A 48,205-nucleotide genomic window follows, 5' to 3' on the forward strand; every position below is an offset into this window, starting at 1 on the left:
TGTTTTATCTCCTTGAATATGCTGGAGATACAATGCCTTTTTGCTAATTATGTTCCAAAAGTGAATAGATATGCGCCAAAAGGAATAGGAAAGATCTAAAGTTAAGATCGAGATCATCATGGTGGGACATTTTCTTTTGAAACTTTTGTTTAAAGCGCGTTCATAGAGAGTTTTTGTTGATCATAAAAAAGGGGGGTGAAAACGACAAGGTACGCCTATAGGGCTTTATGAGGTCATTATATGGATGCTTTTTTGTTTATATTCTTTCATAAATTTGAATTTTTATCTCATGATAACGTCTTGGTCGATAAACATATGATAAGCGTTACGAATGGGAATATATTTATGTTTCATAAATAAAAGCACATTTTGTATAGAGAGCTCTTTCTTTGTGTTTTCGCTATTGTATTCTTTTGACAAATGCTTTTCTTTTTGATTGTATCAAAAAGTTTAAAGAGAGACCTTGTTAGGATATAAAATGTTTCGTTCAACTTTTTTTAAAAATCGTGAAATCTATGGACCTCTTTGTATTGGCTTTGATCCGAGCCATAAAGTTTTGCAATCGTGGAAACTAAGCTTTGATTATAAAGGTCTAAAAGATTTTTGTGATATTCTCTTAACAGCAGTTGTTGGTAAAGTAGGGATTATAAAGCCGCAAGTCGCATTTTTTGAATTATATGGTGTGGAAGGTCTTCAAGCTCTCAAAGAACTGATTGAAAATGCACACGAACAAGGCATATTGGTTCTGGCGGATGCAAAAAGGGGGGATATTGGCTCTACTGCTGAAGCCTATGGTAAGGCTTGGCTTGGTTCAAGCAGTGCGTTCAAAGCTGATGCCATGACAGTTAATCCTTTTTTGGGTTTTGATGCTCTTATTCCTCTGATAAAGGTTGCAGAAGAAACTGGAGCAGGGGTTTTTGTGGTTGTTCAGTCTTCTAATCCAGAGGGGAAACAAATACGAAATGCGCTTATTGGTGACCAGACACTCTCTCTTCATCTTGCACAGTGTATTTGTGATTATAATAGTCAGTCTTCGGTTATTCATCATAATATTGGCCCCATAGGTGCGGTTATAGGAGCGACATTAGGATCTGAATCAAAAGACACAATCGAGCAGTTAAAAAATAGTCTGTTTCTCGTTCCGGGTATTGGCGCTCAAGGTGGAACAATGACACAACTAGCAAATCAATTTCCACAAAGACTTTGGCAGAATGTTATTCCCTCTGTATCACGCTCTATTACAGATGCTGGACGAAATATTGTTGATTTAAAAAATGTTATCAATCATTTTGCAGAACAAGCGCAAAGCACACTGATGTCTTGAGGATTTTTGCATCTGTAATAAATCTGAAGAATTCTGAAAGGGAGGGGTTTTGAGGGGGATGCTTCCGATTTATCAAGAATCAACTGTCGCTTTGAGGTTTCTTTCAACAAGCACAGATGTCTTTTCATTGAATGTTAAGCGGGCATTTCATGTTGAGCGGGAGGCTATGTTCCTATTGAAAGTACAAATATTTTCAGTAGATTGCCTTAAGGGTAAAGGTTTGCATCTTTTAAAAGCAAAAGCTTATGCATATTGTTACCAGTTTTCAGTTGATAAAGTTATTGCAGCGTTTGTTTCTATAAGATAGACACACGTTATCGGTGAATATATATTGTTGTTAGAGAAAAATATGTTATCAAAACAAGAAAAAACCAAAGCCCGTTTACCCCGTGGGTTTGTTGATCGTACAAGTGCACAGTTGTATGCAACTGAAACAATGATTGCGCAAATTCGTGAAGTTTATGAACTTTATGGTTTTGAAGCACTGGAAACACCAATTTTTGAATATACAGATGTGCTGGGTAAGTTTTTACCGGATTCAGATCGTCCAAATGCGGGCGTTTTTTCGCTACAAGATGATGATGAGCAATGGATGTCTTTGCGCTATGATCTTACCGCGCCTCTTGCTCGTTATTTTGCCGAGAATTTTGAAGTTTTGCCAAAGCCTTATCGCAGTTATCGTCTTGGCTTTGTTTTTCGCAATGAAAAACCAGGTCCAGGGCGGTTTCGGCAATTTATGCAGTTTGATGCGGATATTGTTGGAACACCAACGGTAGCGGCTGATGCCGAAATTTGCATGATGGCAGCCGATAGTTTGGAAAAATTAGGGTTTCAGCATCATGAATATGCCATTCGTCTGAATAACCGAAAAATTCTCGATTGCGTTTTAGAGAAAATTGGTTTGGGGGGAAATGAGCAGGCTGAAAAGCGCTTAACTGTCTTAAGAGCAATTGATAAACTGGATAAATTTGGTTCTGAAGGGGTGCGTTTGCTTTTGGGAAAAGGGCGTTTGGATGAAAGTGGTGACTTTACAAAAGGGGCGGAGCTTAAGGAAAAAGAGATTGAGTGTATTCTTACCTTAACTGCTGTTGGAGCTGAAACAGCAGAAGAAACGCTTGAGGCTCTTAAAGAAGTGGTTGGTGATCATGTTCAAGGGCGTGAGGGAATTCGTGAGCTTGAGGAAATGCAAGCAATTTTTGCCGCAAATGGCTTTCAGAATCGTATCAAGATTGATCCATCGGTGGTGCGTGGACTGGATTATTATACAGGTCCTGTCTTTGAGGCTACGTTGCTGTTTGATGTTTTCAATGATGATGGGCAGAAAGTTGTTTTTGGCTCCGTTGGTGGTGGTGGGCGCTATGATGGATTGGTGGCACGCTTTCGTGGTGAAAACATTCCAGCAACAGGTTTTTCAATCGGGGTCTCGCGCTTGATCGCTGCTTTGCAAAATCTTGAAAAGTTGCCTATGAAGGAGACAACAGGGCCGGTTGTGGTGCTGATGATGGATAAAGAGCCAGAGGCGGTTGCTGGTTATCAAAAAATGGTGATGCAGTTGCGTAGTGCGGGAATTCGTGCTGAGCTCTATTTGGGGGCATCGGGGATAAAAGCGCAGATGAAATATGCAGATCGACGCCAAGCGCCTTGTGTGGTTATCCAAGGCTCACAAGAACGTGAGAGCGGAAAAATACAGATTAAAGATTTGATTGAAGGGGCGCGTTTGTCTCATGAAATTAAGGATAATCAAACATGGCGTGAAAGTCGACCAGCACAAGTGACGGTTGATGAAGATCAATTGGTCAAAACAGTACAGGATATTTTAGCCGCCCAAAAATGATAATGGTAAAAGTCTTTATCGAAGTGATTGTTCGAAATATTTTGGAAATTTGAAATTCAATTTTTAAAATTTGTGCTTTGCTCGTTTATACGTGTTGGTGCACGCGTTCAAAAGCGGGGTTTTGAAGTGCGTGCGGCATAAAAGAGAGATTTTTAAGAGATAAATAAGCACTATTTGCTATAAAACGTGCCCTTCTGAGGATGCGATGATAATGCGTTAAAATGAGCAAAAAAATTGTAACGAACAAAAACTCTGAGAAAATTAAAAGGTTTCACGCAACGCTTTCCCAAAAGTTTATAAAAATATTGACAAGTTCATATTGGCTTCATCTTTGAATTCTCATCTATGAGTATCAAATCCTTTGATGTTCTCTTCTTAGACATTACAAAATTTAGCCTTATTGCAAAAGGAGGAAGAACTAGAGCGTTTTATCCTAAAAGACTTTTTAAGCTTCAAAAAACAATGGAATGACTTAAATCGAACAATTTTTTACAGGAGCATGTTTGGATGAATTGTAAGCTGCCATAATGGTAACTTACTGATAATATGCATTTTTCATAAAGTCAATTCTTTAACGGAGAAATGAAAATGGTCCAATATGATTTTACTCTGCTCTATGAACGAAATCCCTTTATTCTTGAAAGACCTGAGAATATTGGAAAATCATTTAAACTTCCTCCTTCAAATTTCGGATTTGAAGATCTTCCGCAAATTACCTTTTCAGGCGCTTCGTCGTGTCGGCGTATGATTTTTGGGTTATCATTTAGTGGTATGAAAGCATTTTTTGTGATGTTGTGGCAGGTAGGGAAAATGTTAGATGAGGGGGATGATGTGGATTTATGGTTTGATCAGATAACATTGGATCATGATATTCTTGAAGAATTTTTGACTTGCGATCTTTCAATTCAAGAACCAGAATATCTTAATTTTGAAAGTTTTAAAGAAGGTATCAAAGAATTAGAAAAGAATAAAATTGTAGCGAAGGGGACAAAAAAAGATTGTTATTTCATCAATCCAGATATTTTTGGTCTTCCTGAATGTGATGAAGATTTTGAGTTCGATGAAGAGGAAGAGATAGAAGCACACTTTACGGTAGAATACCCGAATAAACAACTCCTTTAATCGTTTTTCTCTTAGAGAAAAATAAAGGCTTAGAATAAATGGCTATGAGAACAGCAATGAGTCTGTTTAGGGTATGTGAATTGGAATGTTTGCGGGATCTGTTTTGATTTAATATTCTCCATGAATGGTTCTTTATGCAGAGCGGTTTTTATGCCATATTTTCTTCTTTTTATGAGACATAAGTTAATTTGAACTGTGCACCTCTTCAAACAAATGTTTGATCTGTATTTTCTTTCTTGGTACTTTTGTGAACTTTGCAGTAATGATGTTCATAGCTCTTGTATTTTGGCGCGTTTACGAGAGGTATTTTTACTCTTTTTAATCGTTTATTCATATGCCAATCCCGCTTGCTAATGAGCAAGAAAATAGTTTTAAGGGATTCAATATAAGAAGGGATAAAATAAAACAATCTTATGATATTCGGCTCCTCTCATTCAATATGCAAAATTATAAATTATCTTTATAAATCAAAGTATTGTTTAATACAAAGTTTTTCTCAGTATGAGAAATTTAGCATTGATCTTGCATATTTCATCAATACGTTAGTCCTTGATGTTTCTGAGAGAGTTTTGCATGAATTTGCGCATTTGGCAATTGCATCCCCATTTTTTGATAGCGTGCAACAGCTTTTAACTCTTTGATTTTTTAGCCCCACAACGGGTCCAGATTTTTCATCAGCAATTTTTCAAACTTTTTCAAAGCAGTTAAAACATAAAATATTTATTGAAAAAATTATTGCTGTAATCTTTTTTCACAGAAGGCGTACAATCAACTTATCGGGTCTGTTTTCACGAATAGATGTTGTAAAAAGTCAACGACACAAATCTTCCTCCTCAGAAAATTTGTGTCGTAAAATTTTGTTTAAATAGACGATTGGGGGAATTAGCTTTTCAATGCTTTTAAAACATGTTGTGGTGAAGAAACTTCATAAGGATCTGTTGCACAATTATCTGAAAAACCTGCTTCTTCGAACCATTGTTCAACCACACCATCATTAATAACAGCTGCATAGCGCCATGATCGCATGCCGAACCCAACATTGTCTTTTGCAACCAGCATACCCATTTTGCGTGTGAATTCACCAGAGCCATCGGGAATTAACTTCACGTTTTTGATATTTTGTGCTTTTCCCCAAGCATTCATGACAAAAGCATCATTGACGGAAAGACAATAAATTTCATCAATACCCGCTTGTTTAAATTCATCATAGAGCTTTTCAAAATCAGGCAGCTGAAAGGTTGAGCAAGTAGGGGTAAAAGCTCCAGGAAGAGAAAAAAGAATAACACGCTTTCCTTTAAAGTAAGCATCGCTGTTAACTTCTTGCCACCGATAAGGATTGTCTCCAGCCACTGATTCATCGCGTACGCGTGTGTGGAATGTTACATTGGGAACTGTTTTTTTCATCATCATGATGCTCCTGTATTCTTTTACGAAAATTTTGTTTTAAAACAGCCTTTGTATTTAAAAACATATGGTAAAAAGCGTTTTAAATAAAAGGGCTTCTTTAAAAATTCTTACTTCTAACGAGTGTGCAAATATTTCACACTTCCGTCAAGTAGAATTAATGGTCGACTTTGGATACTCTTCACCTTAAAATTATAGGAAATCATATAAAGGTATTGATATGACCATAAAGACAGTTTTAACCACGGCTTTTGAGGGGCAAAAACCGGGAACGTCTGGTTTGCGCAAAAAAGTGTCTGTTTTTCAACAACCCCATTATGTAGAAAACTTTATACAGTCTCTTTTTGATAACATTGGGCCTCTTGAAGGAAAAATGTTGATTCTTGGGGGGGATGGGCGCACTTTTAATCGTACTATCCTTCAGATTGTGTTGAAGATGGCAGCGGCGCATGGTGTCTCTTGTGTTAAAATGGGAAGGGGCGGTATTCTTTCTACACCTGCTGTTTCGCATCTTATTCGTAAAACTCATGCCCATGGTGGACTCATTCTTTCTGCAAGCCATAATCCTGGTGGTCCAGAAGGAGATTGTGGTATTAAATATAATATTTCCAATGGGGGACCCGCTCCTAATTCTTTATGTGATGCTATTTTTGCAACATCGCAACGTCTTTCTTTTTATAAAATTCTTGAAGCACCAGATATTGATTTAGATAGGCAAGGTACGATCTTTATGGGAGCCATGCGGATTGATATTATTGATCCTGTCGCTGATTATGTTGCTTTGATGCAGGAGCTTTTTGATTTTGACTGTATTGCCAAGGCTGTTGCTCGAGGTCTTACTTTACGGTTTGATGCCATGCATGCGGTAACAGGGCCTTATGCCCATGAAATTTTTGAAAAATGCTTAGGATTTTCTGAAGGGACGGTGGTTAATGGTATTCCTTTGCCAGATTTTGGAGGCGGTCATCCAGATCCCAATTTGGTTTATGCTAAGGATCTTTATGATTTATTGATGTCAGAGCAAGGACCAGATCTTGGCGCCGCCTCTGATGGTGATGGAGACCGTAACCTCATTATTGGTCGTCAACAATTTGTCTCGCCTTCGGATTCTTTGGCTATTATGGCTGAACATGCACACCTTATTAAAGGATATCGAAAAGGTGTTGTGGGGATAGCGCGCTCTATGCCGACGGGGCGTGCTGCTGATCTAGTTGCGGAAAAACACGGATTAAATTTTTTTGAAACGCCAACGGGATGGAAGTTTTTTGGAACCCTTTTGGATGCGGGAAAAGTAACCTTTTGTGGTGAAGAAAGCTTTGGAACGGGCTCTCATCACATCCGCGAAAAAGATGGTTTATGGGCTGTCCTATTTTGGTTAAATCTTGTAGCGGTAACAGAAAAAACTGTCGCACAGATTGTTCAACAGCATTGGTCCACCTATGGGCGTTTTTACACGTTACGGCATGATTATGAAGAAGTCGAAGCAGATAAAGCTTTGGCATTACTAGAGCATTTGCGTGCGCACTTACCACATGCAGGAACTGAAATTTCTGGATTTTTCGTCAAAAAAGCAGATGATTTTACATATCATGATCCCGTTGATCAGAGCGTTAGCACGCGGCAAGGTATACGTATTTTTTTCGAGAATGGAGCAAGGTTGGTGGTTCGTTTGTCGGGAACAGGGACGCTAGGTGCTACTTTACGACTTTATTTTGAACAGTATGAAAGTGATCCGCGCAAACACAATTTTAATCCGCAAGAAGTTCTCCAACCTTTGCAACAGGTAGCACTAAAACTGTTAAACATACAACAAGCATTGGGGCGAGATCGTCCTGATATTATCACCTAAGATCATTGGAATGTTTTTTTGTAAAGGTATGATGATTGATCACATGGATGTGATTTTAGGGGTGTGATTTTATGTGCATAAGGGAGAGCTTAACTCTATTTTTAGGCGAGACTTGTTTTTTCCACCTTTCCATATCAATCGGATTCCTAAAACTGCGGGATTCTTAAAACTAAATGCTGTAGGAAATTATAATCGAGCATAATCGGATCATTTATGTCCAATGGGTTTGCTCAATGGCTTGATAGCAATTTTTGTTTAATAGGGGAATGTTTCTCATACAAAACAAAATACGATCATTGTTGCACATTTCATATGTTTGTTTTAAAGAATCTTCTCTCTCAAGACACTAAAAACGCATCTTATGCGTGTTGCTTTGAAAGGGATAACCGGCCATCCATCCATTGAGCAGCACCATTTTTACGCTTATGAGAGAGTAAGACGGCACCATTATTCACTTTGCCCGCTTTCAATGTTGGCTCTTATATTTGAGAGTATTTAGTATTTTGGATAATCGTTTTACACGGATTTTCCTACTTGTAACATGCAAACAAAAGGCTTTGGTTGTTTCAATGTAAAAGGGGTTGAGAGAATCTCAGCTTATTTATCGGCTCTCATTCAATATACAAAACCATTAACTATGATCATAAATCAGTCTGTTCTCTAACATTATGACTGTTATCTTTACTTAAATAAAAGGTTAAGTTGGGGACATCATTTTCTTGTTTCTCAATGCTGCAATAGTTTTTAGCTCTCTGAGAACGTTTTATTCAGAGATGTTCCTTTTCTAATTGTTTTGTTATCCATTCGTTAATTGCATTGGTGATGTATAAGAAAATGATTTTGATTAATTTATTAGAGAGAATGCAGTGAGTAAATTTTATGATATGCGGGGGGCTTATTTGAGTTGTATAATGATCAATCATTTTTATAAACTTGTGTATAGTATGTGATGATAGCATTCATGAATACAGTTGGCAGATGAGGATTGAAACAAAGGGAAACATTTTTCTAAAATAATGGACAATAAGCACTTCTTGCTTTATGACCAGTCATAATGAATGTTTTTTCTAAAAAAGGGAAATTTATGACCCAATATCCCAAATGTCCTCGTTGTGATTGTCTTTATACTTATGAAGATGGTGAAAATTTTGTGTGTCCTGAATGCGCGCATGAATGGCCACAAAAAAACGATGATACGGTTCTTGCCAATACTGTTTATGATGCCAATGGTCAGATTTTAACAAACGGAGATACCGTTATGGTGATAAAAGATCTGAAAGTAAAAGGCGCTTCATCTGTTTTAAAAGGGGGGACGAAGGTAAAGAATATTCGCTTGGTGGATGGGGATCATAATATCGATTGCAAAATTCCTGGGATCGGTCAGATGAGTTTAAAGTCGGAGTTTGTGAAAAAAGTTTAGGCATTTATCTTCTTGCAATTGTTTTTGCATTTCGTTGGTTTTCTATTTTTACATTCTTCTCTAATTGGGCATATTTTTCTCCAATGGGCTTCTTTTCTTGTTTCATAGATTACACCAATCAGATAGGAGCAATATGTTTTCCTTTATTGCAAAGCCATGTATAGCAGAGAAATAGCGACTCTTTCTTTTCTTTTAATATGCGGTTATGAGGGGACTGGATGTTGACTCATAAGCAACAATAAAAGTGTGCGTTTTATGAGAAAAACAACGCCGTAAAGTAGACAAACTTATTTCTGCTGAATTGAAAAAATATTCTCATTTTTTTATCAGATAATTTCTCAAACAACCATAATAGATCTGGCTTCAATGTATTTATTTTTTATGGGTAGTTACACCTTTTGCGTCATATTTATGGAAATGAGATTGAAAATGATAGAGGAAATTCTTGATTTTAAGAATGGAAAAAGGACGCTATGATCTTGATAAGGTCTTATTGCCATGCATTTTCCAGCTCTTAGTACTGCAACAGTCTCTTATAAAAGTGTACATAAGAGCTATTAAAAATAGTTTTTGTTATTATCCAGTTTGTGCTGTGTAAGCGGACGATTTTGATTGATGCAATAAAAACAGAATTGAAATAAGAAAAATGTCAGAATTCTCATTCAAGTTGCAAAATGTGATCTTTGTCGAGTGGCTGAAACAACATATTGATTTATAATAATAAATTAGCGTTATTCATATTGAATTAGAACCCCGAATAACGTGGGATTCTCTCATTTCAAATCTGTTCCATGTTGAATCAATTAAAATCACTTGCTTGCACACCACAAGCGGGGCTGGCGTGTGGGTAAAAATGAGGAAAGAAAGGAGTAAAAATGACTCTTATGAATCGTCTTAATGAAAGAGCTGTCGCATCATTAGGGGCTGGCAGATATGATGATGGTGCCGGCTTGCTACAAGAAGTATTTTGCGTGATTTGTCGTTGGGAGCACTGAGAAAGATGAAGCAAATGGGCACTCTATCTTGCAATGTTTTCTTTTTTGGGTTTTCTTTTTTTTAACGAGGTCGTGTTTTCCTCGTTAAAATTGCATGACAAGATTATAAAACAAAATAAATTTAAAGTGCACATCCATGCATTGTACTTCTGTGTACGTATAAATTGGTTTATTGAAACAACTTATGCTCTTAAAAGGGCAGAAAGCTTTTTAAGGCATATGTGGAGGTGAAAGGTGAGTGAAGGTATCATTATTGGACAGATTTTTTTAACAGTACTCTATTTTTATGGCTGCATGGCTTACTTCGAGAATTTCAGGAATAAAATGACGTAAGATCTTTACATTCCATGTTTGAGCGCTGTTGAAGAGGGGCAATCGGTGTGGTTATTTTACCTATTGAGGTCAATATTTATTGTGGCATGGCTTCAACGCCTAAAACTTCAGGGATAAAATGGCGTAAAAGATTTTCAATACCATGTTTGAGGGTTGCCGTTGAAGAGGGACATCCAGCGCAGGAGCCGCGCATATTGAGATAAACAATACCATTTTCAAATCCACGAAAAGTAATATCTCCACCATCATTGGCAACCGCTGGGCGGATACGCGTTTCAAGCAGCTCTTTAATGGTTAAGACAATATCAGCATCTTTTTCGTCATAAAATTCTTCGTTAAGGGCATGGGTTTGTGCTTGTGTTGTAGCGTTGGTAGTGATCACTGGCTCATTGGATAGAAAATGTTCCATGATTGTGCCTAAAATGACGGGCTTGAGATGTTGCCATTCCCCTTCTTTTTTGCTTACGGTGATAAAATCATAGCCTAAAAAGACACCATTGATATTGGGAATATTAAACAGTTTAGCCGCCAAAGGTGAGTTTTTAGCTGCTTCTTCAGGGTCACGAAATTCTAATACGCCCTCAGAAAGAACCACGCGTCCTGGCAAGAATTTAAGAGTTGCAGGATTTGGGGTGGTTTCAGTTTGAATAAACATAGATTCTCCTTTTATAATGAAGGCTTGGGAAGATCTTACATTGTAGAATATTATATTTTTTAGGCAATAGATCTAATATCTTCATCGGCAAGATTGCTAGGAATAACAATGACAGGGATTGAAAAAGCTGTTCCTTTATTCCCGATTAATTGAACAAGGGGTCCTGGTCCTTCTGTATGTCCACTGGCTGCTAAAACAATCAGTGCAATCCTTTTATCTTCGTCGATCAGTTTAGAAATCTCATCAATTTTTTTTCCTTCACGCACTACTATTTCTGTTTCAAGCGCATGGGTGGTGCGGACTTCACTGGCAATGTCTCCTAATATTTTATGAGCACTTTGCTTTGATTCTGTACGCATAACGTTGTTTACACCCAGAAAATGTTGAAATTCTACACTATCAACGACACAAAGTAATACCAATGTTCTACTGGTATTTTGGGCATGCTGTGCGGCAAACGCAACGGCACGCCGACACTCTGGTGTTTCATCGATAATAACTAAGTTTTTTTTCTTTGGTTCTTTTTTCGGATTTTGGGGTTTGGAAATCATGCACTTTCTCTATTTTGTACAAACGATTTTTTTGCTCTCTACAGTTTTTAGTTTTATTATTTTTATGTATCGTGCAAAAATCCAATAATTTCACGAATTTTTTTCATATTTTCTTCTGCGAGCATACTAGCACGTTTAGCGCCATCATGCAAAACAGAGTCGATATAATCATTTTCTTGATGAAGGCGACGTAATTCTTCTGTTATAGGGGCAAGCTTATGGACAACAAGGTCGGCTAGAGCTGTTTTAAAATGCGAAAATTGTTGACCAGAAAATTCTAAAAGAATCTTTTCTTTGCTAACTTTGGCAAAGGCGGCATAAATACCAAGCAGGTTATCTACTTCTGGTCGTTCTTTTAAAGCGGCAAGGGTATCGGGAAGTGGAGCCGAATCCGTTTTGGCTTTGCGTATTTTTTTTGCGATAAGATCAGCGTCATCGGTCAAATTAATGCGTGAAAAATCTGAAGGATCTGATTTTGACATTTTTTTCGTCCCATCGCGCAAAGACATAACGCGTGTGGCTGTTGTTCCAATCAGTGCTTCTGGAAGAGGAAAAAAGCCTTGTCTTTTTTCTTCATCTGTTTGCATAGAGATGCCAAAATTTAATTCGGCAATACGCTGTGCATAGTCGTTGTTAAATTTTTGTGCAATATCGCGTGTGAGTTCAACATGCTGTTTTTGATCTTCGCCTACTGGAACATGCGTTGCACGATAGACTAAAATATCAGCAGCCATCAAAGTGGGATAGGCAAAAAGCCCGATGGATGCTTTTTCGCGATCTTTTCCCGCTTTATCTTTAAATTGTGTCATGCGTTGAAGCCAGCCGATACGGGCAACACAATTAAAAATCCAGGCGAGTTCAGCATGTTGAAAAACACGTGATTGGTTAAAAATAATGTGTTTTTGAGGATCAATACCGGCGGCTAAAAAAGCTGCTGTCACTGTTCTGGTGGATTCGCGTAAAGTAAAGGGATCTGGGTTGACTGTGAGCGCATGCATATCCACAACACAATAGAGGCAGTGATGAGAGTTTTGCAGTTCAACCCAACGCTGAATGGCTCCAAGATAATTGCCAAGATGTAAATGACCACTCGGTTGTACGCCGGAAAAGACAAGTGGTGTGAAGGTATCCATAGGAGTGCTCTTTCTTCAATTAAGGTTATTCATTTTATTGTTTTTGACAAAGTATAGATATTATGAGCGTTTTTTCAAATTTTTAAGCGTGTGAAAAAAGGAACGGGTGTTGAATAAAAAATAGGCACTAAAATAGATCAAAAATATGCCAATCATGATCCCAGCTAAGGTGATCGCGCGCAAGAAAAATGATGCTTGTGAGGATAAAGGAAAAGACAAAAAACCAAACACATTCAATCCGTAATAGAGGGCTAGTGCACTCAAAAGAGTTGCCATCATGAGACATAATATTCGTTTTATCAGTTGGAAGTCGTATTTCCAATAACCGCGTTTGATAAGGACACTCCACAGCAAAAGGGTGTTGGCCCATCCAGAGGTAATTTCAGCAATAACAATGCCTCGTGCAGATAGAATAGGAAATAATGTTAAGGCGAGACTGATATTGATGAAAACGCAAATACCTGTAAAAATCATCGGTGTTTTGGTATCTTCATGGGCAAAAAAATTAGGAATAAAGACCTTAATAAGAACAAAAGCTGGAAGTCCTAATCCATAAAGTTCTAGTAATTGTGCAACATGGTGTGTTGATTGACTGGTAAATTGTCCTCGCTCAAAGAGCAAACTGACAATGGGAGTGGAGAGCAGCAAAAAAGCAATGGATGCTGGAAGTGTTAACAACAATGTTAATTCAATAGAGCGATTTTGTAAATGGTGGGTTTCTTTATGCTTTTTGCTCCGCAAAGCGCGTGTTAACTCTGGTAAAAGAACGGTTGCAACGGCAATGGCAATTACGCCTAAAGGCAATTGATAAAGACGATCAGCATACATCAAAGAAGAGACAGCACCCGATTGACTAGAAGCAATGTTGGTATTAATAAGCAAATTAATTTGCGTGATGCCACCTGTGATGGCTGCGGGGAATGCTAAAGTTAATAGCTTACGAACATTAGGACTTAAATGGGGCTGGCGGAAGGAAATTTTCATTCCACTTTGACGCAAAGCAAGGGCAATTAAGGTGAGTTGAAGAAGCCCTGCTGCCAATACACCCCAAGAGAGATTTAAGCCGATATGCCAAGCGTCAAGTTTATAGATCCAAGCATAGGCAAGCACACCAATCAGAATAATGTTTAAAAAGAGTGGGGCAATGGCGGCAATAAAATAGCGTCGCAGAGCATTAAGCATGCCCCCCATCATGGCAGCAAGCGACATGCAGGTTAAATAGGGAAACATGATTGCAGTAAAGTGAATTGTAGCGTTAAATTTTGTTGCATCTTCGGTAAAACCTGGGGCAATAATGGTTCGTACCAAAAAAGGCATACTCAGTTCCATCGCAATCGTTAACAGTAAGAGCAGCGAAAAGAGAACGCCAAAGACTTCTTCTGCAAATTTGCATGCCGTTTCGTGACCTTCTTCAGTGATTTTTTTTGCAAAAAGAGGAATGAAAGCAGCGTTAAAGGCACCTTCAGCAAAAAAACGACGAAATGTGTTGGGAAAACGAAAAGCAGCGTTAAAGGCATCAGAAACAGGACCTGTCCCTAGGGCTGCTGCCATAAGCATTTCGCGTACGAAGCCAAAAATACGGCTCATGAGGGTTCCGGAAGCAACTGTTGCAATTTTTTTAATCAATGTCATAAAGATATATCAGCTTTGTTGTAAAAGAGAAGCGATGACAGGAGAAATAAAGCGTTTTAAATCGTAAAAATCTGATCTCTATCCTAATCAAGGATACTTTTTGAAAGCGTTTTACGACGGTGTTTATCTTTCTGTCAACAATGGTGCTTGAAGACTTTTTTATGCTCCTTGTTTACTGTTGTATTAAAATTTTTATTGTTGCCATAAAATAATTAAAATTTCTTTTTCAAACTGAAATATGCGAGTGATATCATAACAGTTTGAAGAGACATGTAGGGATATATAATGATAATTTCTCTTTATGGTGTGATGTCGTGAATAGTGCAACCCAATGCCGTTCTGTTTTATGTGAGGGGTGTGACCCTATTAAAAGAATGCAAATAAAATAAAAGCGTGGAGCAATACGTAATTTCCATTATTTATTCATTATTAAAAAAAACAGCGCTTTAGATGTTTTAAAAAGTCGTAAGGCTAAGCTAAAAGGTGATGGTAAAGCTGGTGATTACTTTTCACTTTTACGGCTTTATGTTCTCCCCAAATGTGGCTGCCTTCCCATTTTAGAGATTACATAAACAAGAGGATAGGAAGACATGATCTTTCAACAGCATTTTTCTTGTTCAGGTTTCTTTTCACAGTTGATGAGGATAAAATCTGAGAAAATAAGATAAAGTTGCTCTCTCATGGTTTCCATTCTCGTTGAGGTGCGATTGATTTGCCGATGAAGGCAAGGGGATAAAGGCTATCATTTTTACCAGAGGGGGCGAAAAAGTTAAAGTTTATGAACCTTTTAGACATTCATTGCCGTTGCTTTTGCGTGCGCCGTTTTGTGAGGTTGAATATTTTCTTGTCTTTTGGGACTCTGATTGACGTTTTCTGTCATTTTTTGCACTTTAATTGCTTCTTTATCAGGCGTGTTGGAACATTTTTTTTCATTGTTTTTCTTTATAGATTGATACTGGTTTGGTGCGAAGCGCTCATCGAATTTATGGTTATAAAAATACATGGGTTGTATATGCTGTTCTATCTCTTTTATCTGCTTGATTATTTCCATAATCTCTTTTGCTTTAATGGTTGATGTGCCAAGACTCTTCGCAAGTCTTTCAGGATTATTTTCTTTTATAGCTTCATGCTCGTTTGAAGATAAGCGCTCATTGATTTTTTTGATATAAGCCCTTATCTCCCCCCTTAATTCAGGAGAGTTTGATAACGTTTCTTGCTGTTGTGCTTTTGACAAGGAAAGGAGATTTTTCATCCAAGCCTTAGGGATTTCTACCGACTGTTCACACCGCCTTTGTTTTACATGATGGGTATGGAGAATGTCTCTTTCTGTTTGTTTAGAAATATTGATATAACGATCAATGGCTCTACAGAGGGGCAAAGTATTTGCTTCAGCATGGGCGCGCGCGTTGTTTTTTATGCCAAATACATTGCTACCAGAAAGCTTAGAAATAGATTGGGGAGAGGTGGCAATTTGATAGGTGAGTTGTTCTCCTTCAGTATGATTTTCATGGATCATCTCAATTCTTTCCCGCAAAATATGACGATTGCCATAAATGATTTGGCACAAAGTTTCTATTTCTTTTCTTCTTGCTTGAATGGAAACGTTGTTTTTTATCCTTGTGGCAATTTCATTGTTGGTAAGGGGGGCTATTGTTTGTGCGGGGATAAGCACTTCTTGCTGGTTTTGAATTTTTGGTGCTGTAAAGGAGAGGGCGTCACCGATTTTTAATGTCTGTATTTGCTCTGGGGTGAGATCTTTTTTATTTCCCAAGATGAAAATGCCGTTGGCATCAAGCATGAAGCCATTGGGTCCACTGCCTCTATAGGTACCATGATAGGTTTCTCCTTCTTTTGCAACGACAGCGAGATAATAATTTTTTTCATCCAATCCAAGCTCTCTCATAGAGTTGGTGAATTCTCGTAAGAGGAGCAATTTTTCTGGATTTGAGATATCCTCAAGCAGATGCTTCATAGGCTCTGGGTTACCATGTTCCATGGCAGCGGCGCGGACAAAGTCTTTACGTTTTTTGCTCACAAGAGAAAAGTCTAGCTCATGTCCTGCTGCTTGAGAGAGTTTTTCAACAAACAGTCTCTTTGTGCGCCTATTGCCCTCTCTGAAAGGATGCAAGTGGTGCAAATCTATCATTATACCAGCTGCTTGTTCAACGAATTCTTCGTGCGTTAAGCCTTGTAAATTATTCTTTTCAGCAAGCGTTTTATCTAACTTTTCTAGTCCCTCCTGTATTTTTCTGCCAATCGCAAAAGGTTTTGTAAATTCTTTTCTTTTCAAAATGGGCATAGAAGCAACAGAGCCATCTTCAAATGTAAAAGGCTTTTCGCGTGTTTGTCCGGTCCATTCAAATGTACGGGAAAAGAGGCGTTGATGAAGGTATTTTAGATAAGAGGCATTAAACTGCTCTGGTAGAGGTTCTTGATGCAGTTTTATCATTTCTTTTTTTACATCATTAGAACAGCATTCTTTTAATATTTCTTTATGTTTGATGCGGTATTTATTTTTAAGCACTTTGCTATTGGGGTAGAAAAAATTTTGCGCTTCTTCATTGATTTGCTTTGAAATGGCTGCATTAATTACAGAGTGTTGTTCTTGCAATTCTTCCTGTGTAGAGGAGGCACAATGTTCTGTGTTTTCTTTCATGCATATTTCCTTTCAAATGGTAACATTATTTTTTGAAATCTTCTTTGTTTACATTTTTTGCCTTATGTTATTTTCATAGCGTTTTCTTCAAAGAAGAATGCCTATTTGAATGATTGAAAAAATTGACCTTATTCGCATGGAACAAAGTTAAAGTTTATAATTTTGAAGTATTATCGTGAAATTTTATCAATGAATTCTGTAAAATAATGGGGTGTCTTATTCAAAGTTTTCTGTATTTCACACACCGTCTTTGATGCAATCTTGGCAAGATAATTGCACCAAAGTTTTGGATAAAAAGCCAACAATTAGGAGATTTATCACGACAAAGCCATTGCTTTTGATGTTTCGGCTCTGCGCGGTCGAACCTGCGGCTGGTCTTCTTGTCTAGAAGTTTCTGTAACTTCTTGATGCCGCTTTGCTGTTGAGCGTTCAGGTAGCTTCGGGGACTGCGATAAGTTTTGCTGCTGTTGCAATTTTTTATCGAGATCGTTAAGCGGTTGATGACGTTTTTGTTGTTCTGCCTGATGGTTTTGCACAATTGCTTCTCTTAACTGTTTTATCGTATCAGCATAATCCTTAATGGCGGTACAAAGGGTAGGAAGATTTTCTTCAGCAGCTTTTCGTGCTCCGTTTTTTAAGCCAAGGACTTGCTTACCAGCAAGAGGAGCAAAAGATGTACAATCCTTTTCAATTTGAAATACAATTTCTTCTCCTATATCTGGAATTTTGTGCATATCTTCTATTCTATATTGCAAAATAAATGGATCATTATAAACAATTTGGCACCAATATTGGATCTCTCTTTGACCATATTGAACCGATGGATCTTGTTGAACTCTGCGGGCAATTTCCTCATTTGAGAGAGGCTTTATTTTCTTTTCTGAATTGAGCGGATTTTGTAAATGTTGATTTGTTAGCTCTTCCTCCTGTGCTTGTCGCTGATGTTGTTGTTCCGTGTGAGGACCTTGAGAAATATTTTCACTTTTTGTATATTTTGAAGTATACACATAACCGTTAATAGCAGCACATAGGGTGGGAAGAGTTTCTTCAGCTTGTTTGCGCGCATGATTTTTTATGCCAAGAACTTTTCTACCAGCAAGCTTAGAAATAGACTTAGGCCGTTCTGTAACATCCCATAAGAGCTGTTCTCCCATATCGGGGTTTTCTTTGATTGCTTCTATTCTTTCACTTAAAATAAGCCGTTCGCCATAAACCTTTTCACTCAAAAATCGTATTTCTTCTTGATATGCTACGAGCAATAGCTCTCTTTCCATTGTATTAATAGATGGTTTTTGTTCGTGAGACGGTTTTGGTTGTTCAATTGCTGTGTGTGGAGAGGAAGTTTTTGGGACGACAGTATCGCTTTGTTTTCTGTTTTGTATACGGTGCGGTTTTCTTGAAGGCGGGACGGCATATGTTCCACTGTCTTGTGATGATGAACTGCTTTGCTGCCTGACTTTCATATGTGATGATATTTTGGGTCTAACACTTGGTTCGTGTGTTTCAGGATTTTGAATTTTTGTGCCGTTTTGTGCTCTTTCTCTCATGCGTGGGGGAAGGGGCGGAGCCACTTTTGTCTGTAGAGAAGGGGATTCTTGAGCAGTTGGTTTATTTTGTTCTCTATCTTTTGCACGCGGTGGTCTTTGTGGGGCCATTTTTATGCGCGTGGAGGGGCTTTCTTGGGTTTCATGCTTTTGGATTGTTGTGCCGGTTTGTGTTTTTTCTCTCATACGTGGGGGCGGGGGCGGAGCCACTTTTGTCTGTAGGGAGGGGGACTCTTGAACTGTTGGTTTATGTTGTTGCCTCTCTTTTGCACGCGGGGGTCTTTGTGGAGCTGCTTTTGTGTGCGTGGAGGAGCTTTCTTGGTTTTTTGAGTTGGAGATTGTTGTGCTGGTTTGTGTTTTTTCTCTCATGCGTGGAGGAGGGGGCGGAGCCACTTTTGTCTGTAGGGAGGGGGACTCTTGAACTGTTTGTTTATGTTGTTGTCTCTCTTTTACACGCGGAGGTTTTGGTGGAGCTGCTTTTTTTTGTGGGGGAGGCGTCTCTTGGTTTTTGGCGTTAGGAGGCATTGTGCTGGTTTGCATTGGGCTTTTCATACGTGGGGGAGGTGGTGGAGCAACTTTTGGGTGGGGGGATAAATTTTCTGGGCGTTTTTCTACAGTTGCTTTTGGCAAATTTTGAGAAACTTGGGAAGGAGGGGTTCTAGTGGGGGATTGTTCAGCCGGTTGTTGAAATTTTTCCATCATTTCGGTGATAAAAGGGGAGGGATTTCTTTTTTTCATGCATGTTCCTTTCAAACTCTTCCAATATTGTTTTTAAATACTATTTAAAAATGCACGTTGGTTTTTATTCTGTTTTATGCTTTTTCACTTACTCTAATATGAAAGAGAATATGAAACTGAGAAGCTTCACAAGATTTGACTCTCATGGTTCAGATCATAATCACTCTCTAAATATTGTTTGATCAATAGCTGAGATTAAGTAGTGGAGGAATGAATTTCTCCATTTCTTGGCGCAAATCACCTCTGCTATGGTTGCGCCAAGACGTTGGATTCAACGTGAAAACTTATGTCTGTTTAGCTGGCAAAAGCCATCGCTTTTGGGGCGGCAGTTTTGCGAGGACGAATATCTGTTTCTCTTTGTTGAGTAGAGGTTGTTGCTCCTTCATGCGTTACTGTTGAAAGCTCAACGCGTTGAGCAGGCTGTGAGACGCTTTGTTGTTGATGCAAGATTTTCGCTCTCTCAGAAGATGCTTCATTGTGTCCTTGTTTTGTCTGCTGAGTTTTTGAAAGGCTCTCTCTTACTTGTGTTACAGCTGTTGCATAATTGTCAGTGGCGTCAATGAGGTGAGAAAGACCCGCTTCAGCATGTCTGCGTGCTTTATTTTTGAAGCCACAAAAGTTACGACCAGCGTACTTGTGAAAAGATTGAGGATTTCCGGCAAGTTGTTGTGCGAGTGCTTCTATTGTTTCAGGGTTTTGGAAAAGCTCGTCTGTTTGTGATTGCAAAATGTTTGCGTTACCAAAAACAACTTTACACCAATATTGGATTTGGGCATGGTGTCTTCTGACTTTTGAATGTTGTTGAATTTGGGTAGAAATTTCTGTCTCTGAAAGCGTTTCTTTTTCACGATGATCCGGTTTTTTTAGAAGTTCAGCGACGGCTTCCTTCCCCATAAAGCGTTCATAGTTTTTGAGTTCTTTCTCTGGAGATTGTACAAGGCTCTCTCTTGCCTGTTTTACAGCTTCTGTATAACAATCAATGGTGATACTGAGAGCGGAATAACTCTCTTCCGCTTGTCTACGTGCTCGATTTTTAAAGCCCAACGCGCTGGTGCCGGAAAGTTTAGCAAGACTTTCAGGATGGGCTGCCATGCGCCATGAGAGCTCCTCTCCTGCAGCGGGATTTCTTTGAATTTCCTGCATTTTTTCTTGCAAAATGTTTGGGTTACCATAGGCACTTGCGGATAAATGTTGGATTTCTTCTTGATAGGTTCGAACCAATGAATGGTGTGGAAGCAATAGAATGATCTCTTCCTCTGAGAGAACTCTTGTTGCCCTTTGTAATGCTGCTTGTGAAGGAATTGTTGCGTGTGTCGTTTCAGCTTCTTGCGGTCTTTTGGTAGAGCCGCCTCTTGTTAACGAAGCTGTTCGATTTGTTGATGCATATACAGTTTCTTCGCTTAAAAGAGATTGTCTTTCCTCATCTTCTTCCGGTATGGATGACAGTCTTTTGCTTTTTGAAGGCGTTTCTTTAGGAAGGGGGGCTGCAGCGCCTGAGACCTCTGCCGCCGCTTGTTCATAGAGCTTTATAAGTTCTTGTATTGAAGAGGATGGAAAAGGATGAGGGTGTTTTTTTTTCATGCATGTTTCCTTTCAAAAATTGTTTTAGAAAACCTCTTTGGTGCATTCTTGCCTTTTATGCTTGGATCGCTTTGAGACAAAAGAAATATCGAGCTGAATGAGCTTCCAAAGATCTGCGCTATTTGCAATCAGCTTAATGGATATTTGTGTCTTTTATACAGTTTTTTTGTGAAATATTATCAATAAGTTATCAATATTTATCGTGAATTACAGGCGTCATTTTTAGGACTATTTTTTGTAACATTCTAAAACAATTCTTGGCGCAATCGCGATGAAACGATTTGCGCCAAGAAACTCACTGAAAAAAAGATTAAATGAAAAACAAAAACTATCTGTTTTTATGTTTACGCCCCTTTACATGGCATAAGCCATTCCTTTTTCTCCGTGTCTTTGTCGTTGTGGACTGTGTTCTGGACTATTTTGTTCTTGTCCTCTTTCGTGATGACGATGATGATGATGGTGATGATGGCGTCTTTGTTCCGCTAGAGGGGTTTGCAATAGCTGTTCTTTTGCGTTTTCTACAGCTTTCGTATAACCATCAACGGCATCAACGAGCAATCTAAAACCATCTTCAGCTGCTCTTCGTGCTTGGCTTTTTATGCCAAGTGTTTGGTGGCCCGCAAGCTTATGTATAGACTCAGGATTTTCAGCAAGTTGATTTGAAAGGTCTTTTCCTTTACGGGGATCTGTAAGTATGTCTTGCAAGTGTTTCTGAAAAATATTGTCCTTTCCATAGACAGTTGCACCCCAATGTATGACCTCTTCCCCATATGCTTTAACATGTGGATCTTTTAAAAGTATGACAGTTATTTGCTCCGTTGTGAGGGAAGATGGAGATCTTCCTCTTTGGTGCGGAGCAACCGTTGTATAGTCGGTTTCAGGACTTTCTCTTCCCCGATCAGGATGTCTCCCTCTTGAAAGAGGAGAAACGCTGCTCACTGATGCGTATAGAACTTCCTCTTCACGTTTTGGGGGAGCAACCGTTGTGTAATCGGTTTCAGTTTCTCGCTGTCTTTGCTTAGGGTGTCTCCCTCTTGAAAGAGGGTCAATTTCGCTAACTGATGCGTATATTAGCTCTTCTTCTTGGTTTTGGGTGCGCTGGTTTCCTCTGTTTGGTTTATTAACTGTTGCATAGAGGGCTTCTGGATTTGCAGAAGGATGTGAATGATGTTTTTTCATACATATTTCCTTTCAATATTTTTAGAAAACCTCTTTGGTGCATTCCCCACTTTTAGTTTTGATAACTTTTATATAAGGAAGATATCCAACCGAATGACCTCCAAAGATTTCGCGCTATTCAATATTGATATGTAATGAACATTTATGTCTTTTATACAGTTTTTTTATGAAATTTTATCAATAAGTTATGATAAATTATAGGATTCTTTTTTAGAACTATTTTTTGTAATATTTTAAAACAACTCTTGGTGCAATCACGATAAAATGATTTGCACCAAGAAACTCACTGAAAAAAAGATTACATGAAAAACAAAAACTATCTGTTTTTACGTTTATGTCCACTTATATGGCATAAGCCACTCCTTTTTCTCCATGTCTTTGTCGTTGTGGGCTGTGCTCTGGACTATTTTGTTCTTGTCCTCTTGCGTGACGATGATGGTGGTGGTGGTGTCTGTGTTCTGCGTCTCTTTCTGGACTTTCTTGTCTTTGATCTCTTTCCTGTTCACGTGTAAACTGTTTATGGAGCTTTTGTACCGTACGTATATGCTTCTCAAGAGCTGAGCAAAGGGGAGAAAAACCATCTTCAGCTGCTCTGCGATTGGGGCTTTTTACGCCAAGCACTTGCCTACCAGCGAGCTTAGCAGGGCTTTCAGGATGTTCTGCAAGGTCCCATAAGACTCTTTCTGCATTCTTGGGATCGTCAAGAATCTGAGCAAGTGGTTCATTCAAAGCATGTGCGTTACCATAAACAACTGTGCACCATTCTTGGGTTACTCTTATACCATGTTGAAATTCTCTGCTTTGTAAAAGCTTTGTTGTAACCACATCTTTTGGGGTTCTGGGAGGGGGTGTTGCTCCTCTGCCAACACCTTGATAGATGGGATTTTCTCGTTGTTGGGACTCTTGCCCGCCTTCAGCCCCCATGCCAACAGTTGCATAGACAGATTCGAGTGGTTTATGGGGAGAGAGTCCACCATTTGCACCAAAATCAAGCTCTGCGTAGAGATGTTCTGGTTTTTGAGGTTCTTGACCGTCTTCAGCGCCCATGCCAAGTTTTGCATAGACAGATTCTAGTGGTTTTTGAGGAGAGCGTCTACTATTTTTGCTAAAATCAGGCTCGGTATAAAGATGTTCCTCTGGTTTTGGGGAACGTTGCAAATCCTGAGTACTTTCCCTCGATGTATCGTAGAGGGGGTTTCTTTGTTCTTGGAACTCTGTTTCACCCGATGTTAGATTAACGACTGCATAGGGATTTGTAGGGTTTTCCGGAGAAGGCTCACGCGAACCTCTGCCAACCGCTGCATGGGTAGCTCCTAATGGGTATTGGGGGGCATAGATAGTTCCTAGTGGCTGTTGAGAAGGGGGCGTGTTATATGCACCTGTTCTTGGTGTATTGTAGGGAGAATTTTTTTGCTCATTTGTTCTCCCTCTCGGTCTGTCGTAAGGAGATGCTTCGCTTGGTATGCGCCGACCTCCGCTTCTTTGTGATTTATCCACTTGTGCGTATAGAGCTTCTGGGTTCTGGGGAGCTGGTTGTGGATGACTTTTTTTCATGGCTGTTTCCTTTCAATATTTTTAGAAAACCTCTTTGGCGCATTCCCCACTTTTTTGATATTTTTTAGGACAAAAGAAGAATATCAAACTGAATGGTCTCCAAAGACTTCACGCTATTCATATTGATATGTAATGGATATTTATGTCTTTTATACAGTTTTTTTATGAAATATTATCAATAAGTTATAGTAAATTATAGGATTCATTTTTAGGACTATCTTTTGTAACATTTTAAAACAATTGGTGGGCGCAATGGAGATAAAATGATTGGCATAAAGAGTTCTGTTGGAAGGCAAAAGTTTACGCGTTTTTAGCCGGTAAGAGCCAGCGATGAGGAACGACTAACTTTCAAGCTGCGAGCTTGGCATTGTGCTTCTTGGGTGTTCTTTACTGTATTCGCAATTTCTTTTGCTTTGCTTTCCGATGTCCCAAGGAGGCACGCTAGTCTGGTATGGTCTTTTTCTTGTATGGCTTTACGATCTTCTGAGGATAGACGATTGTGTAGTTGTCGTGAAAAGGTATGGAGTTCTTGTCGCAGTGAATGAGAATGCAATAAAGCTTCCCTTTGTTGTTCTTCTGGTAAGGCAAAAAGGTTTTGTAAATTTTTTCTAGGTTTTTCGACAGTGTGGTTCAGGCGATTTTGTTCTCTTTGGTGTTGCTCTAGAATTGCATCTTTTGTTTGTTGTGTTATTGCGCCATAATTTTTAAGCGCTTGGCTGAGTTGTGGAACAGCCTGTTCGGCTTGTCTGCGATTTGAACTTTTCATGCCAAGTATTTTACTCCCAGCAAATTTAGAAATTGATTGAGGGTTTTGTAAAGTTTCATCGGCAAACTGATTTCCTAAGTTTGGAGCTGCCGTTATGATATCTAATGTTGTCTTTAAGGCGTGGGTTTTACCATAAACAGTCTTTGATAAATTTTCGATTTCTTTTCGGCATGCTTCAACATAAGCGTCATTTGAAATCCTTTCAAATAACTCTTCATGGGTAAGAGGGGCTAATGTTTCTTTTGGGATCAGTGTTTCTTTTAAGCTTTGAACGTTGGTTTTTTGAAAGCAGAGGCGGGCACCGTTTTGTAATGTTTTGACGAGTTCTGGGGTGAGATCATCTTTGTGTCCGACGACGAAAGCCCCTTCTATTTCCATGACAAAACCTTCTGCTGAAAAACCTCTAAAGACGCCTTCATAGGTTACATCTTCCTTTGCTGCAACAACAACACGATCGTTAATTTCATCCAGTCCAGCGTTTCTCATTTGGGAGACGAATTCTTTTAAAACAAGGGATTTTTGCGGATGGGTGATATCTTCAAAAAGATCTTTCATCGGTTGGGAATTGCCATATTGCATGGCTTCAATACAAGCTGTTGTCATGCGTCCTTTTGTGATGAAAGAAAAGTCAATGGTATGTCCTGCGGCTTGTCCAAGTTTTTCCATAAACATTCGATTGACGCGCCCATTGCCTTTTCTAAAAGGATGTGCGTGCTCTAGCACCATAAAAACATCAGCGGCACTTTCAGCAAATTCTTGGCGCGATAAACCTTTTAAATTGTTCTTTTCATTAAGTGTTTTTTCGAGTTGTGTGAGTTCTTTTTTAATCTGTGGACCGATAGCAAAAGGAACTTCATAACCTTTGGGACGCATCGCCGGCATATGGGCAGTGGTGCCGTCTTCAAATGTAAAGGATGTATCGCGGGTGTGGCCCGCCCATTCAAAAGTTTTGTAGAAGAGGCTCCAGTGGATTAGTTTTAGATAGGAAGCATCAAATTTTCGTGGGGGTGGTTCATGGCGAAAATTTACGGCTGCTTTAGTGACGTCATGGGTACTGCGTTGATACAGTTTTTTAGGGTCTTTGATGCCATATTTATTTTTGAGTGTTTTGGTTCCTTTATATAGATAATTTTGCTCTAACATGTAATCTCTCCTAAGTAGGTAGGGTGGTGGTTGATGAGCGTCTTAAACGCTGCATGTGAAAAATTCCCCTTCGCGTATTCTTTTGAGATTTTGGGTGTTATGAGAGGGAGTGCTTTTCCCTTCAGTGTATGGATGTTGTATCAATCGTTTTGTGATGCTTTTGAAAAGCTTTTCTGATGTTTCCTTTGTTTATTATCTTGTACTGTAAAATGCTGGTATTTAGGGCGCTGATATGAAGCCCATGAGTGGTCAGAAAATGGATTTTCTATAAATTGACTCTGGGTAAAATCTTCGTTTTTTGAGGTGTAAGGAAGAGGTCAAAAAGAAAAATGTTGCTTAAAATTGTTGTTTTTTCCTTTAACAAAGTTGTTTGCAAGAGCGCTTTGATGAGGGGCGTGGATATAGCGGGTGTAATCGCTCTTGGTTAGTGGATGGTGCTGGTACTTTTCATACACAGCTCTCAGATTGGTGAATCTATGGGCAAAAGCAGTCATCAAAAATTTTTCTCCATTATATTTTTTTTATTGCTCCATATGAATATCTTGCCATACGAACATCTTTTTTGTGTATTTTTGCAACAAAATGTTTTTTACTTTGTGTTGTTGCTCTTATTGTGTGCGCTGCTTTAAGATTTAAGACCCATAAGAGAATAAAAACTTTTCTTTGGTTGGGGAGAAAAGCCTTTTTCAGCGCTTTATCATTAAAATAGAACACTTTATGATATCGTAAAGGGGGAAAAGCTTGTATAAGAATGATTTATTCATTTTGGTGTATATCTTGGATGTTTTTTGGGGGGGAGGGAGAAAATCGATGTTTGTCGTGTGGGTGTTTTGAGAACTTCTTGTCTCAAAGGCAAATCTTTTGTTGATTATGTTCTTTAATGGAGGAACGCCCTTGACGTAAAACAGAATACCATTGGGGTGCTAATTCACGGGCTTGTTTTAAAGAGACATCTTTTAACACACCCATTTGGCGACGGTGCTCATAAATAGTACAACGTTAAAGCCCCCCATGAAGTGTATAAAATCTATTGAGCTTTCCCATTTTTACGCTTCATAAAGAAGCCAGTATCCTCACATACTTTGAGTGCCTAATGTTTCGGACAAGACCTTGGTCCTTAGAGACGGTTCATAAAAAGGTATGCCTTTCTTGTACAGTTTTACTCTACATGAGGCTCTCGCTTGTGACATGCAGGCGACAGAGTTTTGATTGATGCAACACGACATGGAACAGATTTAAGATGAGAGAATCTTACGCTATTTAGTCTCTTATTTAACAAAAAAATATAAATTATCATTTATAAATCAATTTATTATATAAATTATAGATGAAAAACTTTGTAGAAATGGGTTCCTTTTCCAAGTGGAGATATTAGTGTCGCTATTGGTTGGGTGTATGGGCGTTTTTATAAAGACTTTTTAAAGACCATGGGCGCTGATAAAGCTGATAAAACGATGCACAAAATATAAAACAGAAAATATAAAAAGAAAAATCATGGATTTTTTGAACCTGTTTTTCTTGTATGCGGGCGGTTATTTTTTGTCAATATCGCATCATGGAGGGTAGTTTTTCTTTTGTGGGGTAAAGTGGTTTTTTGTAGCTGCGGCTAACATTTCTTTCCTTCTGAAATAGATGGCGCAACCACATTGCGAAGGGGAGCCTTGCATCAGAATAATTTGTTCATCTTGACGCATTTCTCGAATAACTTCGTGGGGTAAAATGAGTGCTCTTTTTAAAATATTCATATAACCACGAAAATCGACTCCATCTAAGACAAATAAAATAGGCTTTTGTAGCTTTCGTCAGTAGTAATCATGACGTTTAAAAGGAATTAACAATTATCCTGTCCAATTGCTTTGGATATGGTGTATATGCTATGTGCAAAATTGGTGGTAGGGCGCTTAAGTAGTCTGTTTTTTGCATGTATGATAAGAATATTAAAATATCTCTTCCACATAGGTGTTTAAATCAAAAAAACAAAGTTTCATATTTTTTAGTTGGCCATAGCAAGTGTATTTGAACGATTTTGTGTGCGTGTGTAGAATTGGCTATGAGCGTTCCTTGCTTTTTGAACAATGTCGGTAATTTCTCGTGCTTTCTGTTCTGATATACCAATACTTTGTGCAAGTGTTTCATAATCTTTGTTTGTGATCGCACTACATTCGTTTGATGAGAGACGATGTTCTAAACTGTTTATAAAAGTACGGAGCTCTTGGTGTAATTGAGGAGATTGAGACAAGATTTCTCTTTGTTTTTCCGGTGATAAAGCAAAAATATTTTTCAAGTTTTGACTGGGATTCTCTACCGCTTTTCCAAGGCGTTCTTGTTTAATTTTATGGTCTCGAGTGACTATATTATAGGTAGCTTCTACAGTATACACATAATTCTCAATTGCAAGAGAGAGCACATCAAGATAATTTCGAGCGTGTACACGTGCCGGATTTTGTAGACCGCATATACTAAAACCTGCAAGAGGAGAAACAGAGTGCGGTGCCTGTTTAATCTGATTAGCAAACTGTCTGCCTAATTCTGGATTTTTAATAATCTCTTCTATCTGTTCGTTTAATACGTTTGCGTCACCATAAACAGTTTTTGCGTAAGCTCGGACTTGCTTTTGAGCTTTGAGAACGTAACTATCTAGCGCAACTGTTTTGGCACATTCACTTTTTGTGAGAGGCGCTAATGTTTCTTTTGGAATAAGCGTGTTTTCAAGCTCTTTGCTGTTGGGGGCGGTAAAGGTAATGATATCACCAGGTTTTAATGTTTTTAATCGTTCTGGTGTGAGATCATCTTTGCTACCAATGATGTAAGTTCCTTGCATATCGAGTATAAAACTTTCTGAATAACAACCTTTATAAGTTCCTATATAGGTTTCTCCTGCCTTTGTTGCCATAACAAGGCGATCATCCACGTTGCGTCCCGTATTGTTTACGTGGTCCATAAATTCTTTTAAAAGACGTATTTTGGGGGGATTGGAGATATCCTCAAAAAGATCTTTCAACAGTTGTGTATTGCTATATTGCATTGCTTCGCTACAGGCAGCCATCATACGTTTTTGTGTGACAAGCGAAAAGTCAAGCTGATGTCCTGCAGCTTTGGCAAGATTTTCAAAAAAGACTTGTTCTGTGTGCTCATTGCCATCTATGAATGGGTGGATTTTGTGAAGAGAATAAAATAGACTCGTTGCTTCCTTGACAAATTCTTCGCGTGTTAAGCCTTGCAAATTGTCTTTTTCGGCAAGCGTTTGATCTAATTTTTGTAAGAGTTCAGGGATTTCTTCACCGGTTGCAAAATTATTGCCCCATTCCATTCTTTTCATTTCTGGCATGGCGGCAATGCTATCGTCTGTAAATGCGAAGGGGATATGGCGCAGATGTCCAGCCCATACAAAGGTATTTTTAAACAATTGTTGGTGGATATGGCATAGATAAGTTGAATTAAAATATTCTGGCAGGGGTTCTGCACGCAGATTGATCATGGCTTTTTGCCTATCATGTGAGCATTTTTCCAGAAAACGTTTTAAATCTGTTTCTCCATATCTATTTTTGAGAATTTGGGTACCAAGATAGATATAATTATGGGGTGAGGGAATTCCTTTTGTTTTTTCTTTTGCTTTGGGCATTGTTACATTCCTTATAATGTTACATTGTCTATGAGAGTGTGTTAAACTTTTTGTTTGAAAATCCCCCACGCATATTGTTTTGAGATGTTGAGACTTGGGTGAGGAAAAAATCCCTCAAATTCGTAGGTGTTTTTGAGTGTATCAATCTTTATCTTGGCATTTTTTTCTTTTACTGAGAGAGAATGGTTCATTTGGGTTGTTTTCATGCATATTGTCTTTTAATTTTTTTGTAGAAAAATTTCCCTATAAAAGCGGTGCCTTCAAAAGTTTCCTGATAGGATTCTCAAGGCATAGATATGATTGGTATTTATTATTTGGAGATGAGGAGAGTGCTTTATAAAGAAAATTGGCATTGGTAAGCACAGGCATAATACCATCATTTAAAGACTTTTCCCCATATTTTTCTTGTTGTATCAAGCGGGAATTCCTTCTTTATAGGCTTTTATGAGATAGAATCTCTGCTTTTATCCTTTGATGTTTTTGTTTTGATGCATTGCCTCCATTAGAGGGTGTTTTTTAGTTTTTCTTTTGTGGAGCAAAGCGGTTTTTTGCAGCTGCGGCTAACATTTCTTTTCTTCTAAAATAGATCGCTCGACCACAACGTAAAGGGGGTTGTCCTTGCATCAGAATAATTTGTTCATCTTGACGCATTTCTTGAATAACTTCGTGGGGTAAAATCAGGGCTCTTTGTTGGTAATTGACGTTGTATGAACTCTTTCCTAAAGATAAACCTCTTGATTTGTTCGTTCCGGTTACTTCAACGGTCATTTGGCCACAGCGTTCTGAAATGTCTTTGGCAGTTTGGAGATCTTTAATGGCAGCATAGCTGACAAAGGAACAACTTTCAAACCATGAACGTGCTCCTGCTTCTCCAAAGTGGTTGACCAACTGGCCAGAGGATTGATAGAAGAGCATCAAGGATGTACCGTATTTACGTCCACGGTCGCGGGCTTCTTCTAAAATATTCATATAGCCTAAAAGATCAACTTCATCTAAGACAAATAAAACACGCTTTTTATAGTTACCGTCTGCTGTAACCATGGCATTGAGAAAGGCGCCAATAATCACACGTCCAATAGCTGGATAACTGTTTAAAATGCTTGCGGGGAGATTGAGAAAAACATCTGTATTGCCATTGGTAATATCTGAGGAAAAAAAATCATCTCCGCAGACAAGATCTGCATAATTGGATAAAGAAAGCCATTGGGTGTCTTTTGAGGCGGTGGTATAAACCCCTGAAAAGGTTTGCTCTGCCATTTCTGTAAAAATACCAACCATTTCACGAATAAAAGGAGAAGGTGTTGTTTCTTGAATCATGCGTAATTGATTAACAACAGCTGTTTCTGATTGAGAGAGAATACCACGCAATGTTTTTAAATTGCGCTCGCTGTCTTCATATTCATCAGAAAATACAACATGAGCAAGAAGAGCTGTTAATAGATTATGGGCTTGTGTTGAGAAATATTCCGCTGAAGAATTATCTGATTTTTTATCTGTAAGAAGCAACTTTGAAAAGCTTACAATATTTGCTTCGCGTTGTGTGCGTGGTACGCTGTCGTCTAAAAGCCAATCGATGACATTAAAGTTTTTTGTTAACAATGAGTTAGGATCGAGAACAATGACATTTCTATTTCCCATTTTTTGACGCGCAAATTTGACCATTGGGGCAACTTCTGTTGAAGGATCAAGACAAATAATAGACCCTGGATAGGTTAAACACGTGGGAACTACTGTACTTGTTGTTTTATAGCCACCAGAACCAGCAAAAAAGATCATATGAGTTGAACCAAAATCAAGATTAAAGGTTAGCAAAGGGGCTGTTCCACCCTTTCCCCATGTTGTTTTATTGCCAGGTGCAAAGGGAATGTTGCACACATTATCTTGATCGACACGGTATCTTTCACCCACAACAATTTGCCCATTGGCAGGAAAGATTTTTGCTGCCTCTCTTAAATTCATCCAAGAGGCCTCACCAAAAACACCTTTTTTTGCACGCTTGACCTTATTTTTAGGTGGAGAGGTTGTTATGAATTGAATGATGGAAAGAAAACCACCAATGATGATGCCAAAGACAACCATGGGGTCCATGAATTGAAGCGCATAGCTCCACGTTATTCCTTGTTGGCCAACATAGGGACTTAAACGTTTTATTTCACCACCAATATAGTAAAGAGCGGTTGTTCCAAAAAAAACAACGGAGACAAAAGTGATTATTTTACGTAAGTGCAGTTTTTGCGACAGACTATACAACAATGAAACAGCAGCCGTTAGTGCTAAGACTAATAAAGGCTCAGAACGAAGAGTCCAATAAATTTGATCGCTCTTTAGTCCATTTGTTATTAACAGTAAAAAATGAGGGACAAGGAATATCGTTAAAGCACCTAAAGCGATTGGTGTTAAAATAAGTACCATTTGTGTTTTGGTATATTTCATTGTATTTTACTCTCAATTCTATCAGAATATGTTGCGAAATGCTCTTTTTCAGGTACGTGATATTAACTCTCATCTCTTTTTGCAAAGGTGCAGATAACGCCAAACAGTTTTCGTTTATGAGCCTTTCTCATCAAGGAGGAAGGTTTTATCCATTCTTAGCAGGCCATAGCGAATGCTTTGGAATGGCGCATTGTGCATATTTGTGCTTGCTGATGTACTTCTTTGGTTTGCTTAATAATTTGTGTAATTTGTTTTGCTTTATTTTCTGATACACCAATGCTTTGAGCCAGTGTTTCATAATCATTATTTTGAACTGCTTTATGTTCATTTGGTGAAAGACGGGTGTTGATCTTTTTTACAAAGTTGCTGAGCTCTTTTTGACATAAAGAATTTTTTGCTAAAGCTTCTTGCTGTAATTCTTTTGGCAAGGCGAGGAGATCTTGCAAGCTTTGACTTGGCATTTCTATTGTTTTTGCAAGGCGACTTTGTTCTGTTGCATGTTCTTGCATAATTTCCTTCCCAGCATGTCTCACTGCATGGGCAAAATTTGCAACGGCAGTGCAGAGCATACCAATATGATTTTTAGCGTTTGCGCGTGCCTGATTTTGTAGTCCACATAAACTGAAACCTGCAAGATGAGAAATAGAGTACGGTGCTCTTTCAATCTGGTTGGCGAGCTGCTGGCCTAAGCTTGGATTTTTGATGATCTCTACCATCTGTTTGTCTAATATTTTTTCGTTACCATAAACAATTTTTGCCAATTTCTGGATCTGTTTTAAGCTTGTGTGTACGCAAGAATCTTCAGCAATCATTTCGGCTTTTTCATTTTCTGTCAAAGGAGCTAATCTTTCTTGTGGAATGAGAATGCTTTCAAGCTCTTTTGTTTTTGGGACTGTAAAGGTAAATTTGTCACCGAGTTTTAATGTTTTGAGTTGTTCTTGTGTGAGATGCTCTTTATTACCGATGATATAAGCGCCTTTCACATTGAAAGCAAAGCTATCATAACCAGCACCCCTATAGGTGCCCGTGTAAGTTTCACCTTCTTTTGCAACCATAACAGGACGATCATTAACATTGCGCCCAAGTTCTTTCATGTTGCTCATGAATTCCTTTAAAAGAAGTATTTTATTGGGATTAGAGATATCTTCAAACAGATGTTGCATTGGTTCTAGATCACCATTTTCTGCTACAGCAACACTGGCGAGCATCATGCGTTCTTTTGTAATCAGTGAAAAATCAAGCTGATGCCCTGCTGCTTGAGCAAGCTTTTCAAAAAAGACCCGTTGTGTACGTCCATTTCCTTTTCTAAAAGGATGAAGTTGGTTAAGGGCGTTAAATAAGCTTATTGCTTCAGCGTTAAATTTCTCGCGCGTTAAGCCTTGCAAATTATCTTTTTCGGCAAGCGTTTGATCTAATTTTTGTAAACCGTCTTGGATTTCATCACCGAGTGCAAAAGGATTTTCCCATCCTGTTCTTTTCATTTCGGGCATAGCGGCTATGGTGCCATCTTCAAATGTAAAGGGGAGATGGCGCAGATATCCAGCCCATTCAAAGGTATTTTTAAATAAGTGGTGATGAATAGAGCATAGATAGGAGCTATCAAACTTTTCTGGTAAGGGGGCTTCACGCAGATTAACCATTGCTTCTGCTGTATCATGTGAGCATTTCTCCAGAAAGGATTTTAAGTCTTTTATTCCATATTTATTTTTGAGTGTTGTGGTGTTTGGGTAGACATAATGATGGGGAGAAACTGTCTGTATATTTTTTGTCTTTGCTTTTGCTTTTGGCATTGTAGCTTCCTTATAATTTTACGTTATCCATAAGAGTGTTAAATTCCTCGAGTGAAATATTCCCCTTTGCGTATTCTTCTAAAATTTTGAGTGTTGTAGGATGAAGCGCTATTCCCTCTATCGCATGGGTGCTGATGGCTGCTTCAACGGCTTCACGGCGTTTTTTTAATTCTTCTTCTGTCATCGATAAAAGATTTTCTCTATTTTCTGTTTCGTTGGTTTTCATGCATTTTTTCTCTTATTTGCAATCGTTGCTTTAAAAGAGCCTTTGGCAGCCGGTGTGATCTTCTTTTAGTCACCTCCAAAGATGTTTCGTTGTTTGAAGGGATCGTAATAAATTTCTGTGACCTTAAATTTTCCTTCAATCCGTTTGCATTGGATGATGATATCAATCATTGAAATCAACAGGCCTCGAATATCATCACGCTCTAAATCACCACCGCCTTCACTTTCTTTGACCAAAAGGGTCATCTGCTCAAAGGCTGCAAGGGCTGTTGAGGCATGAACCGTTGTAATGGAGCCTGGATGGCCTGAATTGACATTGCGGATATAATAAAAGGCTGTACCATCTCGAAGTTCTTGCAAAAGAATACGATCAGGACGCATCCGTAAAGATGATTCAAGCAACTCTTTGGGGCCAACGGAGGCTAAGCCTTGTCCATCTTTTGAATAGAACATTGAGACATGGTTAGGGTGTGGTATCACCAATTCTTGTGTGTCTTCGATGGTGATAATACGCTCTTCTTGAGGGATTTTTGCGATTAATGCTTTTGATAATGTTGTTTTACCCGAACCGGTTTTTCCCGCAATTAAAATATTTTTCTGGCATTCTACAGCTTGATTTAAAAAAGAGACAAAGTCTTTATTACAGTAGGCATTGGCTAATTTATGCTCGATGATTTTGAGTTCGTTAAAACGAGAATGATAGTCATTCAAGGGTGTGAAAGAGATCTGTTCACAGAGCGAGAAGAGGCCTTTCTTGGCGAGCTCTTCGAGAGAAAAACTCTGCGATGACGGTTTACGAATTGTCATACTAATCGTGTCTTTTTCGACAGCGGGCGGAATGACAATTTGAATACGCTCATTGCCTGGTAGCGTTGCAGATAATATTGGGTTTTTGTCCGATATGTTTTGCTTGGAATAGGATGCGACAACTTTCGCAATCCCCATAAGCTCATTAAAAGAGAGCCCCGGTGCTTCTATTGTTTTCCATCCATCAAATCCTTCAGTCATGACTTGATAGGGACGATTGATAACAATTTCAAAGAGTCTATCATCTTTCAAAAAAGCACTGATGGGTTCAAGTTTTGTGAGAACAATCGCAACGGTTTCATCGCTCATGGTATGTAAGTTTGAGTTCATTCTAAAGTTACCGCCGAATTTTTGTAAAAGTTTCTTGAAACAGCTCGATTGATAATCTGTTTTTTGTTTTCGATGACTTTCAATTTATAAACGCTAGAAAAATCTAAATCGCGGGCAACAAAGATATTCACCATTTCCCCTTGGTTTTTGGATAATGTTGGAGGAATATTGGCGTAATTTTCTACGAGAATGTTTGCGATGTTTTGTCCTGAAGAGATTGTTTCAGTTTCTTCTTTTTCCTGTTTTTTTGATAAACGTTTATTGGCATAGTGTGTTGCATCTTTTATTAGTGAGACAAGAAGCGCAGACCCAATCCTCTCGAGCCAATGGTTATCAATATCTCCATCCATACCAGAACGCCCTAAAGCATCCGTTGCCGGTGAAGCTAAAGATATAATGATACCATTGGGGGTTTTTGCTCTATTCCATAGTACAAAGAGACGTGTTTGGCCTTTTTTCAATCCGGCGCGATATTCACCAACAATTTGGGTGCCTTTATCAAGAAGCACAACACGACCATTGTCTGATAAGATATCTCTGGAGATGATACAACTGGCAAAACCTTGTTGATCACTGTTGATGGCTGTTTCTAAAATACAAGGAATAGAAGTTCCCATCGCGATGATGTAGTTTCGATTGCCAAGGGTTGAAGCACGAATACCTTCAAGCACTGTGGGTTTGAGAAGATGATTAAAACGTTGTGTCGTTTCATCAGGTTTGCTTTCAAGTTGGTGAGGCAAAGCACCATTATTTGTTTGTGAATCTATTTTGCCTTGTTGTGTACTTGCATAAGCTAATACAGGAGCACGTTGTGCTGCTTCCAGCAGTGAGTTATCAGAATTTAATTGATTGATGTTTGGTGTTGGTAGCTCGACTTTTGGTAATAGAGCGTTATTTCGTTGAGGCTGTTCAAAGGGGGGAGGGGTAGGCTTTGCAGGACGAAAAAGCTCTGTTTGTTTTATAACTTTTCCTTCTTTTGAAGATTCAATTGGTTGCTTTTTGTCTGTAACAAGTGTTGAATAGGCTAAATAAAGACAGACACTGAAAAGAATAATAAGAGCAATAGCTTTCCCCACATTGTTCTGTTGACTTTTCCCTTGAGCATTTTTTATTGTATCGCGATCATTAATGCTTTTTTCATCCACGGTGTTATTCATGGCTGCTTCCTAGGTTCACTTTACGTTGTACAGATGGTGATGTCGTACCTGTTTCAGGATTAATTCCTTTTGGTACGAACCTTTTGTTAAAGATGCACAATACTTCATTCCCACGTCGTAGCGTGAATTGTGCAGCTGTTGCATGAACAATAACCTTGTTGCCTTTAATCGATTTGGGAATAAGCGCTTCTTGCCCATCAGGCGATACAATGTAAATGGCAGGGATTTCAATGTTGCCTAAAAAGGTAAAGGTTGTTGTTTTCCCATTATCATAGACAGAAGCAGGTTCAATAAGAGATGAGCCTTGAGCTTCATAAGCCCAATTGCGTGGTCCAAAATCTTCATGGATATTTAAAATATCATTGACAAAGTTTTCTTCACGTTGTTTTTCTTTTTCTGCTTCGGCTAATTTCTTACGTAAGGCTTCATCTTCTGGATAACGAAACTTTACCAAGAAATACGTCTCATTGCCGGCTGAAACATCGCCTTCACGGACTTGTAGCTCGAATTGATAAGAGCGTTGTGTTCCATCTTGGCGGCTTGTGACAATTTGTAAATTTGTCACAGGCTGAACTTCACGTGGTTTGAGAAAAACAAAGTGTCCAGCCGGTGCAACTTGCCAAGCAACCGAATTTCCAATTCCTACATAGGTTACTTCTTCATCAACGGCAAATTCTAGTTGAACCGAAGAGCGAATGGAGCCAATGATTTGTACGACGTTGTAGGGGTCATAATTGACAAATCTGATGCGGTTATCTTTACGTGCACTGACAGGCGCTGTTTCCGCAAGTGAGAGAGCTGTGTGAAAGCTGACAGTGATCGTAAAAATTAAAGAGATTGTTTGTAAAAGTCTGATCATTTTATCACCTCTGGATCAGATCTATATTCCGATACTTGAAAACCAAGAGGGTTGATAAGACGATCAGACGTTGAAATGTGTGCGTTCACGTAGGAAAAATTTAAGATTGAAATCCAATGGGAAATATTTTCTTTTTCATTCAAGTCTCTGATCGTTTTATAGTAACGAACTTGGATAAGATCTTTACTTATAAAAGAGATTGATTTGATTGTGATCGTAGCAATCATGTTATGATAAATATTTTGCGGACTTTCTGGATTATTGCCCGCGTACCATTTTGCAAAACGGTTTTGTTCTTTTGGAGAAGATAAAAGAGAGACTAAGCGAAAATTGTTTTCTGCTTCTGATGCTTGAAAACCTTCACGAGCGCGAACATATTGGCTGGCAAAATAACGCGTTATCGCTTCATCATAGTCGTTAGGGGATTCTTTTAGGGCGCTTACAGTATCAATAATGCCTGTTGAGTTATCAACGCGGATAACAAAAGGCTCTACCGTTTTCAAAGGTGTCAAAGCTGCGACAGCTAAAGCCAGCGCAATTGTCATCAATCCAAAAAGCACTGTTAAAGCCATGGAGATTTTCATCCGCACGCGCATGCTATGCATGCGATCAATGTCAAATGAGCGCGCTTCTTTTATATATTCTTCAAGGGCATCACTTTTCACGCATAACCTCCACAGTTTTATCAGATCGTGCTTCATGAATAACCGGCTTTAATAAAGCTGAATTGGCTGTTACTTTTTCACTTTCCAAAGTATTGAGAATGATGGGAGTGGTAACAGGCTTTACACTTTTTTCTGGGTAGACAATGTTTTTATTGTCCCAATTCCACTTATCTTTATTTAAAGCGCGTGTATGTTTGCCATTACAGCGTGGTGGTTTTTTAGGGCCACTCAAAGAGGCACAACCAGTAAGAGCGATTGTTAGGACCATAACAAAAGTTATTTTTCGTTTCATTTTTTGAACTCACAAATATCTTGGAATACAATGCATGAGAGCCTTTGTTCTGAACATTTTTACAAGTTTATGTGATGCAAGGTTTTGATTGGTTTTATTGTTAGACCCAAGATGTTAGATCTTATCTGGAACAGGATCATGGCGTGTACGCCAAAGGGCGCACACAAGGCAAAAACAAAAATGCTTATTCTTTTAAAGAGGTGCTTTATCTTAAAATCGACCACGACCGCCTCCAGATTTACCTGCTTTTGCTGCCGCCCCTGCCGCACTTCTAACAGCGTTACCGGCAGCTCCTGAGATTTGTGAAGTGGCACTTTTTACTGCATTGCCACTCGCTCTTGCACCATTGGAAAGCATTGTAAAAATCTGTCCTCCTGAAGAGACACCAGCGTTAAAGTATGGTCCGCCAGAGGCCAGCGCTGTTGCAATACCAGGAAGCGCACGGAAGATAATAACTCCTATGATCGAAATGACGATGACAGGGGGAAAAAGAACATAAATTGATTCATATGAAACTTTGAGAACCTGTAGGATAACTTGACATATAATGGTTCCAAGCATGATTACGAGAACTTGTAAAATGGTAAAATTGATCAAAGTTGTAATCCATGCATCGGAGTATTTTCGCGTTGCATTGAACAAATACAAACTAATGAATAGAGGCCCAAGACCTATAATCATGACGAGTGCAACTTGTGCAAACATTTGCACAATAAAACCACCTATACAAAAAAGAATAACCGCGAGAAGCATGATAGAACCAAGAAGACCCACAATGATCTTTTCAAAAAACCAAGCATTGTATAAGACTTCTTGATAACGCGAACTTGCCTTTAACAAAATATAATCAAAAACATTGGAGCTTGCAGGATTACTGTTAAGCGCATTCCCAATAGCATTGGATAAATCATTGAAGAAAATATCCTTGACATAAGTATTAAATGTATCCGCATTCGTTGCCATTGTTGTAACAACAACGATTTTAACAACATTATTGAGAAGACTATGCATGGAAAGCGCAACGCGACCTGTCATAACATTATAGCCATAAAGAAAGATAAAAATGATTGCGGCGAGATTTAAGGGCGCTGAAATAGCAGAAGACAGCCCACTCACCGTCGTGTCCATCACATTATCAAGGGGTTTTAAAATATACCCAGAAACGCTTTCAAAGGGAGAAAAACTAAAGTCTGACATTTGTACTTGTACTTTCAAGTTTTTCTTTTAATTCTTTTTCTTTTTCTTTTAATTGTGCCTCAAGATATTTATGCTTTTTTTGTTCCTTTTCTTCACGTAATTCATCTTTTGTCTTCGTATCTCTTGCTTGAATCATATCAAGAGACTGAAGTTTTAAAGAAGCTACTTGAAGATCGGCTTGAAGAAGAGAAAGCTTTACTTGAAGATCTTGTCGAAGGGCTTGCAATTCTTCTGGTTTTGTGTCTGGTTTTGATTTAATATTTTCAAGTTGTTGACTTATGTCTTTGATTTTTTTTGCAGTTTCAGTTGCGCTTTTATAAATGTTTTCAGCTGTTTCTGATTTTGCAGCATCTAATTTTTGTGTGTTCTCGAGTGCTTGTTTATAATATTCATCCACATCAGATGTTGTTTGCGCTATTGCATGAGAAATAAAAGAAAAAGATAACAGTGTAACTAAGCCATATTTTTTCATTGATTTTTTCTCCTTTGATAAAATATGGGCAGCCATTTGTCAGGGGCAGCTCCATATTCGTTGATAATTTCATTCATGAGTTCAATGTTTTTTGTTGTGCCGCTTAAAACGGCGATCTCATCATTCATTCCACGTAAGTTAAGTTCTGCAACGACGGAACTTTGTCCTTGTTTGATGAGAAAACGACGGGACTCTCTGCTTAACTCTGACTGTATCAGTTCAAATTCACGCTCAGTAAGTTTGAAAGCTTCGACATAATCATTGTAATTTGCTTTTTGATTTGGAAAAAATATTTGGGTGGGGCATTGCTCAATGATTGTGTGCGCGATTGTTGAGTTCAAAGCATCTTTAGGGCTTTGTGTTGCAAAGAGCATCATGCCATTTTGTTTACGAATTGTTTTTAGCCGATCTTGCGCAAAAGCTTTAAATGAATCATCTTCTAAAGCTTTCCAGAATTCATCAACGACGATAATGATGCGCCGCCCATCAATCAGATCAAGAATGCGGTGAAAGAGATACATCATTAAGGGGCGCCGAATTTCTTCATTATCTAAGAAATCGGTCATGTCATAGCCAATGAACTGCGCATTTAAATTGAGATCATCTTGGTCATTATCAAAAACCCATCCTAAATCATTGCCTCTAATCCAGCGTTGCAGCCGTATGGCAATTCCTTCTTTGGATGTGTTGTCAAAAAACAGTTGAAGGGCACCAAGAGAGCGCTGGGTTGGGGGTAAGTTTTCCAAGGAATCAATGGCTTTGGCGATATCTTGTCGCTCTTCTTCTGTTACGATTTGCCCTTCAGCGGTCACCAGCTTTAAGATCCAATTACGAAGAAAGATTTTATTTTTTTCGGTGTATTCCATGCCCTTTAAGGGAGCAATACCCGTGGGCTGCCCATTTTTTAAAGGTTTGTATTTCCCTCCTCCAGCCCGTACAAAAATCTCTGCTCCTTGATCTTTATCAAAAAAAACCATTGTTGGATTGTGTTTTTGTAATTGTGCAAGAAGAAAATTAACAATCACTGTTTTACCAGATCCTGATGGACCACAAACAAATGTGTTGCCAAGATCGCCATAATGAAAATTAAAATAGTAAGGTGAACCAGCCTGTGTTTTTAGCAATGCGACAGCAGCTCCCCAAACATTATCGTTCAGTTTGCCAACAGGGAAAGAATGGAAGGGCGATAAAGCGGCAAAATTTCTGCTGGTAATGGCGCCTGAACGCGCACGATAGCTAAAGTTTCCAGGAAGCTGTGCCCACCATGCTGCTTCCAATCCTAAATCTTCTCTGGCAATCACGGCTCCTCCATTGGTTAAATGGGAACGTGCTTTTGATAAGTTTTCAGACAATATTTTGGGATGATCAGCAAAAACAGCTAAAGAAATGTGGTGTTCTCCCAAAACAAAACGGTTTGATTCTAAATCATCTAGCGCTTCATCCAGTGCATCGATTTGTGAGCTAGCACGGTCAGCTGCATTGATCATTTGATTTTGTTTGCGGCTCATAATCGCACTGGCGGCTGCCTTACTTTTAAAGACAAAGGATTGTGTTAAAATGAATTCAAATGGCACCGTAAGCAGACCATCAGTCATACCTGGGCGTGTTTTAGAAGGATACTCTTTCCATCCAAACATGCCCACAAAGCGTTCATTGCTTTCATGGCGAATTTCGATAATTTCTTTCCCAAAAATAACACGATCCGAGTAAATTGTTGAAGCAATAGTTCCAAATGTGAGAGGAATACGCTCACGTCTTCCCCCCACTAGCTGGTGGAGAAATTCACTTTGTTCGGCAAATAAAAGTCCTTCATGTTCATAGATTGATAGTAGACGGACTTCATACTCTTCCAAACCTTGCATAAGATCTTGACTTAACTCTTCGAGTTTACGAATAGCTTCTTCATCGGGCTCAGATTGTGTTTTCTTCGCTTTGCTCAAGCGCTGAAAAAATGAAACCAGCTTTTCTGTTTTATCCGCAGCCGGATTCCAAACCAGTGAAATAAATAGATCATTTCTATACAGTTCTTGCGAAACCATTTTCTTTTTATATTTTTCATCTAATGTTGTTGCAAAAGATGAAAGAAAATGACCTTCTGGGTATATCGTTTCACGGCGGCGGATGATGTGAGAATATAAAGCAAGCCGTTCATCTGCGATATTTTTTAAAAGGGTGTTTAATTGGTTGTGTAAAGAATTTAATTGATCAATATCCGCGGTGTCGAAATTTATACCCTCAACAGCCATCACAACCATTAAACAGCGTGAATTTAAAGCAACGACATGTTGGTTGATGTAGCGTATATAGGGAATATATTCTTCAGGCAAAGTTTCCCGTTTCATTATTGACATCTGTTTCACCAATTTCGTTCCTTCAGCTTAGTTCCTTATAAGTGCGGATAAGGCGTAAAGGGGAGGTTGAACCTCCTCCCCATCGGTTGAGGTTTTTTTGTTTTCCTCGGGTATTGAGCCATGCAAATAATACGCGAAATTGGTTGTGATCGTACTTTGTCACTTCTCGCAAAATAAAGTGTATCCCAATCCCAAGACCAAACATGGTAAAATCACTGGTCAAAATGAAAAGAATGGATGTCGCCATGACATTGAGCGCCATGGCTTCCATTGTAACACCAGCAAACATGGCTGGGCGCGTACAGGCAAGGAAAAGAGTATCTTCGTTCATTTATGTTGTGCCCGCTAATTTGCCGACGAGAGTGGGGGCACCAAAAACAATAGCAATCCCCAGAACACAGTAAGCTGCTTTGCGTAAATCAATAAAGCCGTACATCCAACCAATCCCCACAGCAGCAACACATATAATAGCAATAAGCCTTGCCGTTGGACCCGTCATCATTGTGACAATGTTGTCTAAAACACCATCAAGCTTCCCGAAACCACCTCCATTAGTAGAAGAAGCAGCATAAGAAGGATCTGATACAAGCAATGCTGTAAAAAGCAGCATGGTCACGATAAAAATGATGTTTTGGAATCTATTATCTGTCATTTTACCTCTCTTTAACAAATAATATTTGTTTATATGTCGACATTCCATCGCCTCTAACAAACTGGAGAGTGTTGTCATTTGATGACAGTTTAATTCTTCTCATTTGTTTGTTTTAAAAGCCTTGATCGTGGATCTGTTCACTCTCAAGCTCTTCTTCGTAAAGAGACAGAAGTCTTTTCAAATTGAGATTGTGTTATATGAAAATGGCAATTTTAAGTTGTGTATATTGGTAAAAATAACAATATTAAAATAATGAAAGAAAGAATATCATTCTTTACAAAATGTAGTTAATCTGCAACACTTATATTTGGATTTTTTCTTTAAAAACAAGGGGATTGCTGATCAATAATCTGACATGATAGGAAAAAAACGAATTTTTTGAGCGAGCGTGTTAAGAGATGCTATTTAAATTGATTGTTATTATTTACATTATGGGGGCTACGGTGTGGGGATTAAGCCAATATAAAGATAAAATGGATTTCAGCATTCTTAAAACATTTGAGACGCAAGATATCCAAGATATTGTCGATCTCTATCGAGAAGAAAAAAAGTTGGGTAGATCTATCACCAAACAGCAATTAGAAAAAAATGAACCAGCTCTCGATTTGCAGAAGAGTGTTTCATTAAATGATGTTGCAAATAATGCTGTTGTTTTTCATGGTAAGGCTTCTGTTACAAGTGGGGTTACATTTAAATTACTGACGCCTGCTGCACAATCTTGGCGCTCACATATCTCCCGTGATATTCATCTTTATGGTGTGGACACATGTGCACCCCGTCAAAAAGCAAGATTAAATGATCAAGAATGGCCCTGTGGTGCGGTTACAACGGCTTGGCTTGTCACCAAAACACTTGGGCAGGATTTATCCTGTAAACAGGCTTTGATGCACAATGGTGTTTATTATGCGCAATGTTTTGTTCAAGGGGTTGATTTAGCTGAGGAAGGTCTTAAAGAAGGTATGTTGGTACTCTCAAAAGAGGGGAAAAATTCTATTCCAGCCCAGTATCATCATGCGGAAGAAAAAGCACGTGGCAATAAGATTGGTCTTTGGTCGAGTGATTTCACTGAACCTTTAAAATGGCGGCGAGATAATGGATCCTATAACCCCTTTGCTAGTCCATGATTGGTTTTAACGAACATATTTACTTAAATTTTTATAGAGAAAACTTTATCAATAAAATTGTACCAAATCGTAGAGCAAATTTGAATAAACGGTGAGATTATTTTCGTTTAGGAAGTAAATGGATGGTAATTCCCTTTTCAAGGTAGGGTTGCTTTCAAAATCACTTCTCTATTTTTACTTATGTGTTTTATAAAAGCAGGAAAATGTCATTGTTGGTGGCAAAGCATTTTTGAGTATTTGTGTTTGAAGGAGAAGTGAGGCGATAAAAAACGCTCAAGAAACGGATTTCTAGAGCGGTGTTGATAAAAGTAAAAAATAAACAGACCCAAAAATGGTGTAACGTTTGATATAATGGATAAAATCTTTCACAATGCCTTAAAAGAATTCATAGCAAAAGTTTTTTCATCAGAATTTTGTCTTCAGGATTGGATCACGTTTTTTACTTCTTTAAAAGTGATCAATCTGTTGCATTCCTTGAAAAGCTTTCATAATTATCTGCTTTTAAATTCAGACTTCCAAATGATGGATGGATTTCAAATAGACTCTACACGAAGAAATCTTCGTAAAATGATTTGCATTGCTGATTGTTTTCTATATATCACAAAACGTTTCTATTTAGGCCTCGATGGAGGAACAATAATCAACATACAAATAGGTAAAAAGAGCTCATACTTTTTTGTTATGGCTGCATAGTCCATTGATCGTGAGATTTAAGTATTATAATGCTCATAGGCTTTCTATAGGGCTAGGGGCGATGCCTATTGCAATGTAACTATTTGAAATCAGTTGAACAAAAGCATTAATGCGCCTTCTGATTTCATCGTTTGTATTCAGTTTGGGCTCTTTCCCTTCTTATTGTATTTTATGACAAACTCATACGATGGCTATTGTGAGCTCTTCTTGCGTCACTTTACTCAGAGTGTTCACTTTGAAAGCAAGCAAGTGGATAGTGAGGCTGTATTCTCATACAGTGTGAAAATTCAACCCTCATTTGGGGGGATAATATTAACAGATAAGGTATTTAAAGAGGAGTAAAATGAAAAAAATTATTTATTATGCATGACTCTATTATTCGTCTTGGGGTGTGAAAAAACTATAGCCTAGAAGATTTTAAAAAAGATGCAAAATTAAGAGAAGAATGGGGAACGAAGTGTTTTCTTTCAGGACAATTTGTTAAGGAATCTAAAAATTGTCAAAATGTCTTACAAGCAGATACTGAAATGTTTTTCTCGCCAAAGCTTGATGCTCTAGACCGTGGTCATGTATTTTAATAAATACATATTACTCAACAGTAAAGTGTGATATAAAAATTCTAAAATAAAGAAGTTACGGCTCAACGAATGCTCGCTTCTTCAATTGTTATAGCGGATTTTTTATCATTTTTCATCTTTCAAATGAGCTCCCCAAATCATATTCGCAATCCTATTGTTTGTTTCATCTTTGTTAGATTGAGGATTATGATCATGAGAAAACAGGATAGCATTGTCTTATAGAAATATTTCTCAAGGTATCCAAGCCTATTTTGCGACGCTGTTCGTAAAGGGTATATAAAAAGCAAGTAAAATAAAATAGTTATGTCTAATATGGGGGAATAGGTGAATCTTGATTCTATTGAGTTTTTTTGCCTCTATCCCTCATCTTTTTGAAGCTTTTTTATCGCCTCTATAGCTAACCTTTTACGGTCTGCGCTCTTTGTGTAAAGAGATGCCATAGCATCATTTGTCCAGCCAAAGAGTGCTTTCAATTGTGATACTGTTGCACCAGAGTTAGCTGCGCGTGTTGCTGCTAATTTTCTTAATCCATGCGCCGATTTTTTAATTCCAGCAGCATTACAAGCGTCTCTAAATGTATCGCCAAAGCTTTCTTTGGAGAGTTTTTGATTAGTTTTACTACAGATGAATGTTTCTACTCCAATAGGACCAGCTTCAAGCGTTTTGGCTAATTCCGGTAAAATAGGTAGAAAGACATCTGTTTGGAATTTACTTTTCTCTGTCTTGAGATGAATAATATTGTCTTTGACATCTTTCCAGCCAATTCGTACCGCATCACCACGACGCAAGCCCGTATATAAAAGAACATCAATCCAGACACGTTCATGGGTACCATGGGACCATCTTTGATAATATTTCTCAACATCTTCTTCTGTCCAAACAGGAAAGCCGCTTTTATTTTTAAGAGGAGGTTTTTTGACGCCTAAAGCTGGATTATTTTCCAAAAGACCTTGATCAATTGCCCAATTAAAAAGTCCATTAAGGGCTTTCAGAAAGTTTCTAGCCATTGCTGGTGTTTCTTTGCGCCGTTCAACACCGGCTATGATATGTTTCTTTTCAATTGCTTGGTATGGAATATTTCCTATGGAGTCGCATATCTTCATAAGAATGTATTCTTTTTGTTTCTTTGTAGTATTAGAGTAGCTATGCCAATTAGAGCTGTTAAAGTATTGTTTAAGCAGCCATGCAAATGAACCTTCAACAAGTTTACCAGTTTTTGATTTAGGAAGTATAAGCCCTTGTAACTCGGCAAGTGCGCTTTTGTAGTTATCAACAAACTCTTGCGTTCCATAGGTACCGCGTATTCTAATGCGTGGTCCATGACCAATACGTACATACCATACAATTTTGCCATGTTGAGTAATTTGTTTAACGAGATGAGGAGGACGTGGTTTAGGCATGGTATTTTACATCTTAGAGAGTGCGGTTTCGTAATATTCATTCTTTGACAAATCTAAAAGTTTGTCTGGGTGGCTAACTGAATTTGGTATTGGAATATCNGTCTGGGTGGCTAACTGAATTTGGTATTGGAATATCTGCTTTAAGATAGATAAGCAGTTCACCGGTAGGTTTGATTTCTATGAGTTCGCATTTTTGCTTTTTTGCTTCTCTTAAAGCTCGTGCAATGTCTGCTTGCGTTATGATAGCTTTACGAGGTGCCATATCTTTTCTCCTTACATTGAGATGCAATTCACGTGTGGCGTGAATCACGCATTACTTGAAAGTGTTAAGAAGGGTGGGGGTGCTAGGAGGCATTTGTGAAGAGAAGCACCTCCATATGTAAAAAATCTGTAAGTTTATTTTTTAGATGTGCTTAATTTCATATTTCCAATCAGGCAATTGAGTAAGAGCTAATGCGAGTTGTCCTCTATGACACATGCATACATTGGCTTCAAAACAGGTGATTGCAACGCGCTTTTTGTTTAAAAACATTTGATATAATTTGTTTATTGCACAAGAATTATTCTTGAGAGTTGTATTTCGATAATTTTTAAAAAGACGGTCATAATCTTTTTGTGTTTTCAAACTTCTTCGTTTTTCAGAGGCAATTCCAAGTTCAGGCATATGCATATATTCAATATCAATGTTGCTTACAGCTTGCTCTAATTGTCTTTTTGAAAATCCGTGTTTTCTACTTATTGGATTTTTACGAACATCACATAAAGTTTTGATATTGTTTTCTATGAGACAACTAAGATAATTCTCAAGGGACCTACCTTCATAGCCAATGGTAAAAAAACAAAATTCCTCATCTTTAGCAGGCTGTATGATAATATGTTCGATGTTACACACGTTTAATTTCCTTATGTGAAAGGGTGGGGGTGCTCTTAGATATGCGGGGAACAAAACACCCCCATAAGGTTAAGCAGCTTTTGTTGAGAGTTGTTTTATCTCTCGCTCTATCTCTGCTAAAAAGGTTTCAACAGCTTGATTGATCTGTTCAAGTTGTTGATCATCACGGAGAACACGCTTGACTTTCATGCGTAAGTGAAAGAATTCCCCCGTAAAACGTGGATCATAACTTACGAAATCACACCATTTTCGTCCTGTACAAGCCATTTGGAATTGCATTTGTGCGTGATATTCTGGTTTGATTTCATCACCTATACAAAAGCGCATATGTGTTACTGATCTCGGGCATTTGACTTCGATTAAACCGTCTTCTCCAATGAGACCATCAGGACTAGCCCCCGCCATTTCTATTGTGGGGTGTTGGATAAAGCCGCACTTTGTTATATTGGCATCATGAATGAAGCCATATTCTCTCAAGGCATCATCTTCATGTTCGATACCCCATCTCATATCTTCAGTTTCATAATAAGGGCTTGTTTCGCCTGTTAAGCGCTCTGTTATGAGTTTGATTTTGTAGTCTTCATATTTGCTCGTAGGCAATCCTTTTGTAGTTTTATTGAGTATGTTGTAAATGTTTGATGCGGTGACTTTACCCAAGCGTGCTTGGAACCATTCTGCTGTTCTTTGTTCCATCTCACACCGCCGTTCTTTGTTCTTGTGGTGCATATTCTATATCTTGGACGTGAATATATTCGGCATCTTGTATAGGCGCCTCTATTTGCTTTTGTTGTAGGAAAGATTGTTCTTTTTCATGCTGTCTCTTTTGCAAAATATCCAAAATCCTTTGTGCTACTTCATCAGGAAGATCTTCAAGCCTGTCGACTTGTGCATAATCAAGCACTTTTTCTTCTTCTGTTTGAGTGATGTTTATTAATTGTTTGATTTGCATAAGCACATCATAAGAAACTAACTTCGTTTGTACGTTATGGTTTGTTTCATTGATACGTTTAGCTTCATCTTCTTCATAAATACCGGAAAGACCGAAAGCGTAACGAGCACATTGTATAGTGGCTTTATGACGCAACATACGTGCGGGGTATTTTTTCCAAGGGTCACTGTGGCCTTGTTCGCATTCTTTGCGATATTCGGTGACTTCGATAGGGTCTTTAATGCCTTTGAGACGAATAGCACATTTGATAGCAATGATATTCCCATCTTCATTGAGTTGATCTTGAAAGGTCATGCCATCAAAG

At 38.4% G+C, this 48,205-nt stretch carries 35 protein-coding genes and 5 pseudogenes; 8 read left to right on the forward strand and 32 right to left on the reverse strand.

Annotated features, from left to right (window positions below):
- Positions 1 to 478 precede the first annotated feature (478 nt).
- The 3 genes from pyrF (at position 479) to ACFIMK_RS04755 (ending at position 4,280) form a co-directional block, all read left to right on the forward strand.
- Positions 479 to 1,324, forward strand: coding sequence for an orotidine-5'-phosphate decarboxylase (pyrF, locus tag ACFIMK_RS04745; RefSeq protein WP_375683072.1), 846 nt, complete (start codon positions 479 to 481; stop codon positions 1,322 to 1,324).
- A 349-nt stretch (positions 1,325 to 1,673) separates the two neighbouring features.
- A complete protein-coding gene (gene hisS / locus ACFIMK_RS04750; protein WP_375683071.1) occupies positions 1,674 to 3,158 on the forward strand; it encodes a histidine--tRNA ligase in 1,485 nt (494 codons plus the stop codon).
- Positions 3,159 to 3,746: 588 nt separating this feature from the next.
- Positions 3,747 to 4,280 (forward strand): replication protein, encoded by a 534-nt coding sequence (locus ACFIMK_RS04755; protein ID WP_375613583.1) that lies wholly within the window; start codon positions 3,747 to 3,749, stop codon positions 4,278 to 4,280.
- A gap of 882 nt (positions 4,281 to 5,162) precedes the next feature.
- Here ACFIMK_RS04755 and ACFIMK_RS04760 read toward each other — a convergent pair.
- The gene (locus ACFIMK_RS04760; RefSeq protein ID WP_375613588.1) at positions 5,163 to 5,687 is read right to left on the reverse strand and encodes a peroxiredoxin; all 525 of its coding nucleotides are present in this window, start codon (positions 5,685 to 5,687) and stop codon (positions 5,163 to 5,165) included.
- Positions 5,688 to 5,904: 217 nt separating this feature from the next.
- Between ACFIMK_RS04760 and ACFIMK_RS04765 the strand changes: the two genes are divergently transcribed.
- From ACFIMK_RS04765 to ACFIMK_RS04775, 3 genes and pseudogenes are all read left to right on the forward strand, one after another.
- Positions 5,905 to 7,533 carry an alpha-D-glucose phosphate-specific phosphoglucomutase gene (locus ACFIMK_RS04765; RefSeq protein WP_375613582.1) on the forward strand — a complete coding sequence of 543 codons (1,629 nt, stop codon included), beginning with the start codon at positions 5,905 to 5,907 and terminating at the stop codon, positions 7,531 to 7,533.
- A gap of 1,084 nt (positions 7,534 to 8,617) precedes the next feature.
- Positions 8,618 to 8,953 carry a zinc ribbon domain-containing protein YjdM gene (locus ACFIMK_RS04770; protein WP_273790940.1) on the forward strand — a complete coding sequence of 112 codons (336 nt, stop codon included), beginning with the start codon at positions 8,618 to 8,620 and terminating at the stop codon, positions 8,951 to 8,953.
- Positions 8,954 to 9,828: 875 nt separating this feature from the next.
- Positions 9,829 to 9,909 (forward strand): annotated as a pseudogene (locus tag ACFIMK_RS04775) (DUF4102 domain-containing protein); the annotation flags it as partial.
- 448 nt (positions 9,910 to 10,357) lie between these two features.
- Here the strand turns inward: ACFIMK_RS04775 and ACFIMK_RS04780 are convergent.
- The 26 genes and pseudogenes from ACFIMK_RS04780 to ACFIMK_RS04905 all read right to left on the reverse strand — a co-directional run bounded on the left by ACFIMK_RS04780 (position 10,358) and on the right by ACFIMK_RS04905 (position 42,265).
- Entirely contained in the window at positions 10,358 to 10,936 is a 579-nt protein-coding gene (locus ACFIMK_RS04780) for a NifU family protein (protein ID WP_273723704.1), read from the reverse strand.
- Positions 10,937 to 10,995: 59 nt separating this feature from the next.
- The gene (locus ACFIMK_RS04785; protein WP_375612177.1) at positions 10,996 to 11,487 is read right to left on the reverse strand and encodes a universal stress protein; all 492 of its coding nucleotides are present in this window, start codon (positions 11,485 to 11,487) and stop codon (positions 10,996 to 10,998) included.
- Positions 11,488 to 11,549: 62 nt separating this feature from the next.
- On the reverse strand, positions 11,550 to 12,620 hold the full coding sequence (gene trpS / locus ACFIMK_RS04790) for a tryptophan--tRNA ligase (RefSeq protein WP_375613581.1): 1,071 nt from the start codon (positions 12,618 to 12,620) through the stop codon (positions 11,550 to 11,552).
- A gap of 60 nt (positions 12,621 to 12,680) precedes the next feature.
- Complete coding sequence (gene murJ, locus ACFIMK_RS04795) at positions 12,681 to 14,252, reverse strand: murein biosynthesis integral membrane protein MurJ (RefSeq protein ID WP_273790944.1); 1,572 nt, start codon at positions 14,250 to 14,252, stop codon at positions 12,681 to 12,683.
- 787 nt (positions 14,253 to 15,039) lie between these two features.
- Positions 15,040 to 16,908, reverse strand: a complete 1,869-nt coding sequence (locus ACFIMK_RS04800; protein ID WP_375683070.1) for a BID domain-containing T4SS effector — start codon at positions 16,906 to 16,908, stop codon at positions 15,040 to 15,042.
- A gap of 317 nt (positions 16,909 to 17,225) precedes the next feature.
- Positions 17,226 to 19,190, reverse strand: a complete 1,965-nt coding sequence (locus ACFIMK_RS04805) for a BID domain-containing T4SS effector (RefSeq protein ID WP_375683069.1) — start codon at positions 19,188 to 19,190, stop codon at positions 17,226 to 17,228.
- A gap of 294 nt (positions 19,191 to 19,484) precedes the next feature.
- Positions 19,485 to 20,771: a BID domain-containing T4SS effector gene (locus ACFIMK_RS04810; RefSeq protein ID WP_375638519.1), complete on the reverse strand. Its 1,287-nt coding sequence runs from the start codon at positions 20,769 to 20,771 to the stop codon at positions 19,485 to 19,487.
- A 354-nt stretch (positions 20,772 to 21,125) separates the two neighbouring features.
- Entirely contained in the window at positions 21,126 to 21,950 is an 825-nt protein-coding gene (locus tag ACFIMK_RS04815) for a BID domain-containing T4SS effector (protein ID WP_375638520.1), read from the reverse strand.
- Between the two features lie 342 nt (positions 21,951 to 22,292).
- Entirely contained in the window at positions 22,293 to 23,504 is a 1,212-nt protein-coding gene (locus ACFIMK_RS04820) for a BID domain-containing T4SS effector (protein WP_375683068.1), read from the reverse strand.
- A 310-nt stretch (positions 23,505 to 23,814) separates the two neighbouring features.
- Positions 23,815 to 25,413 (reverse strand): BID domain-containing T4SS effector, encoded by a 1,599-nt coding sequence (locus tag ACFIMK_RS04825; protein ID WP_375638522.1) that lies wholly within the window; start codon positions 25,411 to 25,413, stop codon positions 23,815 to 23,817.
- A gap of 858 nt (positions 25,414 to 26,271) precedes the next feature.
- Positions 26,272 to 26,391 (reverse strand): annotated as a pseudogene (locus tag ACFIMK_RS04830) (integrase); the annotation flags it as partial.
- 575 nt (positions 26,392 to 26,966) lie between these two features.
- A pseudogene (locus tag ACFIMK_RS04835) lies at positions 26,967 to 27,158 on the reverse strand (type IV secretory system conjugative DNA transfer family protein); the annotation flags it as partial.
- Positions 27,159 to 27,406: 248 nt separating this feature from the next.
- Positions 27,407 to 29,035 carry a BID domain-containing T4SS effector gene (locus ACFIMK_RS04840; protein ID WP_375638523.1) on the reverse strand — a complete coding sequence of 543 codons (1,629 nt, stop codon included), beginning with the start codon at positions 29,033 to 29,035 and terminating at the stop codon, positions 27,407 to 27,409.
- 516 nt (positions 29,036 to 29,551) lie between these two features.
- A complete protein-coding gene (traG, locus tag ACFIMK_RS04845) occupies positions 29,552 to 31,468 on the reverse strand; it encodes a Ti-type conjugative transfer system protein TraG (protein ID WP_375683067.1) in 1,917 nt (638 codons plus the stop codon).
- A gap of 155 nt (positions 31,469 to 31,623) precedes the next feature.
- Positions 31,624 to 33,258 carry a BID domain-containing T4SS effector gene (locus ACFIMK_RS04850; RefSeq protein WP_375683066.1) on the reverse strand — a complete coding sequence of 545 codons (1,635 nt, stop codon included), beginning with the start codon at positions 33,256 to 33,258 and terminating at the stop codon, positions 31,624 to 31,626.
- A 10-nt stretch (positions 33,259 to 33,268) separates the two neighbouring features.
- Positions 33,269 to 33,484: an antitoxin VbhA family protein gene (locus tag ACFIMK_RS04855; RefSeq protein WP_375610603.1), complete on the reverse strand. Its 216-nt coding sequence runs from the start codon at positions 33,482 to 33,484 to the stop codon at positions 33,269 to 33,271.
- Positions 33,485 to 33,549: 65 nt separating this feature from the next.
- A complete protein-coding gene (virB11, locus tag ACFIMK_RS04860; RefSeq protein ID WP_375683065.1) occupies positions 33,550 to 34,620 on the reverse strand; it encodes a P-type DNA transfer ATPase VirB11 in 1,071 nt (356 codons plus the stop codon).
- A complete protein-coding gene (gene virB10 / locus ACFIMK_RS04865) occupies positions 34,617 to 35,777 on the reverse strand; it encodes a type IV secretion system protein VirB10 (RefSeq protein WP_375627908.1) in 1,161 nt (386 codons plus the stop codon). The genes virB11 and virB10 overlap by 4 nt, the downstream gene beginning before the upstream one ends.
- Entirely contained in the window at positions 35,770 to 36,636 is an 867-nt protein-coding gene (gene virB9 / locus ACFIMK_RS04870; RefSeq protein WP_375612192.1) for a P-type conjugative transfer protein VirB9, read from the reverse strand. Before virB9 ends, virB10 begins: the two co-directional genes overlap by 8 nt.
- On the reverse strand, positions 36,633 to 37,337 hold the full coding sequence (locus ACFIMK_RS04875) for a virB8 family protein (protein WP_375610599.1): 705 nt from the start codon (positions 37,335 to 37,337) through the stop codon (positions 36,633 to 36,635). Before ACFIMK_RS04875 ends, virB9 begins: the two co-directional genes overlap by 4 nt.
- Entirely contained in the window at positions 37,291 to 37,593 is a 303-nt protein-coding gene (locus ACFIMK_RS04880; protein WP_375610598.1) for a type IV secretion system protein VirB7, read from the reverse strand. Before ACFIMK_RS04880 ends, ACFIMK_RS04875 begins: the two co-directional genes overlap by 47 nt.
- A 210-nt stretch (positions 37,594 to 37,803) precedes the next feature.
- A complete protein-coding gene (locus tag ACFIMK_RS04885; RefSeq protein WP_375610597.1) occupies positions 37,804 to 38,790 on the reverse strand; it encodes a type IV secretion system protein in 987 nt (328 codons plus the stop codon).
- Positions 38,777 to 39,262: a type IV secretion system protein VirB5 gene (locus tag ACFIMK_RS04890; protein WP_375612193.1), complete on the reverse strand. Its 486-nt coding sequence runs from the start codon at positions 39,260 to 39,262 to the stop codon at positions 38,777 to 38,779. The genes ACFIMK_RS04885 and ACFIMK_RS04890 overlap by 14 nt, the downstream gene beginning before the upstream one ends.
- Complete coding sequence (locus tag ACFIMK_RS04895) at positions 39,259 to 41,613, reverse strand: VirB4 family type IV secretion/conjugal transfer ATPase (protein ID WP_375613568.1); 2,355 nt, start codon at positions 41,611 to 41,613, stop codon at positions 39,259 to 39,261. Before ACFIMK_RS04895 ends, ACFIMK_RS04890 begins: the two co-directional genes overlap by 4 nt.
- Before the next feature lie 22 nt (positions 41,614 to 41,635).
- Positions 41,636 to 41,944 (reverse strand): type IV secretion system protein VirB3, encoded by a 309-nt coding sequence (locus ACFIMK_RS04900; protein WP_273723684.1) that lies wholly within the window; start codon positions 41,942 to 41,944, stop codon positions 41,636 to 41,638.
- A complete protein-coding gene (locus ACFIMK_RS04905) occupies positions 41,945 to 42,265 on the reverse strand; it encodes a TrbC/VirB2 family protein (RefSeq protein WP_375638526.1) in 321 nt (106 codons plus the stop codon).
- Positions 42,266 to 42,663: 398 nt separating this feature from the next.
- On the opposite strand from ACFIMK_RS04905, the gene ACFIMK_RS04910 reads away from it, so the two are divergent.
- Positions 42,664 to 43,389 carry a hypothetical protein gene (locus tag ACFIMK_RS04910; RefSeq protein WP_375612195.1) on the forward strand — a complete coding sequence of 242 codons (726 nt, stop codon included), beginning with the start codon at positions 42,664 to 42,666 and terminating at the stop codon, positions 43,387 to 43,389.
- A gap of 1,148 nt (positions 43,390 to 44,537) precedes the next feature.
- Positions 44,538 to 44,660: pseudogene (locus ACFIMK_RS04915) on the forward strand (hypothetical protein); the annotation flags it as partial.
- 356 nt (positions 44,661 to 45,016) lie between these two features.
- On the opposite strand, the gene ACFIMK_RS04920 reads toward ACFIMK_RS04915, so the two are convergent.
- From ACFIMK_RS04920 to ACFIMK_RS04940, 5 genes and pseudogenes are all read right to left on the reverse strand, one after another.
- Positions 45,017 to 46,060 carry a tyrosine-type recombinase/integrase gene (locus tag ACFIMK_RS04920; RefSeq protein ID WP_375683064.1) on the reverse strand — a complete coding sequence of 348 codons (1,044 nt, stop codon included), beginning with the start codon at positions 46,058 to 46,060 and terminating at the stop codon, positions 45,017 to 45,019.
- Positions 46,061 to 46,066: 6 nt separating this feature from the next.
- Positions 46,067 to 46,322 (reverse strand): annotated as a pseudogene (locus ACFIMK_RS04925) (hypothetical protein).
- A 141-nt stretch (positions 46,323 to 46,463) separates the two neighbouring features.
- Complete coding sequence (locus tag ACFIMK_RS04930; RefSeq protein ID WP_375668666.1) at positions 46,464 to 46,952, reverse strand: DUF488 family protein; 489 nt, start codon at positions 46,950 to 46,952, stop codon at positions 46,464 to 46,466.
- Between the two features lie 69 nt (positions 46,953 to 47,021).
- Positions 47,022 to 47,645 carry a lambda exonuclease family protein gene (locus ACFIMK_RS04935; RefSeq protein WP_375693523.1) on the reverse strand — a complete coding sequence of 208 codons (624 nt, stop codon included), beginning with the start codon at positions 47,643 to 47,645 and terminating at the stop codon, positions 47,022 to 47,024.
- Position 47,646: 1 nt separating this feature from the next.
- On the reverse strand, positions 47,647 to 48,205 hold a 559-nt coding region (locus tag ACFIMK_RS04940), incomplete at its 5' end, for a recombinase RecT (RefSeq protein WP_375682837.1).

The sequence above is a fragment of the Bartonella sp. AP280QHHD genome (genome assembly GCF_042196125.1).
GTDB lineage: Bacteria > Pseudomonadota > Alphaproteobacteria > Rhizobiales > Rhizobiaceae > Bartonella.

What these genes read in the sequence shown, in the direction of transcription:
- pyrF (WP_375683072.1), top strand. Translation starts at nt 479, where the DNA reads ATGTTTCGTTCAACTTTTTTTAAAAATCGTGAAATCTATGGACCTCTT.
- hisS (WP_375683071.1), top strand. Translation starts at nt 1,674, where the DNA reads ATGTTATCAAAACAAGAAAAAACCAAAGCCCGTTTACCCCGTGGGTTT.
- ACFIMK_RS04755 (WP_375613583.1), top strand. Translation starts at nt 3,747, where the DNA reads ATGGTCCAATATGATTTTACTCTGCTCTATGAACGAAATCCCTTTATT.
- ACFIMK_RS04760 (WP_375613588.1), bottom strand. Translation starts at nt 5,687, where the DNA reads ATGATGAAAAAAACAGTTCCCAATGTAACATTCCACACACGCGTACGC.
- ACFIMK_RS04765 (WP_375613582.1), top strand. Translation starts at nt 5,905, where the DNA reads ATGACCATAAAGACAGTTTTAACCACGGCTTTTGAGGGGCAAAAACCG.
- ACFIMK_RS04770 (WP_273790940.1), top strand. Translation starts at nt 8,618, where the DNA reads ATGACCCAATATCCCAAATGTCCTCGTTGTGATTGTCTTTATACTTAT.
- ACFIMK_RS04780 (WP_273723704.1), bottom strand. Translation starts at nt 10,936, where the DNA reads ATGTTTATTCAAACTGAAACCACCCCAAATCCTGCAACTCTTAAATTC.
- ACFIMK_RS04785 (WP_375612177.1), bottom strand. Translation starts at nt 11,487, where the DNA reads ATGATTTCCAAACCCCAAAATCCGAAAAAAGAACCAAAGAAAAAAAAC.
- trpS (WP_375613581.1), bottom strand. Translation starts at nt 12,620, where the DNA reads ATGGATACCTTCACACCACTTGTCTTTTCCGGCGTACAACCGAGTGGT.
- murJ (WP_273790944.1), bottom strand. Translation starts at nt 14,252, where the DNA reads ATGACATTGATTAAAAAAATTGCAACAGTTGCTTCCGGAACCCTCATG.
- ACFIMK_RS04800 (WP_375683070.1), bottom strand. Translation starts at nt 16,908, where the DNA reads ATGAAAGAAAACACAGAACATTGTGCCTCCTCTACACAGGAAGAATTG.
- ACFIMK_RS04805 (WP_375683069.1), bottom strand. Translation starts at nt 19,190, where the DNA reads ATGAAAAAAAGAAATCCCTCCCCTTTTATCACCGAAATGATGGAAAAA.
- ACFIMK_RS04810 (WP_375638519.1), bottom strand. Translation starts at nt 20,771, where the DNA reads ATGAAAAAAAAACACCCTCATCCTTTTCCATCCTCTTCAATACAAGAA.
- ACFIMK_RS04815 (WP_375638520.1), bottom strand. Translation starts at nt 21,950, where the DNA reads ATGAAAAAACATCATTCACATCCTTCTGCAAATCCAGAAGCCCTCTAT.
- ACFIMK_RS04820 (WP_375683068.1), bottom strand. Translation starts at nt 23,504, where the DNA reads ATGAAAAAAAGTCATCCACAACCAGCTCCCCAGAACCCAGAAGCTCTA.
- ACFIMK_RS04825 (WP_375638522.1), bottom strand. Translation starts at nt 25,413, where the DNA reads ATGTTAGAGCAAAATTATCTATATAAAGGAACCAAAACACTCAAAAAT.
- ACFIMK_RS04840 (WP_375638523.1), bottom strand. Translation starts at nt 29,035, where the DNA reads ATGCCCAAAGCAAAAGAAAAAACAAAAGGAATTCCCTCACCCCATAAT.
- traG (WP_375683067.1), bottom strand. Translation starts at nt 31,468, where the DNA reads ATGAAATATACCAAAACACAAATGGTACTTATTTTAACACCAATCGCT.
- ACFIMK_RS04850 (WP_375683066.1), bottom strand. Translation starts at nt 33,258, where the DNA reads ATGCCAAAAGCAAAAGCAAAGACAAAAAATATACAGACAGTTTCTCCC.
- ACFIMK_RS04855 (WP_375610603.1), bottom strand. Translation starts at nt 33,484, where the DNA reads ATGAAAACCAACGAAACAGAAAATAGAGAAAATCTTTTATCGATGACA.
- virB11 (WP_375683065.1), bottom strand. Translation starts at nt 34,620, where the DNA reads ATGAACTCAAACTTACATACCATGAGCGATGAAACCGTTGCGATTGTT.
- virB10 (WP_375627908.1), bottom strand. Translation starts at nt 35,777, where the DNA reads ATGAATAACACCGTGGATGAAAAAAGCATTAATGATCGCGATACAATA.
- virB9 (WP_375612192.1), bottom strand. Translation starts at nt 36,636, where the DNA reads ATGATCAGACTTTTACAAACAATCTCTTTAATTTTTACGATCACTGTC.
- ACFIMK_RS04875 (WP_375610599.1), bottom strand. Translation starts at nt 37,337, where the DNA reads ATGAAGCACGATCTGATAAAACTGTGGAGGTTATGCGTGAAAAGTGAT.
- ACFIMK_RS04880 (WP_375610598.1), bottom strand. Translation starts at nt 37,593, where the DNA reads ATGAAACGAAAAATAACTTTTGTTATGGTCCTAACAATCGCTCTTACT.
- ACFIMK_RS04885 (WP_375610597.1), bottom strand. Translation starts at nt 38,790, where the DNA reads ATGTCAGACTTTAGTTTTTCTCCCTTTGAAAGCGTTTCTGGGTATATT.
- ACFIMK_RS04890 (WP_375612193.1), bottom strand. Translation starts at nt 39,262, where the DNA reads ATGAAAAAATATGGCTTAGTTACACTGTTATCTTTTTCTTTTATTTCT.
- ACFIMK_RS04895 (WP_375613568.1), bottom strand. Translation starts at nt 41,613, where the DNA reads ATGTCAATAATGAAACGGGAAACTTTGCCTGAAGAATATATTCCCTAT.
- ACFIMK_RS04900 (WP_273723684.1), bottom strand. Translation starts at nt 41,944, where the DNA reads ATGAACGAAGATACTCTTTTCCTTGCCTGTACGCGCCCAGCCATGTTT.
- ACFIMK_RS04905 (WP_375638526.1), bottom strand. Translation starts at nt 42,265, where the DNA reads ATGACAGATAATAGATTCCAAAACATCATTTTTATCGTGACCATGCTG.
- ACFIMK_RS04910 (WP_375612195.1), top strand. Translation starts at nt 42,664, where the DNA reads ATGCTATTTAAATTGATTGTTATTATTTACATTATGGGGGCTACGGTG.
- ACFIMK_RS04920 (WP_375683064.1), bottom strand. Translation starts at nt 46,060, where the DNA reads ATGCCTAAACCACGTCCTCCTCATCTCGTTAAACAAATTACTCAACAT.
- ACFIMK_RS04935 (WP_375693523.1), bottom strand. Translation starts at nt 47,645, where the DNA reads ATGGAACAAAGAACAGCAGAATGGTTCCAAGCACGCTTGGGTAAAGTC.